Raw genomic sequence first — 57,671 nt, 5'->3', positions numbered from 1 at the left:
GACTGAATCGTAAAACTATCGGGTACTCAAAATCAGTGGAAATGCATGACAAGATAATCGGCACATTCATCGAACGTGAACATTATCTGCAATGACCTGATCTACATATTGAATACGTGACCAGATTTTTCACGAGACGTACTTTGCGGATGGCATCAATGCGGACAGTTTGCAAAAAGCGCCGCTCCTGATATTTAACAATAAGGACAGATTACAGTCCTTATTTATAGCATCGCTGGTTCCGGCAACGATTGAACCGCCGCAGCAATTCGTTCCTTCAACGGCAGCTTTTGTCGGTGCCATTCTCAGAGGGCTAGGGTGGGGGATGATCCCAGAGCATATGGCATCATCTCATATGGAAAAAGGCGAATTAGTGCCGTTTCAAGCCGGAAATCCTATCGATATTCGTCTGTACTGGCACCGTTGGAATATCCGTTCTGCATCGCTGGAAGCGTTAAGCCAGAGCGTGCGAGCTGCTGCTGTTCGGCATCTCTTTCGGTAATGGTGTCAAGCCTGGGACACCGCGACCATTGACGTAAATGCTAACGGCGGCCCCGTAGGTTTGTACTGGCTGACCATTCATATGTTGCTGAGGAATCAGGTTTAAACTTGTTTTTCTTCTTCTCAGCCTTTACCTGTTTTGCTACGGTTTCACGTTCCTTCATCAGCTTATCTATGTAATCATCTTTAATATGATTACTCTCAGAATTGGTCAGCGTACGGCCCTGTTTTTTTCGTGCCTGATCGAGTAACGTCTTAAGCTGACGTTGTTCACTTTCGGTCATGTCTTTCTGAGTCAATCTTTGCATGGGAATGAACCTGATAAGCGGGCTGGAAAGTACATTGTAGAGGAAAATGCTCCGAGGCCTAGATAAATCGTACCTTCCTGATTTCTTGATAACTAGCACACAATTTATTCAGGCACAGTAGAAAACACATAGTGGGGAGAAACCATGTCACCAGAATCGGCTGTAGCGGCACAGTTTAAGGCTTATAACGAACATGATATCGATGCATTCGTGTCATGTTTTGCACCTGATTTTAAAGCGTACCGTATGCCAGCAGAAACGCCGTCGATGGTAGGAAAAGAGGCGCTGAGAGAGTTTTACGTGAATAACCGATTCAACAACCCAAAACTGAGAGCGGAATTGGTATCTCGTACCGTGTTAGGCAATAAGGTATTTGACCATGAATTGATACATGGGCTTGCGGCAGAACCTATAGAAAGTGTTGCCGTCTTTGAGGTAGATAACGAGCTTATTAATACAGCTTGGTTTTTCTTTTCTTAGTTTTTTGATGCCGGGAAGTGTTTTACGGGTGCGGGGATTTGCTCAGTTGAACGGCCAGTTCCCGCGAATGCCTCTTTTGGTTCGCATAATGTATATTATGTTAAATAGCCTGCTACGACAAACAACTTCATATCTCACGAGCCCTTTCTAACAAATCAATATGACGAGCTCACGCTTTATCGCTGGTTTTAAAGCTTTTTTTCAATAACATCTTTGAGTGCACGGCACTCCAGACTCAGATCGGCAAACATCTGTTTCAGCCGCCGGTTTAAGTGAATGGTTCGGTTTACCTGGATACTTACACCACTGGCTATAGCAGTTTTGGTACGGGGCATGCTGAATTAATTTACTGCCCCCTTGAATGATCACCTTAATTAAGGCTAAACTGATAAAATAAAATTTGGTTTCAGTCGTCTTATACGCTCTGTTACTCCGGTACGAAAAAACAACTCAAAGTGCCAGCTAATAATCATATGTCGCATTTTTTAAGTTTAAAAAAATTAGTCATTTCATTAAAAAGAGCAAAAAACGCCCTTCACGATTATCTTGTTAAGATAAACGATGATTTGTACGAAATCGAAAGTAAATTCAATAACTATTGGTGGGTTTCAGATGATTACACTGACCTACATTTTCATGTAATAGCAATAGAAGATAGGCGTTTTTTCTATCACTATGGCGTTGATATTATATCGATAGTGAAAAATTTAATAAAAATGGCTACTTTTAGAGACCATGGAGGAGCCAGTACAATAGAGATGCAACTAGTAAGAACAATAACAAAATATAAAGATAGAACTTTATCTAGGAAAATTAAAGAAATACTTCTAGCTATAGCTATCAATAGAAGATATTCAAAGTTACGTATATTAAATTGCTATCTTAATTATGCTTATTTTGGAGCCTATATGAATGGTGTTCACGAGTCAATGAGCTACATGTTTCATAAATATAATGTTGCAGATCTAACAATATTTGAAAGTTCCATGTTAGCAGCTATGCTTCAACAACCAAGACCTAAAAACCCATCAGTAAAAAGAGATTTACTCCTTATAAATAGAGCGGTTCACACTCAAAGAAGATCGATTAAAATTAAAGAGTCTTTTTACAAGAGTAAGATTACTAGCGATTGGTAAGTTATATTGAGTGAGAGGTTCTGTTTTATCTAGTGTCTTATCCCATGATGCATCAGCCATCTCCGATATAACTCTAGAATAAAATGACGATTTATTACCAATTTGATGAATTGATTTTTTTATTTCAAAAATAACAACTGGTTCCACATCTTTCTTCTCAGTGTTCTTAACAAATAAATTATGTATTCTTACAAATTCATTATGTATGTCAGACTCGATTTCGGTGGAAAGGTCTACAATGTCATACATGTTGAGTGAACTATATATTGAATGAATTTTACTGTTCCATTCTGATACAGACTTCCGATAGTGCTCTCTCGTAGAATCACTCACTCCGCCAGACGAGATTCCTTCACAATAAATTTTAACTGCATATAATCGATAATTAACTAAATCACTTAAATCCTTTGCTATTGTTTTTATAAATGAAGCTCTCTTGTCCAATCGATCTAGCTTTAATTTGTTTTTAGCCAATTTATTCTGAAATGCATAGGTGACTCCAGCAGTAATTACAACTGTAAAAAACCACCACGATATATTTAGATTGGTTACCTTTACTTCTTCCACTTTATTGAAGGTGCTAAATTCATGTTCATTTGAAATGAAAAAATATTTATATATAAAAAACAAAGAAAATATGAAAAATGAAATCATTAAATAATATTTTATTATCTTTTTTTTATTTAATATTTTCACCGCTATCCCCCTCATTTAGTACTATTGCGTGCTTGTTTAAACAACGTTTTTGATAATCCTAATTCCATCGCTTTCAAAAGTATCAGTCCTGACCTGTAACGAAAAGGATTCCATACTGATTTTCCTCCTCAAGGGCAGAACGGTCAACTCCTCCTGTTCCTCACATGAAGGAATCCCGTTTTATTTGTACCAAGATTGCCGCTCGCCCCGCTTTCTTGTAACCTTCTCCCTTGCTACAAGCCTAATCCTGAACACAAAAACCTGAAACTACTGGACGTTACATGACAGCTCATACTTCTAAAGATCCTTTGCATGGCGTCACGCTTGAAATGCAAGTCAATGCACTGGTTGCCCGTTTTGGCTGGGCTGAGTTGGGTAAACGGATCAACATCAATTGCTTTAAAAGCGATCCAAGCGTTAAATCCAGTTTAAAGTTTCTGCGTCGGACTCCCTGGGCGCGTGCCGAAGTTGAAGCACTCTACCTTGATTCTCTGGACGGTTCCGCTCCCGTAAAACCAGATGATAGCGCTGTTGATCCCTGGGCTAATAGTCGCAGAAATAAGAGCTAACCAACGTGAAAAAGCCAGTCGTATTGATTGCCGCTGCGCTTCTACTTGTCAGTTGCGCGTCTAAACCACCGAGTTCGCTTGTCACCCCCCTTCCTCCGGTTAAACAGCCGCTTCCGGCGAAATCTCAGCAGAATAAGGAACCCATGCGCGGTGTTTGGCTGGCGACCGTTTCCCGCTTGGATTGGCCGCCGGTAGCATCCGTCAATGCCAGCAGCCCTGCGCTCCGTATTACTCAGCAGCAGGAAGCGCTGACAGGCAAGCTGGATAAATTGAAAAGCCTCGGTATCAATACCGTATTTTTTCAGGTTAAGCCTGATGGTACCGCGCTCTGGCCTTCTAAGATATTGCCCTGGTCAGATATGCTAACGGGCAAGATTGGTGAAGATCCGGGCTACGATCCGCTACAGTTCATGCTGGATGAAGCGCACAAGCGCGGTATGAAAGTCCATGCCTGGTTTAATCCCTATCGCGTCTCCGTTAACACTAAGCCGTCAACTGTGGCGGAGCTAAATCGCACCTTGTCGCAAAATCCGGCTAGCGTATTTGTATTGCACCGTGACTGGATCCGCACGGCAGGCGATCGCTTTGTGCTCGACCCGGGCATTCCGGAGGCACGAAGCTGGATCACCAGTATCGTGGCTGAAGTCGTTGCGAGTTACCCTATTGATGGTGTGCAGTTCGATGATTACTTCTATGCCGAATCATCCGGCTCGATGCTTAACGATAGTGAAACCTTTAAAAAACAGGGTCAGGGATTTGGCTCAAAGGCAGACTGGCGGCGGCACAATACGCAGCTGTTGATTGAGCAAGTGTCGCGCACGATCAAGCAGTTGAAACCCGAGGTTGAATTTGGCGTCAGCCCGGCAGGTGTATGGCGCAACCGATCACACGATGCGGCAGGTTCCGACACGCGAGGCGCGGCCGCCTACGATGAAGCTTATGCCGATACCCGCCTGTGGGTGCAACAAGGGCTACTGGATTACATTGCCCCGCAGATCTACTGGCCTTTCGCACGTGACGCGGCGCGTTATGATGTCTTGGCAAAATGGTGGGCGGATGTGGTGAAGCCCACAAACACACGCCTCTATATTGGCGTTGCGCTGTATAAAGTAGGTGAACCTTCAAAGAATGAGCCTGACTGGACGATAAATGGCGGCGTGCCGGAACTGAAAAAACAGCTCGACTTGAACGAGTCTATGCCGCAAATCAACGGGACGATTCTGTTCAGAGAGAACTATCTCAATCAACCACAGACCCAGGAAGCGGTTAATTACCTCAGAAGCCGCTGGGCAGTTAGCGCTATACGAAAATAAGCCCGCATAAGGCCTGATAACAGACTTAGCGGGCTTTCTTTTTAATTCTTAAATTTCAAAAACCTTACCGCCTACTGGCACGCCTTGCCCACTCTTGTAATTTCCCCGAACAACGTCTTCTGGGCGGAGATTATTAAATTGTGCATAGTTCGCCACCGCATCCTGCGTAAAACGCCCTGATTCGTCGTGGCTGACATGCGCGCTGCTCTGCTTACGGTAGTACGTGATAGTAATGGTTTTTGGATTACTCATCTGTTGAGTCATATAAATAGCCATCTTTCCTCCGTCATCCGTCTCTGATCGTTAATGTCGATAAATACCACAGGAATCGTTCAGCCCGCTGTGGCATGTTCGATAATAAAATGCGATATGGGCACTCACCAGCGATGGAACGGCATATGACTTTTTACCTGCGCCGCTAAAACTTAATGCAATATTATGATAAATAAGTATTTTGTTTGATTTTTATGAATAGAAAATGGTCTTGGCATAGGGTATTTGACGAGAGGTTTGCTGTGTGATTATCCATCTTCCTGTTCGTTTTTCTCCCAGTGGCAGGAGGATTTTTTTGCTTATTTAATAAGCATGTAAAAGAGCCATGGCATCATGATTCGTAGAAACACAGTCAACCAGTTGATTTTTATGTGAAAAAATAAAAGTTTCGAAACGAAATAAATCATTGAGTCGGTGACTGAAAAAACCTATATTGGCCGCGTTTTTCTTATAGTCGTTATGTGTTTTAATTCATTTATTCAACTGTGGTTGCCTGTGAGCTCACGGTTGTAGGAGAGATATGATGACGGATAAAGTCCGTATTGACAGTTTAGGTGCGAATTCATTAAACGGAAACAATGAAACCTATTTGGCAAGACAAGCTGAATTTGAATCGAACGTGAGGAGTTATCCACGCAAATTGCCTCTGGCAATTGCGAAAGCCGAAGGCGTGTGGATCACCGATGTTGAGAATAATCAATATCTTGATTGTCTGGCCGGGGCGGGAACGCTGGCGCTTGGACATAACCATCCTGACGTGCTGCAAAGCATCCAACGTGTCATTACTAGCGGCTTGCCGTTACATACCCTTGATCTGACAACGCCGTTGAAAGATCAGTTCTCCGAGTATCTGCTTTCCTTACTGCCTGACCAGGGCAAAGAGTACTGCCTCCAGTTTACGGGTCCTTCTGGTGCCGATGCTGTTGAAGCTGCGCTGAAACTGGCAAAAAAATACACCGGTCGTGCTGGTGTGATCAGCTTCTCCGGTGGCTACCACGGCATGACGCATGGCGCGCTGTCGGTAACGGGTAACCTGTCACCGAAAGAAGCGGTCGACGGCATGATGCCTGAAGTCCAGTTTATGCCTTATCCGCATCAGTACCGCTGCCCGCTGGGTATTGGCGGTGAAGCTGGCGTTAAAGCATTGACCTACTACTTTGAAAACCTGATCAACGACGTTGAGAGTGGCGTACGCAAACCTGCGGCGGTCATTCTGGAAGCCGTTCAGGGCGAAGGCGGCGTTAACCCGGCACCTGTCGAGTGGCTGCAACGCATCCGTAAAGTAACGCAGGAACACGGTATTCTGCTGATCATCGACGAAGTTCAGGCTGGTTTTGCTCGTACGGGTAAATTCTTTGCCTTTGAACACGCTGGCATTGAGCCAGATATCATCGTGATGTCTAAAGCAGTAGGTGGCGGCTTGCCATTAGCTGTACTGGGTATCAAGAAGCAGTTCGATGCTTGGTCACCGGGCCACCATACCGGTACCTTCCGTGGTAACCAACTGGCGATGGCAACCGGCCTGACGACGTTGAAGCACCTCAAAGACAATCAGGTTGCAAACAAAGTTGCTGAGCAAGGTGAATGGCTGAAAGCCAAACTGGCTGAACTGCAAAAACGTTATCCGGTGATCGGCCACATTCGCGGTCTGGGATTAATGATCGGGATTGAGATTGTTAAGCCTGACGAAGCGCAGGATCACATGGGTTGCTACCCGGCTGACGGCGAGCTGTCTGCCCTGTTGCAGAAAAAATGCTTTGAAACGGGCTTGATTCTGGAGCGCGGTGGCCGTCATGGTTGCGTTCTGCGTCTGCTGCCTTCCCTGCTGATCAGCAATGCTGAATTGGAAATCTTCCTGGATAAATTTGAAAACGCCCTGCTGTCTGCTGGCGTGAAGCCAGTCTGAGTGGAGCGAATGACCACGATGTCCAAGCAAGTTGAAACAGAACTAAACCCGATTTTGGCCTCTTCTGCACAAAGTATCGAAGCCTATCAGGAAGCGATTACGCAGAGTAGCCAAGCCGTTATGCAGTGGCTGCAACAGCCTGAAATGTATCAGGGCAAAACCGTTGCTGAACTGCGTGAACGCATCACGCTGGATTTTAATCCACAAGGCCTGGGTAACCAGGTCGCTATCGAGCGTGCGATTGAGTACTTTTTGAAAGACAGCCTGTCGGTGCATCACCCACAGTGTGTCGCTCACCTGCACTGCCCGAGTCTGGTAGTCAGTCAGGCGGCGGAAGTCTTGATTAACGCCACGAACCAGAGCATGGACTCCTGGGATCAAAGCCCGTCAGCCACCATCATCGAGATGAAGCTGATTGAATGGCTGCGTACTCAGGTCGGTTACCAGTCTGGCGATGCGGGTGTGTTCACCAGTGGTGGCACCCAGAGTAACCTGATGGGGCTGATGCTGGCGCGTGATGCCTTCTTTGCCCGTCAGGGACATTCGATCCAGCAAGATGGGTTGGTGGGTAACCTGAAGAAAATTAAAGTGTTCTGTTCTGAAAATGCCCATTTCTCGGTGCAAAAGAACATGGCTTTACTGGGTCTAGGTTATCAATGCGTTACGTTGGTGAAAACCGATCGCTTCGCGCGGATGGATCTGAACGATTTAGCAGAGAAAGTGGCGCAGGCCAAGGCTAACGGCGAACAGATTCTGGCGATTGTGGCGACGGCCGGTACCACTGACGCGGGTGCGATTGATCCTTTACGGGCGATTGCAACACTGGCGGCAGAGCATCAGATTTGGGTACACGTTGATGCAGCCTGGGGCGGCGCACTGCTGCTGTCCGAGAAGTATCGCGATTATCTGGACGGCATTGAATTGGTGGATTCCATTACGTTGGATTTCCACAAACAATTCTTCCAGACCATCAGCTGCGGCGCTTTCTTGTTGAAAGAAGCGCGTCACTATGAGCTGATGCGTTATCAGGCGGCTTACCTGAACTCTGAGTTCGATGAAGCACAGGGCGTCCCTAATCTGGTGTCGAAATCATTGCAGACGACGCGTCGTTTTGATGCGCTGAAACTGTGGATGGGTCTGGAAGCATTGGGCCAACAGCAGTATGCGGCGATCATCGATCACGGCGTTACGCTGGCGCAACAGGTTGCACAGTATGTGGATGAACATGCTTCGCTGGAATTGGTAATGCAGCCACAGCTGGCAAGCGTTCTGTTCCGTTTCTGCCCGCAACAGCTGGCGACAGCGGATGACGCGACTATCGCATTGCTTAATCAACGCATTGGCGATGCATTGCTGGAATCAGGTCGTGCCAACGTAGGTGTCACCGAATTTAACGGTGTTACCTGCCTGAAACTGACGTTGCTGAACCCAACGGTCAGCCTGGACGATGTCAAAGTTCTGCTGGATCTGGTTGAAAGCACGGCACAGCCTCTGCTGACCGCGTAATTCCTCTGCTTTACTGCATCGTGAAAAGCCGATAACAATAATAGGTTATCGGCTTTTTTTATAATGAATTTCCTCGTTCACAATGCATGATTAACGGTTGAATCCGCACTGCATCATGCTTCATCATATCGGGCTTTCTGGCCGTATTATTTCTCGGGCGCGCTGATGCCGTGGCTACGGAATAAATAGAAATTCTGGGATAGATGAATAAATGACATCACAAAGAGCAACGCTAATAGGGTTAATCGCGGTCGTGCTGTGGAGCGCGATTGTCGGGCTGATTCGGAGCGTGAGTGAAGGGTTCGGCGCCGTCGGCGGCGCGGCGATGATCTATACGTTAAGCTCAGTGATGCTATTAATGACGGTGGGTTTTCCTAAGATAAAAACCTTCCCGGTACCCTACCTCATCACCGGCAGTATTCTGTTTGTCTGCTATGAACTGTGTCTCTCCCTCTCTCTTGGCTATGCCAACAACAGCACACAGGCAATAGAAGTCGGCATGGTTAATTACCTCTGGCCGAGCCTGACGATCCTTTTATCCGTATTGGTTAATCGGCAAAAAACCAGTCTGGTTATTATCCCCGGCATGTTGCTTGCCATCACGGGGATTGTCTGGGTATTAGGTGGTGATGAAGGGTTATCCCTGAGCAGTATTATGAATAACCTCTATAGCAATCCATTAAGTTATGGGCTGGCTTTTGGCGGTGCGATTATCTGGGCAATTTATTGCGCGGTGACAAAGAAAATCGCTAACGGCGCGAACGGTATTACCCTCTTTTTTATCCTGACGGCATTAACGCTGTGGGTGAAATATCTGCTCGCTCCTCAACCTGAATTTATTATCAGCACGCCCGTTATCATCAGTTTACTTCTCGCCGCTGGCGCGATGGGGTTTGGTTACGCGGCGTGGAATATCGGTATTCTGCACGGTAATGTCACCGTTCTGGCGACCGCGTCTTATTTCATTCCCGTCATTTCCGCTGCACTTGCGGCATTTATTCTCAACTCGACGTTAACCATGGCCTTCTGGCAAGGTGCGGCAATGGTTAGTCTGGGATCGCTGCTGTGTTGGTGGTCAACCCGCTCCGCTACATTGAAAAGCGTCTCGGAGCAGGTCAATTAATGCGCCAGGATGCGGGGGAGAATTAATACGAATATCCCGGCTTTTTCGGCAACGTGTCCAACTGTGGTTTGATGAACGGGTCGTAAACGTCATCTTTCCAGCGCTCCGGCTGGATTTCGTTTAACGCGACAGAAAGCGACTCGTCGGAAGAACCGAAATGCTTCTTCAGGACTGCAGCAAGATCTTCCGCGACGGCTTTCTTCTCTTCTTCAGACAGATCCCTTGGGAAGTGTTTGACATCGATATGGGGCATGGAACGGTCCTTTTCATTGATGAAACAGCACGTTGGTTAAGCTAGCCAGTTAGTTAAGATAGCTAGTGTGCATGAAGACAGTATGTCGCACAAATAACATCATGTTCTCAGATATTACCTCCGCGTGTATGACATTCGCCAAACGGCTAAATGCCGTATAGGCAGCAATGTGCCCTATTGTTACCGTAGCCCGTAGAATGACGGCCCCTCACGGGTAACATTAATAGGGAGAATCCAACATGCGGCACTTGAATTATCTCTGGGTTGCTTTTCTCACCATATTTTTTGCTACATCCCTTTCTCTGTCAGCAGCAACTCAAACGCTGACGCCATCCGAAATTGAAGCATTCAATGCGCAGATTACTAACGCGCAGCGTATTGATGCAACCCTCTCCATCAAAGGACAGTGCTACAGCGATAAAGATGCTGATCTTGAGGCGAATAGTCATCGGTTAGAAGAAACGGCTGGTGAACTGCATCGTCAGGAACAGCAACTGGTTGCTGAGTTGACGAGTGCGGAATCTGAAGTTAAGGCGTTTTCAGAGGCGTTAGATAAGGAATTAGAGCAAAAGAATTACTTAGAACAACGCATGTGGCATGTCAAAAATGAGATCAGGAAAAAAGAGAGTGAGCTTGATTCTTGCAAAAGACCAACTGGCTCCTTTTTTGACGACATTTTGAGCCCCTTTACTTATATCGGATGTGAGCTTTACGCCGAGATTTCTGGCCTGAACAGTGATCTAAGAAATCTGGATAACGAAAGACAGCAACTCGACATAAAAGTTAGATCGTCCAGAGAATATTTACAGAATGCCTTCGACAAAAAAAGTCAGGCTGAAACACGGTTAAAGGAAAGCCTGACGAAGTCTGAGCAAAACAGCGCTGATATTGCGACAGTCGAAAACAAGATCGGTGTGATTAAGGCATCACTGGCCGAGATCAGAAAGCTCAAACAGGATAACGCCATCCTACTCGCCAGGTTTACCGACTCTATTGCGGAACTTAACGGTCTCGACCCGGCCTCAGACCGGCGGTTTATTGTGAATCGCCTGCGCCAAGAATCTGAATCGTTGAATGTTTTACTGCTTAAGTCTCAAGAATTGCTCGACATAAACGGCCTGCAACTTCCGGGTGGCGAGCGTATCTGCACAAACTAACCTTTTTGCTGAATCTGAGGAGAGAAACATGGCTGCTGAAAATAAAATTATCAGTATCGAGTTCGATGTCAATAAACGTATTGATGCCCAAGTCGAGGAAATTCTGGACAGTAACAACGTGGCGTTGCCTGATGTTAACCATCCTCTGGTTGAGGATTACATCAGGAGGATTGAGGGCACCTATGACGTTTCCCGATCCAAGGAAGACACCGATAACGCCATCGATTTGCTTTATATCGCCTACAACACAACGCCCCAGGAAGAAGGAAAGATCAGGGTTGAGATTGATAAGTTGATGAGTCGCCTGATTGCGGCTCAGCAGGAAAGCGAACAGAAAATGCGCGACGCGTCGACGGATGCTGAACGGATTCTCAAATTATTACGCTCCCTGTTCGGTGACTGGGCGGAGGCCCGTGACAGCAATAATCTTCAGGACCTGCAAGATTTCATTGGCGAGGATTTAGTGGATCTGGCCAAAGAAATCAAGAAACGGGCTGAGCGGGTCAGTGCCGATTTAACAAAGATCGCGAATACCTACGATAGCATTATTGACGATACCACCAAGACGACACAGCAGGGAGAGCTGGCGCTATCTGCACGTTTGAAAAATAAGGAAAAGATAGAAAAAGAAATTGCTGAGAACAACGCACAACGCGAAAAACTGGACAGTCTGGTACAAGACCTGCAAAACGATATCGCCAAGTATGAAAAAATGGCGAACGAATATAAATCGCAAGCAGAAACGGCTGAGGATCGCGCTTTTATCATGTCTATCGTGAGCGTCGGCGCACAGATGATTTCATCCATGGTTCCGGCAATTACCGCTGGCATCACAGGGGTTGCAACGGGAGGCGCATCGCTGGTTGCCGCCTCAGTCAACTCTACGGCACGGCAGTTGATCAATGCGGAAACGGCGACAGAAGAGAACGACACAACAGCGAAGGCAATAGAAACTAAGGGAAAAATTGCTGACAAACGTACCGAAAAAACGACCGCTGAGCGTGAAAAAGCTGAGCTGGAGAAGAAGAATCAGGAGCTGACGGCCGAAAAGGAAAAAATTGAAGAGGACGCACAGATCGATGCAGACGCGAAAGCGGTGCAGCTGGAATCTCTCGATAATAGAATCAAAGACAACAGTGCAGAAATCAAAGAAAAGGTCAGCAAGATTTCGGCGGCAGAAACCGCGCTGAAAGCCTTAAATGCCGCGCTGGAATCCCTTGGCGATAACATGGGAAAAATGGCAGAGAAACAAGAAAAACAGGCGACGGGTCTCCGCGACATGCAGATGAAAATGCTGGAAAAGGTCGAGGCTTATGAAAAAGAGAAACGTACCCAAGCTGCGGAATTGGTAAAAATCAACGCCCTGCTAAAGGGACAACGAACCGAAGAAGAAACCATTCAACTGGCGATCCAGTCTCTGGGCCTGAGCCTCAAAGCGCTGAAGCGGATGCGTGAAATTATTGTCGAAATCTCTTTTTTCTTCAAAACGTTTGCGAATTTCATGCAGAGCGTCGTAGAAAGTTCGACCGAGCAGTCAGACCTGCTCCAGAAAGCGCTCGATCGGAATCAGCCGACGAAAAGTTTCACTAAGCGCATCAAACGGAACACAAATGATTTCTTCATCACTCAAACGGCTGAATGGCAGGCCGTTGGCATCGTGTCAGCCAAGTTTGTTGATAACTTTAAAGACGGTTGGAGCAAGCTGAATAAATTGAGCGGCACGTACCTGACTGGTGATGAACTGAAATCCTATCTCAGTACCTCGGCAAGCCAGATCGAGGATATCGCCTTCAAACGTAAGCAGGCCGCATCGGCCAAATTGGAAGAACTAAACCGGTATCGCGATCGCATACAGTCGAAAGCGTAAATCAACCGAGTGGTTACCCTTATTCCTGCCTTATTCTGAGGCAGGAATTTCAGCTAGTTGATGATAAACAATCCACTTGAGACAAATTGGCCTAAACTCATCGAAGTGTGTCATTCAGGCCACTGTTAGCGATCTGCCAGATTCTTATACTGCTCCTGTTTGGCGCGTAACAGCGCTACCAGTTAACCGAATATGGGAGCAATAAGATGAAAATAACGCAGATTCGCAATGCGACATTACGACTGGAATTTGGTGGAAAAACGTTTCTTATTGATCCGATGTTGGCACCAAAGGCGACCTATCCCGGCTTCCCGGGAACGGCAAATGCACATCTGCGTAATCCACTGGTCGATCTTCCTCTGCCTATGGCGGCAATTCTGGATGTTGATGCCGTGATTGTGACGCATACGCACCTCGACCATTGGGATGATGCAGCCATCGACGCTATCCCAAAAACGATGCCGATCTTCAGCCAAAATACGCAGGATGCTGACATCATTCGGCAAGCAGGGTTTACCTCCGTATGTGTATTGGGTGAGCAGACGGAATACGACGGCATAACGCTGATCAAAACATCCGGCCAACATGGTTCTGATGAAACCTATGCTAATCCACAGATGGCGGAACGACTGGGTGATGTCTGCGGGGTTGTCTTTCGACATGCTCATGAAAAATCGTTTTATCTAGCGGGCGATACCGTCTGGAATCAGCATGTTATTGCTGCACTGACGCACCACACTCCCGATGTGGTGGCGCTGAATATCGGCAATGCGGTTATTCCCGGCTTCGGTTCTATTATCATGGGAAAAGAAGATGTACGACGTGTGCATCAGCTTGTACCCAATGCAGCGATAGTCGCAACGCATATGGAAGCGGTGAACCATTGCCTTCTGAGTCGTGCTGAACTGCGTGACTATTTGCACGAAGAAAAGCTTCAGTCCGTCGCGCACGTACCGAACGATGGTGAAAGCGTACAATTCTGAACTGGGTAATAACCAGAACCTATTGATGATTTAATGAGGGCTATTATGGCTGTGCTAACCGTTGCGGTGGTTGTCTCCGAGAATTTTAGCCCGTTTCATTTATCCATACCGAGCATGGTTTTCAGCGACATGCTCTATGAAGAAAAACAATTTGAGCTCTTTTTCTGTGCAGAAAAACCAGGCATGGTGGCATCAGAACACGGATTTTCTATCAACGTTGAACACGGATTTTCCGCGTTGGAAAAAGCCGACCTTATCGTAGTCCCGCACTGGAGCCATCCAGAAACGCGCCCTTCTGCACCGCTTCTGGATGCGTTACGCATTGCCGAAGCTCGCAAAGCACAGATCGCAGGATTATGCTTGGGGACTTATGTTCTGGCTTATGCCGGGTTGCTCGATGGCCGCCGCGCCTCGACACATTGGGCGTTTGAGCAGGATTTTATCGCCCGCTTTCTTCATGTACAGTTGGATACCAACGCGCTCTATGTCGAAGATGAACATCTGATTACGTCTGCGGGCACGGTAGCGGCAATAGACTGCTGCCTTTATCTGGTGCGTCAACATTGCGGCAGCGCTATCGCTAACCGTGCCGCCCGCCGTCTGGTGATCCCGCCTTACCGTGAAGGTGGGCAGGCTCAGTTTATTGAACATCCGGTGCCGGAAAATACGCGGGATAGTAAAATCAATCAGTTGCTGGACTATCTGCGCAGCCATCTCAGTTCGCCCCACTCTTTGGATGCGCTGGCAAGCCGTGTGCAGATGAGTCGCAGGACATTTACCCGACATTTCTTCCGAGCCACGGGCATGACGGTTAGCGACTGGTTAACGGCGGAACGGCTCCATCATAGCCAGGCATTGCTGGAATCGACCTCCCACTCCATCGAAGCGATTGCGGATAATGTGGGTTTTCAGTCAGTAGTAACCTTTCGACAGCAGTTCAAACAGCGTTTTAGCGTTAGCCCGACCGACTGGCGTAAAACGTTTCAGGATAAAAGCAGCGTCCGTTGATGCTCATCAGCCTGCCGAAAAATAGCCAGATCATTATATTATTGGTGAAGATACAGATTGCCTCCTACCCTTAAAGTGTGATTATGCTCACAGTCATCAATACCACGAATACAACACCTCACTGACAAACACGCGCCCTTTCTGACTAACGTTAATCATTCATCGTTACTCTCTGTTTATCCACGATAAAACATGGAGAACCCATGCAAACGCGTAATACGAAGCTGATTATTTTCAGCGATCTCGACGGATCGTTGCTCGATCATGAGACTTATCGGTGGGATGCCGCGCAACCTTGGCTGACGCGGCTGGCGAATGAAGGAATTCCACTGATTATCACCACCAGTAAAACGGCGGCTGAAGTTGAGCCCTTACGGCGGGCGCTCGGGCTGGAACCGTATCCCTATATTGCGGAAAACGGCGCCATTGCCGTGCTGCCGACGACATGGCAATCACATCCTGATTATCCAAGGAAGAGGATTGGTGCAGGGTATTCCATTATCCGCACTCAGTTGGAATCGCTACGCGCATCCGGTTTCCGTTTCAAAGGCTTTGGCGATATGAACAGTACGGAAATAGCAGAGATGACGGGATTAGCCGCGCAAGACGCCCAGCGGGCGCAACAGCGAGAAGCCACTGAACCGCTGCTATGGCTGGATGAGCAAAATGCCCTACTGCGTTTTTGCCAGTTATTGGCAGAGGCGGGTCTGGCTCTGACTCAAGGTGGTCGCTTTTATCACGTTATGAGTGCCCAAACGAGTAAGGGATTCATGGCTAACTGGATAAAAACACAGTATGTCGAGAAATACGGTACTGACGTCAAAACGCTTGGGCTGGGCGATGGTCCGAACGATATATCTCTGTTATGCGCGGTGGACTACGCCGTATTAATTAAAGGAAAGGTAAATCAAATAGTTAACCTGCCTGAATCGTACAGCGGCGAGCAATATTGCACGCAGAATTCAGGGCCCCAAGGCTGGAGTGAAGGACTGGATCATTTTATCGGCAACGAGTATTTCTCGGCACGATATAGCCACAAGAGAGTATGGGGAGCATAGGATGAGCGAATTTTATCAAGATGGCATCATTACCAATTTTCACAATCTCACTCAGAGAAGCACGGAAGAGCTGGAGTCTGAACTTCAGGTATTTTCCGGGCAAAACAGTATGGGACTGATTCTGCCATCGCTGTACTCTGAGCTGGAAGGTCCCGCGCTGAGCCACATTGTCGATCAACTGTCTCAGGTGTCTTACCTTGGCGAAATTGTGATTGGGTTGGATCGCGCCGATCGGGAACAGTTTCTTTACGCCCGAAAATTCTTCTCTCGCCTGCCGCATCGACATCGCATTCTGTGGAACGATGGCCCGCGCCTGAAAGCGCTCAGCGACGAACTGGCAGAAAAGTCACTGGCACCGGAGGAACCCGGCAAGGGCCGGAATGTCTGGTTTTGTGTCGGCTACACGCTGGCATCGCGTCGTTCTGATTGTGTCGCGCTACATGATTGTGACATTGTCACCTATGACCGTGCAATGCTGGCTCGCCTACTCTATCCCGTGGCGAATCCGCACTTTAATTACGACTTCTGCAAAGGCTATTACGCCCGTGTTGCAGAGGGAAAACTGAATGGCCGTGTGGGGCGTCTGCTGGTCTATCCGTTACTGAAATCGCTGCAAAAGGTCTACGGCAATTCCGACTATCTGGATTACATGCGCAGTTACCGCTATCCGCTTTCCGGCGAGTTTGCGATGCGCACCACCATTCTGAACAACCTGCGTATTCCTGGCGATTGGGGACTGGAAATTGGCGTGTTGTCAGAAATTTATCGCGGAACCGCCACCCGCCGCATTTGTCAGGTGGATATCGCCGATCGCTACGACCATAAACATCAGCCGATGTCTGAAGACGATCCTAACGCGGGATTGCAGCGCATGGCGGCGGACATCACAAAAGCGCTGTATCGCAAGCTGGCGATTCTCGGTGTGAATATCACCACGGACTCTTTTCGCGTCCTGCGGGCAACCTACTATCGCACCGCGCTTGATATGATCGACGCTTTCGAGCATGACGCACGTATGAACGGCCTGAGTTTCGACCGTCATAAAGAGGAGTCGGCGGTGGAGTTATTTTCTGATGTCATCACCTTTGCTGGTCATGCCTATAGCGATGTCCTGGGTGATAAACCGTTTGTGCCGAGCTGGAACCGCGTGCAGTCTGCGTTTCCCGATATCCTTGAGCGGTTGTATGCGGCAGTAGAAGCCGACAATCAGGAAACGTGATGCCTTCTGCTATGTACCTGCGACTATTCCGTAACAAGAACTGGATTTAATCCTTCGTCATACCCACCTTGCCGCACCGCCGTGGCCGACATTCGCCTCTCGTTCTGAGGGGCGATTATTCATGAACCGTATCGTTGAAACCGGAGTAACGCTTGACCCACGGGGAATTGCGCGGCTAAATGATCGTATGCCTTTCATTATTTATATTGATATCAGGCACAAGCAACATATGAAAACGGTCAGGGAGAAATAAGAGCATGATTATTTTTGTTACCGGTGCAACGGCTGGGTTTGGTGAGTCAATTACGCGTAAATTCATTAGTGCAGGCCATAAAGTGATCGCGACCGGCCGCCGTCAGGAACGACTGGATGCGCTAAAGGCGGAACTGGGCGATGCGCTGTATCCGTTAAAACTGGATGTGCGTGACCGTCAGGCGATTGAACAAGCTGTTGCTGCCCTGCCAGCCGAATGGCGGACAATTGATGTGCTGGTGAACAACGCCGGACTGGCGCTGGGGCTGGAACCTGCGCATAAAGCATCGGTAGACGATTGGGAAAACATGATCGATACCAACAACAAAGGGCTGGTGTTCATGACGCGCGCGCTGCTGCCCGCCATGGTTGAACGTAATATCGGTCACGTCATCAATATCGGTTCTACCGCAGGAAACTGGCCATATGCTGGCGGTAACGTGTACGGTGCCAGCAAAGCGTTCGTGCAGCAGTTTAGCCTGGGATTACGTGCCGATCTGTCTGGTACCCGAATCCGTGTGACGAATATCGAACCGGGTCTGGTCGGTGGAACTGAGTTCTCGGCCGTGCGTTTCAAAGGTAACGATGACAAAGTCAGTAAAACCTATGACAACACGACGCCGCTGACCGCCGAAGATGTATCCGAAGCCGTTTTCTGGGTCGCCACCCTGCCGGCACACGTCAATATCAATACGCTGGAAATGATGCCAGTCAGCCAGTCTTTTGCTGGGTTAAGCGTACACCGCGAAGGCTAATCATTACTGAGACACAAGAATTAAGGGCATGAACATGGTTTCATGCCCTTTTCTATCGCGTCACACACCAGAGTTTGCCAGATACTGCGTGGTTCCAGATACTGAGTGGTTATAGTGCCGTTGAAGCGAAGGATGTATACTTCTCGTTATAGGTAATCTTCCTTTTGCACAACGCGCGGAGGTTACAGGGAACGGCGGTCGTCTTTTGTTGTCTATCGCTTGCCGTGCGCTTTATCGTTCTGCGGCACCGGCGTTTGTTTTTATCATTCGTTCTGTCAAGGTGAAACATGAACCACTACTCTTTTTCTTCTCTGATTCGGGCTCTCATCCCGCTTTCTTTGGTTATCGTTTCCGCTGCCTGGCAGCCTGCCGCACTGGCAGATACGCGCCACATCATTGTTGATTCCGGCGACAGCGCGTTGTCGAAAGAAGCGGCGCGTCAAAGCAAAGAGCAATGGGATTCAACCCGTTCGCTGCGTAATAAAGTGAATAACCGCGTTGAGAAAGAATTCGATAAAACGGAAAAAGCGATTGATGGGCGTGAAAAATGCAACGCCAGCTATAACGTCAATGCTTACTGGGAAAGCACGACAGAACGCTGTCTCGACCGCCGCAGTGGCCGCCCCGTTACTCCCTGATTTTTCACCCACGCCTTCTGGCGTGGGTTTCCTCTTTTCTCTTCGTAGTACAGCAAAATGTTACAGCAAAAAAATAGTGCAGCACATTAGCCTGCGCCCGAAGGTGCCATCACCGTTAAACTCAACGATTATCGCTCGTACCAACACGCATTTTTATCCAAATGGAGTGCATCAGGATGAATATGGATCTCGTGCAGTTACTTTCACGCCCTTTTCACATCAAACTGTGGGGCGTGTTTATCATGTGTCTCTTGGTCAGTTCGTGTGCAAGCACCTATCCGAAGACGGATAACATCACAGCTATCACCAATAACAATGGGACGCTTATCGCTGAGTCTGCTACCTACATTTATAAATTCTCCGACGCCCGCGCGCAAAAAGAGTATCAGGACTATTACGCGTTTTATCGTGATTACAAAGACATCATCACTGGCGTGAGGGTCGATTTCTCTCTCCGTAATGGTCAGGTCTATGCGAAGTATAAAAACGTGATTGATACTCGCCGATTGACCAAAGAGCAGGAAGTTGATTTACGCGAACTCTTCGCGGCGAACATTCCCACGACAAATGGGAAAGGTGAAGTCACCTTTAGCGCAAATGGCACATTCAGTAAGAAAGAAGGTTCACTGGTCAGCTCGACAACACAGGGACGCCTGCCGCAGCCTATTCCAGTAGTCATCAACAGCAGTGATAACTCCGGCAAAGAGGTGCTGCTTGCTCCCCTCATGATTCCTGCCGTTGTTCTTTTCCCGCTATTTATGATGTATGGCTGCGCTACCGGGCCCTGCGTTTAACTTTCTCCGGGCCATCATTGATGGCCTGAATCCGCGGCTTTTTCGCGTTATCGTCATCGTTTGATATACTCAAAGAGACTTTTTTCAGAGAAAAGGATCAAAAGATGAAAAAAACCGTCATTTTTGGTGCCGCGTTGTTCCTGGTTGCTCCGCTGGCTGCACAGGCATCTTGCGAGAGCGTGAAAGCGGATATTGCCCAGAAAATCATCGCCAATGGTGTACCAGAATCCGGTTTTACGCTGGATGTTGTCCCGAACGATCAGGTGAATCAGGCCGGTGGTCAGGTGGTTGGTCACTGCGAGAGTGATACTCACAAGATTGTTTACACCCGCCATGCTGAAGGCGACACCAATACGGAAAGTGCGCCAGCGCCAGCAGAAGGTCAACCGACGACCACACCGTAACCTTCCTCTGGATGTTCAACATAAATGTTCGAAAGGCGCTTTCGCGCCTTTTCTTTTGTCTTATTTTTGTCTGGTTTCAACCTGCCCTGGTCGCTGGCTCGCGGGGATCATTCTGGCGGAAAGCAGCGTGATAGCCGCGATGAGTGCAGAAACGATAAATACACCGTGGATAGATGAGGCAACTTGCGATGCCAGCGTATCAAGCTGGTTTACGCTCAGCAGGATACGCTTGGCCGGATCCATAAGCGTCTGGAGTGGATCGCTCACGTCCGGCAACCGCCAATGCAGACTGATGTTCAGCGTCGCGCCAAGGATTGCCGTTCCCAGTGCGGAACCCAGCATGCGGGTAAACATGGCAGAGGCCGTTGCAATGCCGCGGATGGAGTAGTCCACCGAGTTTTGTATCGATACCAGAAACGTGGTGCTACTTAGCCCCATTCCTGAACCGATCAAAAATGCCGCGAGCCGCGCCCACATCAGGTTGCTGTCCGGTTGAACCGTTAACAATGTCAGACTGCCGATAATCAGCACAATACCGCCGAGCATTGCCGTAAACCGGTAAGACGTCCACAGCATTAAGCGCCCGCTCAGCGTGCTGGCCAACGGCCAGCCAATCGACATCATCGCCAGTATACTGCCGGCTTCCAGCGGCGTTTTACCCATAACGCCCTGGATAAACGTTGGCAAAAAGGCACTCACGCCCATCATGGCGGCCCCGACGACCAACCCACCGAGATTACCGGCGATAATGACCCGATTGCGCCACAGCGCCAGTGGAAACAGCGGCTCCGGCGTGCGCTTTTCTTGTCGAATCAGCAGAATGCAGCCCACGGCGGAGATCGCAAGCAGCGGGATCACCCAGTAGCCAAACACCTCAGCCTGTAGCAGCGCCATCAGCAAACTGGCGACGGACACAATCAGATAGAACGCCCCCATCCAGTCCAGTTGATGCTGGCGCACAGTATTCATCGTCGGCAGATAACGCGCCAGCAGGAAGATGGAGAACAGCCCAATCGGCACGTTGACCCAGAAAACCAGCGCCCAGTTGAAGTGTTGCACGATAAACGCACCCAGCAGCGGGCCGATAATCGCGGAAAAGCCCCATACGCTGGACAAATAGCCCTGTATTTTCGGGCGCTCGGTTGAGCTATACACATCTGCAACAATGGTGAAGGCAATCGGCGTAATCGCGCCCGCGCCCAGCCCTTGCAAGGTACGGAAGACGATCAGCCAGCCCATCTGCGTCGAAAATCCGCATAGAATCGACCCCAGCAGGAACACGATCATGCCGAAGAAGAATATCTTTTTGCGGCCATACAGATCGGCCAATCGGCCATAAATTGGAATACTGATCGACTGCGTCAGCAAATAACCCGCAAAGACCCAGCCCAATAGGGAAAACCCGCCTAAGTCGGCGATGATGGTCGGCAGCGCGGTGGCGACAATCGTCACTTCAATCGCGGCCGTGAACATCGCCAACATACAGGCAATTAAAATCCAATGGCGATGTGGGACAGGTGTTTGCTGCGGGTTATTCTCTGTTTTCATTATATTTTCAGGATAAGAAGAAAAACTGCCTGTGAGTATAACAGGTGGCGTGGCGGAGAAAATTTATTCCCGCAGAGAAGCGGGAATAGAAGAGGAAAGAAATTAGTAACTGACGGCAGAAAGATCGATATAAGACGAGAGATCCCGCTGTTCGGCGCGTGGCAAGTAAGGCAGTTCACCCAACTGTGGTGCCGGAATTTTTTTCCGCAGAACGTGAATGATTTCTGCGTAATTCGCCAGTCCGGGGTTAATACGGTTAGCGACCCACCCGACCAGCGGTAAACCATCGTTGATGATCGCCTGTGCAGTCAGCAGCGCATGGCTGATGCAGCCCAGTTTGATGCCAACAACCAGCACGACAGGCAGTTGTTCCTGCACCACCCATTCGGAATACGGACGCAGATCGTTCATGACGGTCCGCCATCCGCCTGTCCCTTCAACCACCACGATATCCGCCGTCTCGCCTATGTGGCGCAGGCCTTGCGTCATCGCGCAGTAATCAATGGTTCCTTCACTGGCGCTGATTTCATCTTCCCGCAGTGCGATAGGGTTAACCATGTTATAGGGCAATTCGAGCGTCGAGGCCGCCTGTAGCAACAGTGCATCTTTATTACGCAGACCCGCTTCCGTCTCTTCGCACCCTTTTGCTATCGGTTTGTAGCCCGCAACCGATTTGCCTGCCAGCGCCAGTTTTTGCAGTAGCGCCTTGGATACCACCGTTTTGCCAACGGCGGTATCAGTACCAGTGACAAAAATACGTTTCAACATGGGATAACTCCAGACCACCTGAATACCAAAAAACAAGCACAGCCAAAATGCTTTCCAAGCGTGAAAGTCTAGGCTATGCCTCATTCAGGCAGTTTGCGTTAGCGCAATGTTTTGTTGCTCTACGCCTTTATGGTTATCCCTGTAGCAGTTTAACCAGCAGCGATCCGTTATAGAGTGCGTCTTTTACCAGTGCCGCTCCGGGCATCGTGCCCTGATTGTAGAACTGGGTCGCTTCCACCTGAATGTTGTGGCTATAGGGCGGGAATGATTGCTGTTGAATACAGCCTAAAATGGCGGGGTGTAAAATGCTGGCCGCTTTATTCAGAGGGGAGCCCACCAGAATTTTATCGGGATTAAAGAGATTCACCATGATGGCGACTATGCGGCCTACGTTATGGCCGACATCGTTAATGATATCTTTGGCTAACTGATCGCCTTTGAGCGCCGCATCACACAGGTTCTCAACGCTAAGCGGCGAACCGTGCAGAAGTGAACTCATGGAGGTATTCATGCGCTGTTGCGCCAGCTCCAGCATATTTTCCGTGCTGGCGACGGTTTCCAGACAGCCGTGATTGCCGCAATAGCAACGTTTGCCATAAGGATCGACCTGCGTGTGCCCGATTTCGACCAGATTTCGACTCCCGGCGTGCAGGATACGGCCACCAGTAATCACGCCCGCGCCGACGTTATGGTCGATCACCACCTGAATCACATTTTGGCAATCGCGCGATGCGCCGTATAGCGCTTCTGCCATCGTCCAGGCGCAGATATCGTGCTGCAAATACACGGGCAACCCCGTGCGTTGTTCCAGCGCGGGGCCAATCGCCATTTCCTCAACGTCATAAAACGGCATCCGGTGAATGATGCCCTTGCTGGCATCAATCATGCCCGGCGCGGTAATGGCGATTGCCGTTAGTCGCTCCAGCCGCTTCTGATGACGAATAAAAAACTGGTCAATTTCATTCAGAATACGCTCAAGCAGCGGCTGCGATGACGTAGCGGGAAGTGGGATTTCCTCTTCCACAACCAGCTTGCTGCTGAGATCGCGCAGCGCCAATAACAGGGTATTGTGGCTGATACGTGCGGAAAGATAGTGCCAGGCTTCGGTATCCAGAATCAGGCCGATTGCGGGACGCCCTCTGCTGCCCACATCCTGGTATTCGGTTTCCTGTACCAGATGGGCTTCCAGCAGTTCGCGGACAATTTTGGTAATACTGGCGGGCGCGAGCTGAGCGCGTTTGGACAGTTCGATACGTGATATCGGGCCGTACTTATCGATCAACCGATACACCGCACCGGCATTCATTTGTTTGATTTGATCGATGTGTCCTGGTTGACCGTCGGATATCACAAACCTGGCTCCTACTGATTCGCATTATTGCTGGCACTGCTGTTGAAAAATTTATCTTTATTATTACGGCATGACTATTTTTCACGCTGCAAAATAAAAAAACTGCGGGTATGGTGGGGCTTTTCACTAAACTCGTCAAATATTTGATTCGTTATGTGATTTAGCGCGCATATTTTAACGATTATCCGCCCAGCATCAGCGACATCAGCACTTTCGCAGCAGCGCTTTGCGGCTGATGTCGTGCCGTCACCAGCCAGACTTCCGTTGTGGCGTCCTCTTCTTCCAGCAGCAAATATTTCACGCCATCGACCCGTATACGCAAAAATGACGCAGGCAAGATGGACACGCCCAATCCCGCGGATACCAGGCCGACGATGGTCATCGCCTCGCCCACTTCCTGCGTAATGTAGGGGCTGATGCCATAGCGTTTCAGCAGCGTCAGCGTATCGTCATACAGCGCTGTTCCAACCGCGCGCGAGAAGAAAACGAACGGCTCATTTGCCAGCTGTGTGATGTTGATTGCTCGCCCTGCGTCCTGCTGCGCTAACGGATGGGACTCCTGCACGACAGCGATCAGCGGTTCACGCAGCAGCAACTGATGATCCAGCGCGTCCGGTAACGGATTATTGCGCATAATGCCGATATCGAGCTTACCGTTCAGCAGCGGTTCAATTTGCTGCTTGGTATTAAGCTCCATCATCTGAATATGCACTTCCGGGTATGTTTGGCGAAAACGCAGCAGGCTGCTGGAGATCTTTTTGATAAACGGTGCGGACGAGGTAAAGCCGATCGTTAATTCCCCAATTTCACCGCGTTGAATGCGGGACGCCCGTTCCGCCGCCTGATCAACCTGACTGATAATCGACCAGGCCTCTTTCAGGAACATCTCGCCTGCTGGCGTGAGCTGGACATTCCGGTTGTTGCGCGCCAACAATTTCGCCCCCACCTGCTCCTCCAGAATCTGAATCTGTTGGCTTAGTGGCGGTTGTGAAATGCGTAATCGTTCTGCGGCTCGGCCAAAATGCAGCTCTTCCGCGACCGCAATAAAATAGCGAAGGTGGCGTAGCTCGATATTCATACTTTAAACATATCAATCATGATTATTAATATATTATACAAAATAATATCACTCTTCTATGATCCTCTCATTGTTGTTTTACGCCTGATTTACCCTTTCCGGTAAGGAATTATTGTGAGTAACCTGCCATCTTCTGCATCGAACGAGTGGCCTATTTCTACGGTCGACGATGCGGATGATATTGCCCCGAAACATTCCGGTAAAACGCCTTATATCACGCGTGGTACGCCACAATTTATGCGTGTCACGCTGGCGCTGTTTTCTGCCGGGTTAGCAACGTTTGCCCTGCTGTATTGTGTTCAGCCACTGCTGCCGGTGCTCTCTCAAGATTTCGGTATTTCTCCGGCGACCAGCAGTCTGTCGCTTTCCGTTTCAACAGTGATGCTGGCGTTTGGGCTGCTGTTTACCGGACCACTCTCTGACACCATCGGTCGTAAGAATGTGATGGTCGTGTCCTTGATGCTGGCCGCGATCTGTACCGTGATTTGCGCATTTATGACCAGTTGGAACGGCGTATTGGTCATGCGAGCCATGATGGGTCTGTCGCTAAGCGGCGTCGCGGCCGTCGCCATGAGCTACCTGAGTGAAGAAATTCACCCCAGCGTGCTGGCGTTCTCGATGGGGTTATATATCAGCGGTAACTCCATTGGCGGCATGAGCGGACGTTTGGTCAGTGGGGTCTTAACGGACTATTTCCCGTGGCGAGTCGCCATCGGTACGATCGGCGTACTGGCGCTCATTGCCGCGATAACATTCTGGCGTATTCTGCCCGACTCACGCCATTTCCGACCCGGCTCGCTGCGTCCAAAAACGCTGCTGCTGAATAGCAAACTGCACTGGCGCGATGCGGGCTTGCCGCTGCTGTTCCTTGAGGGATTTTTGCTGATGGGCGCGTTCGTTACCCTGTTTAACTACATTGGGTATCGGTTGCTGGCTCCCCCTTATTTACTCAGTCAGGCGGTGGTTGGCTTACTCTCCGTGGTTTATCTCACCGGAAGTTACAGCTCACCAAAAGCCGGAGCATTAACGGCCCGCTACGGACGCGGCCCGGTGCTAAGCATTGCGATCCTCCTGATGTTAGTGGGACTGGGAATGACGGCACTGAGCCCGCTCTTCGCGATTTTTGGCGGGATGATGCTCTTTACTGCCGGTTTCTTCGCCGCCCACTCGGTAGCCAGCAGTTGGATTGGCCAACGGGCGCGGCGCGCGAAAGGTCAGGCGTCATCCATGTATCTCTTTTCTTACTACCTGGGTTCCAGTCTGGCCGGTACGCTGGGGGGATTCTTCTGGCATTCATTCGGCTGGATGGGGATCACCGCGTTCCTGAGCACCCTGTTACTTCTCGCGCTGGTAGTGAGCCTGATACTCAAGCATCGCCTTTAAACGCCTTTCTTACCGGAGTTTGCCTGAATCAGGTAAACTCCGCGCTGTTTCCACACTCTCCCTCTATGCCCTGTCAAACCTGCTTGAAATAATACTGATCACGATTGCTGAAGTGTCCATTTATCAGTATAAATGGTAAGTATGTTGTAACTAAAGTGAATTTTACTATGAACCGCTATACGCTCATCGATCGCATGAACCACTGCTTCCAGACGTTAGAGAAGAAACTTGCGCTGATGCAGCAACAGTTTGCCGAGTATCGGCTTCTGGCTGGGCGCGTCTATTCCCTTCCCCATGTGGAAAAAGGAACGGAGCACGATCCTATCGAGCATATCGCTGTCACGCAGTACGTTGGACAAGAGGCGCGTGATAAAGGGCTAGTGCATTTTCAGCGACTGTTCATTCACCACTACCCGGAAACGCTCAGCAGTAAAAGCGCTATACGCTTGCCGGGCGCACTCTGCTTTTCCGTCAATGCCGCGCAATATCAGCAGGCACAGTGGCTCATTGCGGAAATTAACGCACTGAAAAAAGAGCTGGAGCAGATTATTACCGTCGAATCTGGGCTAGAGCCGGAACAGCGTTTTGAGTTCGTCCACACGCATTTGAAAGGATTGATCACGCTTAGCGCTTACCGTTCGTTGACGCTCATAACGAACCCGGCATCAGTTCGTTTTGGCTGGGCGAATAAGCATGTCATCAAAAATATGACGCGTGTGGAGCTGCTGGAGAAACTCACCAAGAGCCTGAATGCGGCAAAGCATACGACGCCGTATACCAAAGCACAGTGGATTGAACATATCGAGCAGGAAATTGACGCAGTCTTGTCGCTGCCGGAAGACGCCATTTTGAAAATTAAACGCCCGGTCAAAGTCCAGCCTATCGCCCGCGTGTGGTATCCCGAACAGCAAAAACAGGTTCAGCATCCCTGCCCGTCTCCCCTGCTTGTACTTTGTCAGCAGGAATCCGGCGGCGAGATCCCCATTATCGGTGAACTCAATCCTTATGACGCCAATAACATCAAGCATAAACACAAACCGAAAGCGGCCGAACTTCGCCTGCTCATTCCGCGTTTGCACCTGTATACCGACGCACCGGAATGAAAAAGAAAAAGCCTGCGGATAAACACCGGCAGGCTATAGGATAAAACACTAACTATCGTGCCATTACTTTTTCAGGCTACCGACCATATCTTCCGGTCGAACCCACTCATCAAACTGTGCTTCGGTTAGGTAGTTCAGTTTGAGCGCGGCCGCCTTCAGCGTCAGCCCTTCTTTGTGCGCTTTTTTGGCAATTTCTGCCGCTTTGTCATAGCCAATGTGCGTGTTCAGCGCCGTCACCAGCATCAGCGATTCGTTCAGCAATTGATTGATGCGATCGCGATTCGGTTCGATCCCCACCGCACAGTGCTCATCGAAGCTCTTCATGCCATCAGCCAGCAGACGAATCGATTGCAGGAAGTTATGAATCACCATAGGACGATACACGTTCAGCTCAAAATTACCGGATGCCCCGCCGATATTTACCGCGACATCATTGCCCATCACCTGGCAGCACAGCATCGTCAGCGCTTCACACTGAGTCGGGTTGACCTTGCCTGGCATGATGGAGCTGCCCGGCTCGTTCTCAGGAATGCTCAGTTCGCCGATACCACAGCGCGGGCCGGACGCCAGCCAGCGCACATCGTTAGCAATCTTCATTAACGATGCCGCCAGCCCCTTCAAGGCACCGTGCCCGTGAACCAACGCATCACAGGTCGCCAGCGCTTCGAATTTATTCGGCGAGGTCACAAACGGTTGACCGGTCAGTTTCGCCAGTTCTGCTGCCACGCGCACCGCGTATTCGGGATGCGTGTTTAGCCCTGTTCCGACCGCAGTACCGCCCAGCGCCAGCTCACAAATGTGCGGCACGCTGTTTTCGATATGCTTCAGATTATGCTGCAACATCGCGGCCCAGCCGGAGATTTCCTGCCCCAGCGTCAACGGCGTGGCATCCTGTAAATGCGTACGGCCGATCTTGACGATATCCTTAAACTGCTCCGCCTTGGACGCCAGCGTGGCGTGTAGCGCTTTCAATTCAGGAATCAGGTGTTCGTTGATCGCGACAACAGCGGCGACATGCATCGCCGTCGGGAAGACGTCGTTGGAACTCTGACTTTTGTTGACATCATCATTCGGATGAACCAGACGATTGTTGCCCCGCTCTCCCCCCAGCAGTTCACTGGCGCGGTTAGCCAACACCTCGTTCATATTCATATTGCTTTGCGTGCCAGACCCCGTCTGCCAGATCGCTAGCGGGAATTCCCCGGCATGCTGGCCAGCCAGCACTTCGTCTGCCGCCTGAATAATCGCATTTCCCCGATCGGCAGGCAGAAGCGTGAGATCCATGTTGACGCGGGCTGCCGCGCGCTTGGTTTGCGCTAGCGCATAAATCAGCGCGCGGGGCATTTTCTCTTCAGAAATACGGAAGTGTTCCAGCGATCGCTGTGTCTGTGCGCCCCATAACCGTTCAGCAGGCACATCAATCGGTCCCATTGAGTCTTTTTCACTACGCGTCGTGCTCATTACCTTTCCTCCTTAAACACACATTCAAATAGTAGAAGACATCGAATCACATCGCTGGGCCTATTCTGATAACACTCACTGGCCTTATCACGCTTATTGGTCGACTAACACTGTCTGGCATCGCGCTACATAAAACATTACCATGAAGCGAAGAAGATGCAGTGTATTCATAATCACTCAAGTAATTAACAGCCAGCATCACAGAAATTAACAATTAATGTAATAGCAGGGAGCCGACATGCAAAAAATGCTCAATTGCGTCCAGCACTACGCCTGGGGCAGCAAACACGCCTTAACTGAGCTATATGGCATTGATAACCCTAACGATTTACCGATGGCGGAACTTTGGATGGGTGCCCATCCTAAAAACAGTTCGGCGATTATTGATGAAAAAGGCAACACCCGCAGCCTGCGAGACGTGATTGCTGAAGACTCGACTACCCATCTTGGCGCAACGATCGCACAACGTTTTGGCGAATTGCCCTTTTTGTTTAAGGTATTGTGCGCGGAACAGCCACTTTCCATTCAGGTTCACCCCAGTAAATCGTCGGCAGAACAAGGCTTTGCGAAAGAGAATGCAGCGAGTATCCCGCTCGATGCGGCCGAAAGAAACTACAAAGATGCCAATCACAAACCGGAATTGGTCTACGCATTAACGCCCTTTCAGGCCATGAATGGGTTCCGAGAATTATCTGAAATTGTACAGTTGCTGGAGCCAGTTGCCAGCGCACATCCGTCCATCTCCGCGTTTTTACAACAGCCCGATGCGAAGAATCTCGCCATGCTCTTCACCAACCTGCTGAGTATGGAAGGTGAGCAAAAATCGCGGGCGCTCGGCGTCTTGAAGGCCGCGCTAAATAGTCAAAATGACGAACCGTGGGCGACCATCCGCGCGATCACACAATACTATTCCGACGACAGCGGATTGTTCTCCCCGCTGCTGCTGAACGTCATTACGCTGCAACCCGGCGAAGCCATGTTCCTGTTTGCGCAAACGCCGCATGCTTATCTGAAAGGCGTGGCATTAGAAGTCATGGCGAACTCAGACAACGTGCTGCGCGCTGGGCTAACACCGAAATATATTGATATTCCAGAACTGCTGGATAATGTCGTGTTTGAAGCCAAACCTGCAAACCAGTTGCTGACGACACCACACCGACAGGGTAACGAACTCAGCTTCCCGATTCCTGTTGAGGATTTTGCTTTTTCGCTGCACGAACTGAGCCAGAGCCCGCAGACGCTCAGCCAGAATAGTGCCGCCATTGTATTTTGTATTGACGGTCACGCCGTCCTGCAAAAAAATGAGCAGCGGCTCTCGCTACGTCCGGGAGAATCCTGCTTCATTTCCGCCAGTGAATCACCGATAACGGTTGAGGGACAGGGGCGTCTCGCTCGCGTATTTAACCGATAACTTGTTCCATACGCTGCGGTTACCTACGGGTAAGTTGCCAGCGTTTCGCGTTGAAAACGCGCATTTTTTTACTAAAGGATGAATAAAAATGAAGAAGTCGTTAGTCGCCGTAGGCGTTATTGTTGCTCTGGGTGCCGTCTGGACCGGCGCATCCTGGTACACCGGCAAGCAGATGGCTCAGCAAATTGATGGCTTTACCGATACGCTGAATACCAAACTCAAGCAAGCCTACCCGAATGCTGGCCTGAAAGTCGTCTATCGCGACTATAAGGGCGGCGTATTCAGCAGCACGCTATCCTATGTGCTGCAAGCGGATGGTTCGATAGGCACAGCAGAAGGCGCGAAGATCCTTGCGCCCGGTGAAGAGCTCGTCTTCAACGAAACCGTGTCTCACGGGCCATTCCCGCTGGCACAGCTTAAGAAGTTCAACCTCGTCCCTGCAATGGCGTCTGTCCATACCGAGTTGGCCAACACACCCGCCGTCAAAGCCTGGTTTGAGCTGACGAAAGATAAGCCGTTCTTTACGGCCGAAACTCGCGTCGCTTACAGCGGTGATACGCAGTCACTCGTTACGCTGGCCCCTATCGACCATCAGTCGCCAGAACAGAAATTTTCCTTCAGCGGCGCGGAAGCCTTGGTGGATATTGGGCACGATCTGCGCAGCAGCAAGCTGGATACCACCATCAGCAGCGTGAAGATGGAAAGAAAAAATGCCTGGGGCCAAACAGAGAACGTCGATCTCACCGATTTCTCGATCAAGGGAACCAATCAAAAAGGTAAATTCGATCTTGATTTAGGCGATGGCAACCTGTCCTTTAAAACGATGACGTTTACTGTAGAAGGCGGAGAACCGGTTACCTTAAACGACTTCTCTTTGCAAAGCAGCGCAACGGAAGATGACAAAAATCTGGCAGGCAAACTGGCCGTGACGCTGGGCTCGTTAGTTATCGGCGACCGCAACCTGGGATCAGGCAACGTGAATATGTCTATCTCACAGCTTGACGGTGCAGGTACCAAACAGTTCGTCACCGCCTATCAGGAAAAAATGCAGAAACTGTTGCAGGATCCAGCCGTAACGGATCCCGATACTTATCAGCACGAAGTCGCCATGTCGGTTCTGCAATACCTGCCGCAGCTGTTGAAAGGCAACCCAAGCATTGCTATTTCACCGATCAGTTGGAAAAACAGCAAAGGTGAAGGCACGTTCACGCTGGCGCTGGATTTAACCGATCCGTTGCAGAGCACGGATAAAGCGAACGATGCCACCCTGTCAGATGAAGAAAAAATCATTCGTCAGTCGGTGAAAAAACTCGATGCCAAGCTCAATGTACCGCTGGATATGCTGGCAGAATTAATGGTGCAGGCGGGGCCGAAACCGGCCAACGATGAAGAGCAAAAGCAGGCGACAGAAATGGCGCAGCAGCAAGCGAAGATGATGGCGGGCATCGGCCAGATGAATCAGTTGAGCGTCACGAAAGACAACGCGATTACCAGCTCGCTGCACTATGCTGATGGCCAAATTGATTTCAACGGCAACAAAATATCGCTAGCCGATTTCATCGCGCCGTATTTCTCCGTTCCAACGGAAGAAGGTGAAGAGTCTCTGCCTGGTGCACAGGAAGAACCCGTAACACCACCGGCGCAGTAAGCCAACACATCGTAATATTAGGTGCTAAAACACACGGTGGCCGCATTTGCAGCCGCCGTTTTTTCTGCCCTACACTTTCTGCTTCATATTGAGATGACACCATGCCCGCGTTGAAAACCTTCATGGAAGCCCATCAGGCCGCGATCTATTTTGTTGCCGTGATAGCGGCAGTGGCAACCGCCTTGGTGCTGCCGGGAACGGAGCAACTGGATATCGCGATTAATCCGGCGCTGGCGCTGATGCTGTTTGTCACGTTCCTGCAAGTGCCGCTGACCACGATCGGAAAGAGCCTCACTCAGGTCAGATTCATCGGCGCGTTGCTTGCTGCCAACTTCATCGTGATTCCTTTACTGGTCGCGGCGCTGTTGCCCTTTCTCCCCGCCGAACCGCTGGTGAAGCTAGGCATTATATTGGTGCTACTCGCCCCCTGTATTGACTACGTGGTGACATTCGCACATCTGGGACGCGCAGATGCCGCCCGCCTGTTGGCCGCCACGCCTATTTTATTGATACTGCAAATGTTGGCGCTGCCCTTCTACCTGACGTTATTTCTCGGTCAGGACGCCTCTGGACTTATCGTCTTCGCGCCCTTTATCGATGCGTTTATCTGGTTGATTGCCGTGCCTTTAGCGCTGGCCGCGCTTCTGCAATGGCTAGCGGTGCGACAGCGCACGATGGCAACATTTTCGGATGCATTGAGCTATCTTCCCGTTCCGGCTACCGCTCTGGTGCTATTTATCGTCGTTGCGGCGGTCATTCCTCAACTGCGCACCACCTGGGCGTCGGTATTACTCGCGGTGCCATTTTATGTGCTCTTCGCGCTGCTGGCACCGCTGCTCGGCTGGTTCACTAGCCAACTGTTCCGGTTGGATTCGGCGGGCGGGCGCGCCGTGGCCTTTAGCGCCAGCACGAGAAATTCTCTGGTTATTCTACCGCTGGCGTTAGCAATACCCGGCGCTCTGCCGCTACTTCCGGCCGCAATCGTCAGCCAAACGTTAGTAGAATTACTCAGCGAGCTCATTTATATCCGAGCTATTCCTAAGTTGAACGCTCGTGCTACGGGTCAGGAAAAGCAGTAACAGGTTGTTTTTGCTTAATGATTGTTCAGAACAGGTGAGTTTTGGCGCTAACTGTTGGCTATTTACCTCGATTTCTTTTTATACTTTGTCGTATGAAAAACAGTAATCAGACAATAACATTATGATTGATTCACTCCTGCCGTTGACGGATATCCACCGCCATTTAGATGGTAATATCCGCGCCCAGACTATTCTGGATCTAGGTCACCAGTACAATATCGCGTTACCCGCCAGCGATCTTGACGCGCTCCGTCCTCACGTTCAGGTCACCAAAAACGAACCTGACTTACTGAGTTTTTTACAAAAGCTCGACTGGGGCGTGGCCGTACTTGGTTCACTGGATGCCTGCCGCCGCGTGGCTTACGAGAACGTTGAAGATGCCGTGAAAGCCGGGCTGGATTACGCAGAACTGCGCTTCTCTCCCTACTATATGGCGATGAATCATAAACTGCCGATTGCTGGCGTTGTTGAATCGGTGATCGACGGCATTACCGCAGGCTGCCGTGATTTCGATACCGATATCCGTCTGATTGGCATCATGAGTCGGACATTCGGCACCGAGGCCTGCCAGCAAGAATTGGACGCCCTGCTGTCCCAGCGCGATCGCATCGTCGCGCTCGATCTGGCCGGTGATGAATTGGGTTACCCTGGTGCGCAGTTTACTTCTCATTTCCGACAAGCCCGCGATGCTGGCTGGCGCATTACGGTTCACGCGGGTGAAGCGGCCGGGCCGGAGAGTATTTGGCAGGCGATTAACCATCTGGGTGCAGAGCGCATCGGGCATGGCGTAACCGCGATTATCGATCCGCGTCTAATGACGCACATGGCGGAGCATGGCATCGGCATCGAATCCTGTCTGACCTCTAACATTCAAACCAGCACCGTGGAATCACTGGATAAACATCCGCTGATCCACTTCCTGCGTTATGAAATCCCCGCCACCATCAACACGGACGATCCTGCGGTTCAGGGCATAGAGATCCGTCACGAATATGAGGTCGCGGCCCCACTTGCTGGCCTGACGGCGGTAGAAACCCGCAAAGCACAGGAAAACGGCCTGAATATTGCGTTTATCAGCGAGCAGGAAAAGCAGCTGTTGCGTGAAAAGGTTCTGCGTAAACGTGGTGCAACCCAGTAGTTTGGGTCAGCCGCTCACGAAAAACGGCTAACTTTCGTTAGCCGTTTGACACAAGTTTATTACCGATAAATTACAGAGATCAACTGGCCGGGTTTGCCGAGGAATGGTGTGAACTGATCACCCACTTCTTCAGTTTCGCGTCCCAGAGGTAGGTGTAAGTGTAACGCGCTTTCGCTACGCTACCGTCACCGAACGTGAAGGTGTAGGTTCCGGTATCGACAGCGTCATTACAACCGATGCGGATCGTGCTGGTATCAATCTTACCAACCGGCTTTTTCTCCAGGAAATGTTCGAAGTAATCAATACGCTCTGCGTCAGTCGTACGCGGCTTATCGGACAGCGTTGGCAGGAGCACGGCATCCGACGCATAGTTTCTATTCACCTTCTTCGCATCCCCTGTTTGCAGCGATGCGTTCCAACGGTCAAATAACGACGCAATTTCTTTTTTGCTGGTTTTCACACATTCCATACTCTGCGCAGCCTGCACAGATGCGGAAGCCAACGTCCCTAACATCGCTAAAGTTAACACCGTTTTTTTAAACATATTTCCCTCGTTCTCAAATAATAATTATCATCAACTGTGTCTTGCTCTATCGACAATTCCTCTCGATGAGCGACTATTGTTATAACGTAACGCAACAAAAAAGTAACACCGCAATGAAACTATCACTGTAATAGATTATTTCTTGTATTTCCGTGTAGTTACAGTGCTTGTTACAAATGACAACGCCCTCGGCCTGTGTAAGACCGAGGGCGTTTTGCATGATACGAGGGACCGATAATCGCTTACTGACGAAGCGTATCCTGTTCCTTGTTTATCCGCTTGGCATAGCGCTGAGCCAGCGCAGCGCAGACCATCAGTTGGATTTGGTGGAAAATCATTAGCGGCAGCACCATCGCACCGACAGCGGCGGCAGGAAATAGCACGTTTGCCATCGGGATCCCATTCGCCAGGCTCTTCTTCGAACCGCAGAATACGATGGTGATTTCATCGGCGGTATTAAAGCCCATCTTCCGGGCAACCAGCGTATTCACCACCAGCACAATCGCTAGCAGCACGATCGAACAACCGACGACGGCCAGCAATGACCAGACGTTGATCTGTCCCCAAATCCCCTGCACAACCGCCTCGCTGAAAGCGACATACACCACCAGAAGAATTGATGACCGGTCAGTAATATTAATTAGCTTACGGTTACGCTCAACCCACTTGGCAATCAACGGGCGAGACAGATGGCCAATCACGAAAGGCACCATTAACTGCATGATAATAGAGCCAATAGCGTGCAGCGTATCCGTTTCTCCCCCTTGCGTGTGCATCAGCAAACCGACCAGAATCGGCGAGAGAAACACACCCAAAATACTGGATGCCGAGGCGCTACAAATCGCCGCGGCGACGTTACCACCAGCCATTGAGGTATAAGCAATCGCCGACTGCACTGTCGCTGGCAGCGCACACAGATAGAGGAAACCCAGATACAAGGTCGGCGTCAGCACCACTGGCGACAGCAGACTCATACCGATTCCCAGCAGCGGGAATAGAATAAACGTGCTGGCAAACACCACCAGATGCAAACGCCAGTGCCCCATACCCGCACTAATCGCTTCACGCGATAGCTTCGCGCCGTGCATAAAGAACAGCAGAGCAATCGCCGCCGTGGTCAGGCGCTCAAAGAAAACCTTCACGGAGCCTTCAGCAGGAAGAACCGACGCCGTCACCACCACCAAAATCAGAACCAATAAGAATTTATCAATGCGTAACCGTTGTAACCACCCCATGCCCGACACCTTTCCCCTAGCCTGTTATCCGCCGAATGAACACTCTAACAAGACGGGCGATCCGAGGATCGCCCAAAGTTATCTATGACTAAATGTGAATCTAGAAATCTGAGTCGATAAATCTGTTTACAGACAGAAAACGGTGGTAATGCGATAAAGGCATCAGAAGCGCCTTCCGAACATCGTAAATCGAGCGTGAAAGACGCATGTACTGCATTTTTACCCTCGACCATTATCACCGTTCGATTGATTTTCTCAGCAGTCTAGCGCGATCCTAAGATCGCCTGTTTAAACAAACCATTAACTATCTGGAATAAAACGCGGTAAATCTAGCTATTTTTCACCGTGACGGCTTTTTTCTGCTCGTGGGAAAGCAGCCCGAGCTCGATCAGTTCCATCACCTGAATCGCCTGATGCACGCTGACGGGGTTTTCGCCTTTACCCGTCAGCGCATCGCGCACTGCCGCGTAGTAAGCCGGATAATTACCCGGAATCGTGGCGATCGTTTGCTCCGCCGTGATGCCATCGCGAGACAGCGTCAGCACGCCATCGTGCTTATCCTGACCCCAGTCGGCCAGCGGTGGACGTTCACCCGCTTTCAGGCGATCTTCCTGTGGGTCAAGACCGTATTTTACAAAGCTGCCGCGTGTGCCATGCACGATATAGCGGGCAGACGCCGCCGCCACCAGCATGCTGGCGTGCAGGACAACCCGGCGTTGTGGGTAAATCAGCGTCGCGTGGAAATAATCGATTGCCTTACTGCCAGGTCTCAACCGTGCCATATCTACCTGAATCGCCACCGGCAAGCCAAACAGCTCCAGCGCCTGATCCAGCAAGTGTGGCCCAAGATCGTACCAAATACCGCTGCCTTCGCTGCCGTCTTCACGCCAGCGCTGGCGAACCTCGGGGCGGAAGCGATCGAAATGCGATTCCATATACACCACATTTCCTAACGTTCCCGCCGCCAGCAGCTGTTTCAGCGTCAGAAAATCGCTGTCCCAACGGCGGTTATGGAAAACAGAAAGCATTTTTCCGACACGGTCGGCTATAGCGCCCAAGTCGTATGCTTGTGACAACGTCACCGTAAACGGTTTATCGACAACGACATGCTTGCCCGCTTCCAGCGCCTGTTTTGCCAGCGGGAAGTGCGTGTCATTGGGGGTAGGAATAACAATGAGGTCAATATCGGGATCGTTAAATAACGCCTGAGGGTCTTTCTCTACTCGCAGATTTGCCCAATCTGCATGCACTTTTTCAGCACTGCTGCTGGACACGGCCACCAGCTCCATACCCGTCGTACCTGCAATCAACGGCGCGTGGAATGTCTTACTGGCATAGCCATAGCCCAGCAGCCCAACACGAACGGTCTCACTCATGACGATTCCCCTTAGCTTATTTTGACTTTGTGATTTCTCACTCAGTATATACCCGTCATCCGCCAGATTGCAGAGAGGGATAACAGCCAGGGGAATCTGTCACATTTCGGAACGTTAGCCGCTCACGGCGCTGGGCATCCGCTCTCCCCACGCCACGGGCAGCGTTTTGGCTGCCGGATAGTTGATTTCACTGCTGCGGCGACGGAAATCGCTGGGGCTGACGCCGACCCGCTTACGGAACACGCGTGAGAAATACAGCTGATCGTCATACCCCACCACGCGACCGATGTTGGCGATAGATTCCTGCGTCGTCTGCAATAACAGTTTGGCGCGAATCACACGCTGATCTTCACGCCAGCGCAAAATATTAATGCCCACCTGTTCACGGAACAGATGCGCCAACCGCGACGGTGACAGGCAAACGTGCCGCGCAACTTCGTCAATACGCAGTTCTCCAGCCAGATTGCTGGTAATAAACTGGCAGGCTTCTATCACACGCGGATCCATGATTTTCTGCGGGCTCTGTGGATCTTCTTCCATCGCGCGGAGCAGCAGTCGCTCCAGCAGATTCATACCCAGTTCTTCCGAAAAACGACGCCCGGAACGCTGCGTCTGTTCGATATTGGCAAACAGCCTGTCAAATTCCAGCAGCAGTTGGTTATTCGGCAGGCTCATGCGACCAATGCCGCTGCTTTTGGTATGCCATTCCAGCCAATCCGCCCAGTAGGCGCGCGGGCGAAAATAGACCCAGCGGTGATACCAGCAGTCGCTGCTCGGCGAACGGCCATAAAAATGCTTCGATTTCGGCGGGAACAACAGTAGGTCACCGGGATTACAGAAAAAGGTCTCATCGCCATCAAAGACCTGACCCTGTCCTTTCATGGTGAGGTTAATGATGTAGCCTTTCATCCCATCAGGACGATCGATAAAGAAGTCGAGCGGCCCTTCTGCCAGAATCGGCGTCAGGCCAGCCACAAGATAAGCGTTGAACGAATATCCCGGCAGCAGCGGATTAGGCTGAGATTCATGCGCCATACGGTGATACATCGAGCCTCCGGTACACGCGAATAAGAGAGAAAGCGGCAGGCTCTTACCTGCCGCACGGGCATTTATACCGTTTTCTTCGCCAGCTGTTTGTAGCGGTCGAAGATAACCGCCGCCAGCAGAATCAGGCCGCGCACCACATACTGGGCAAACGGAGAGATGTTCAGCAGGTTCATCGCGTTCTCCACCGTCCCCAAAATCAGCACGCCGGCCACCACGTAAGAAATTTTACCGATCCCGCCTTTCAGTGACACGCCGCCCAGCACACAGGCAGAAATCACGATCAGCTCATACCCGATGGAGGTCATCGGCTGGCCGCTGGTCATACGCGATGCCAAAATGATCCCTGCCGCCGCCGATACCAGACCGGACAAGGCGAAAATGATGATTTTGGTACGTACAACCGGCACCCCGGCCAGACGCGCTGCTTCTTCATTACCGCCAATCGCCAGCGTATTGCGGCCAAAGGTGGTTTTATTCAGCAGCAAACCAAACAGAATCATGCAACCGATGGTGATCCAGATTGGCGCAGGCAAGCCCAGCCAGTTGGCATAGCCCAGTTCGAAGAAACGCTCATCTTCAATCCCTACCGCTTTACCATCGGAAATGATGTACGCCAGACCGCGCGCAATCTGCATCGTCGCCAGCGTGGTGATCAGCGCGTTAATCTTTAAACGAGCAATCACGAAACCGTTGAGCAAACCGAACGCCACGCCCAGCAGCAGCCCGGCACTGACACCGATCCACAGGCTTTCACTGATATTGATCACCACCGCCGTCGCCACACCGGCACAGGCGATGATTGACGCGACCGACAGGTCAAAGTCACCGGAAGCCAGACAGAACAGCATCCCACAGGCCACCATACCGGACATGGAGATCGCCAGCCCCAGCCCTTTCATATTGATAAATGAGGCGAAATTCGGGACAAAAATCGCACAGCCAATAAACAGCACGGCAAACACCACCAGCATGCCGTAGTTATCCCAAATGCGGGACAATCCCATACCGTTTTTCTTCTTTTCTGAGGTTGTAGACGTAACCGTTGACATTATTTTGCTCCTTCGCGGTCAGGCAACCGCAGATTCGATATCGGGGGTTCGTAACATAGCCAGACTGAGCACCTTCTGCTCTGTGGCATCGGTATGCAGCAGTTCGCCAGAGACGGCACCTTCGCGCATGACGATAATCCGGTCGGCCAGCCCAAGCACTTCTGGTAAATCGCTGGAGGCAAACAGCACCGCGATCCCCTGATTCGCCAGTTCATAGATGACATGATAAATTTCGTGCTTCGCGCCGACGTCGATACCGCGCGTAGGTTCATCGAGCAAAATGACCTTCATCTCTTCGGACAGCCAGCGACCAAGAATGGCTTTCTGTTGGTTTCCCCCGGAAAGATTCATAATCAGCTGTTCATCGGACGGCGTTTTGATGTTCAACGCCGCAATGCGCTTCGAGGCGTTATCCGCTTCCCACTGATTATTAATAATAAAACCGGCTTTCAGGCTCTTACGCCTTGCGCTGATATTGATGTTGTCGCGTACCGAGTGCACCGGAATGATGCCGTCTGCCTTGCGATCTTCCGGGCAGAGCATCACGCCCTGACGAATCGCATCAATGGGAGAATTCACCACCAGCGGTTTGCCATCCAGCAGCACCTGACCACTGGTGATTTTGGTCGCGCCAAACAACCCTTTCATCAGTTCGCTGCGACCAGCCCCCACCAGACCAAATAGCCCGACAATTTCCCCCTGCTTCACGTTCAGGGAAACCGTGGATTTCACGCCCGGCGCTTTTACGTCTTTCAGCGTCAGACGTTCTTCGCCGTGCGGACGCGGTGTATAGCCATAGATATCCCCCAGGTTACGCCCTACCATCGCCTGTACCAGCGACTCATGGTTCACCTGCTGCATATCGTCAAACGTACGCACGTAGCGGCCATCTTTAAACACGGTAATGGCATCGCTCAGCGCAAAAATTTCTTCCATCCGGTGCGAAACGTACAAAATGACCCGGCCTTCACTGCGCAATTCCGTAATCACGCGGAAAAGCTGCTCGATTTCACGGGCAGATAGCGAACTGGTCGGCTCATCAAAAGCAATAATCTTGGCGTTACGGGCCAGCGCCTTGGCGATTTCCACCATCTGCCACTGCCCGATAGAGAGGTATTTCAGCGGGGTATCAGGATCGATATCCAGTCCCAAATGCTGCAACTGAAGTTTGGCTTCATAGCGCAGCAGCGAATAGTTCACCATGCCGTATTTATGCGGCAGTTGGCCTAAGTAGATGTTCTCGGCGACCGTCATTTCCGGCACCAGATGCAGTTCCTGATAAATGATGGCAACGCCCGCATTCAGGGCATCCATCGTGTTATTGAACTGCACAGGTTTACCCTGAATATGGATCTCGCCCGCTGACGGTGAATAGTTACCGCTCAGGATCTTTAACAGCGTCGACTTGCCCGCCCCGTTTTCCCCCATCAATGCATGGATCTGGCCGGCATGGCAGGAAAAACTGATATCCGAAAGCGCCTTAACACCGGGAAATTCTTTACCAATCCCATGAAACGACAAATAGGGTGACTGTGCTGTCATGTCTGTTTCCTCATAACGATGCAGGGTCAAAAGCGGATAACCTCGACCAGCGTCATGCTGACCGGCGTTATCCGCGTCTTTACGAAATCAGGCGTGATTACATCAGGCCTTTTTTCTCCAGTTCGACCTTAAAGTTGTCACGAGTGATCAGCACCACGTCGGTCACTTCGGTGAATTTCTCCGGCTCAACGCCTTTGGTCACCCAGTCATTCAGCATCTGGATACTCTTGTAACCGTGGATATCCGGGCTCGGCAGCAGTGAACCATAGAAGCCCGTTGCCTGACCTTTAGACAGCTCGCTCACCGCATCCACGCCGTTGATACCGATACCAATGACGTTTTCAGCTTTAAAGCCCTGACCTTCCGTTGCACGCACGCCACCCAGCACGGTGTTGTCGTTCATGCCGATAATCAGCCAGTTTTTCACGCCCGGATGCTGAACCAGCATGGAGTTAGCGGCGTCAAATGCACCGGGGATATCGTTAGATTTGGTTGGCACTTTGTAGATCTGTTTTTCCGGGAACCCTGCGGTTTTCAGCGCGTCCATGGAGCCAGTCGTGCGGCGACGTGCGGTATCCAGCTCATCAGCGGTAATCGCCATCACGGCGGTTTCCTCTACTTTCCAGCCGCGTTTGGTCATCTCTTTATACAATTCCTGCCCCTGACGCTCGCCAATTTTGGTGGCCGCCATCATCACCAACGGCACGGTATCCATCGGTTGACCTTTGGCATTCACGAACTGGTCATCAACCGCGATCACTTTCAGATCGTAGCTGCGTGCTTTCGCCATAATGGCTGGCCCCAACTTCGGATCCGGCGTACAGATAACGAAGCCTTTCGCTCCACTGGCTGCCAGACTGTCGATCGCGTTCAGGGTCTTTTCACCATCGGGAACCGCAATTTTTATCACATCAAAACCAAGGTCTTTTCCTGCTTTATCAGCGAACTTCCATTCCGTCTGGAACCACGGTTCTTCCGGTTGTTTAACCAGAAAGCCCAGCTTTAAGTTCTCTGCCATAGCTGATTGTGACATAACAGCAGCCAACCCGATTGCTGCCAGCGCCTTAGTGAATTTATGCATGATGTTCTCCGGTGTAATTATCTTTTCATTCGTCAGCAACGCTGAAACGAGTTCGAGTTCCTGGTAGGGTATTTCCGGTCTGGATAAAGGAAAAACACAGACTTAGCACGATTCCTTTACTCAGTAGCATTCAGACGCTTTATGTTTTAGTCGTTATTTCCGGTAAGAATGTAGAGCTTTATCACAGTCCGGAACAATGACAGGTTTGTGCATACATTTAGCGAATTTAACCAATCATTAACCTTTGACCCGCTTCACAAAATGGCTGCGGGCGACAGAAAAATACATACTTCCAGCTAACCGCTCCTCACCGCCTCTCGTTATCCCTGCCATCGTAAACACCAACGATCTGGGATTAATGAGGAGCAAAGCATGAGTGCGGGCGCTATTACGATTGGTCTCGACTTCGGCAGTGATTCGGTACGCGCCTTAGCCGTTGACTGCCAAAGCGGGCAAGAGCTGGAAACAGAAGTGGTCTACTACCCCCGCTGGCGCGCGGGGAAATATTGTCAGCCTGCCAACAACCAGTTCCGACATCATCCACTGGACTATATTGAATCACTGGAACAGGCGGTTAAGGTCGTCGTTTCACGCCTGACCAACGAACAGCGGCAGAACATCATCGGTATTGGCGTGGATTCCACCGGGTCAACCCCCGCACCGATTGATGAGCAAGGTCAGATCCTCGCCCTACGCCCCGAGTTTGCCGACAACCCCAATGCCATGTTCGTGCTGTGGAAAGACCACACCGCAATAGAAGAAGCGGAAGCCATCAACGCGCTGTGCCGGAGCGGCCAATTCCCGGATTACACCCGCTACATCGGCGGCGTTTATTCGTCTGAGTGGTTCTGGGCCAAAATCCTGCATGTCTCCCGCGCCGATGCGGCGGTGCGTCAGGCCGCCGTTTCCTGGATCGAACTGTGCGACTGGGTGCCCGCCCTACTTTCCGGTACGCAGGCACCTGCCGATATTCGCCGCGGACGGTGCAGCGCCGGGCACAAATCACTCTGGCACCCGAGCTGGGGTGGACTGCCACCGAAAGACTTCCTGCACGCGCTCGATCCCTGCCTGACGGAGACATTACAGTATCCACTGTTTACCGATACCTGGACCGCCGAACAGCCGGTCGGCACTATCACCGCCGAGTGGGCGCAGCGGCTCGGCATCCCCGAAACGGTCATCCTCTCGGGCGGTGCGTTTGACTGCCACGTCGGCACCGTCGGCGCAGGCGCACAGCCGTATACGCTGGTCAAAGTGATTGGCACGTCCACCTGCGACATTCTGATCGCCGACGACGCACGCATTGCCGATCGTACCATCGCGGGTATCTGCGGGCAGGTCGACGGCAGCGTGGTTCCCGGCTATATCGGCCTCGAAGCCGGGCAGTCCGCCTTCGGCGACATGTACGCCTGGTTCGGGCGACTGCTGGGCTGGTCGTTACAGGAAACAGCGAAAGATCATCCTGAACTCAAAACGTCATTACAGGCGATGGAAGGCAAACTGCTGGAGCGACTCACGCACAGGTGGGCGGAGAACCCGACGCTGGATCACCTGCCTGTCGTGCTGGACTGGTTCAACGGCCGCAGAACGCCATTCGCCAATCAGCGCCTGAAAGGCGTGATTACCGATCTCAATCTGGGCACCGATGCCCCTACGCTGTTCGGCGGTTTCATTGCTGCCACGGCCTTTGGCGCGCGCGCGATTATGGAATGCTTTGAAGATCAGGGCGTTCCCGTCGAGAACGTGCTGGCGCTGGGCGGCATCGCACGGAAATCCCCCATCATCATGCAGGTGTGTACCGACGTGATGAATCGTCCCTTGCAGATCGTCGCTTCCGATCAGTGCTGTGCGCTCGGCGCGGCGATCTTTGCCGCTGTCGCCGCTGGCGTTCACGGCGATATCCCAACGGCGCAGCAGCATATGGCCAGCGGCATAGAACGCACGTTAATGCCGGACAGCCAGCGCGTCGCCCGTTATCAGCAGCTTTATGAGCGCTATCAGCAGTGGTGCCGCCTCGCGGAACCCGCCTATAGCCCAACGTCTACGGCAAAAAACTAATTTTTATCCCTCTGGGGATCACGTTACAGGAGTCATCATGGATCATTTTAAGCAGCTTGAAGTCTGGTTCGTCATCGGTAGCCAACACCTCTACGGGCCAGAAACGTTACGTCAGGTAAAAGAGAACGCGGAAAAAGTCGTCGCCGGATTGAATCAACAGGCCAACCTGCCCGTTAAGCTGGTACTGAAACCGCTGGTGAAAACGCCGGACGAAATTCTGGCACTGTGTCGCGATGCCAACTATCAGGATAACTGTATCGGCCTGCTGACCTGGCTGCATACCTTCTCTCCGGCCAAAATGTGGATTGGCGGCCTGAGCGTACTCAGTAAACCCCTGCTGCAATTCCACACCCAGTTCAATGCCGAAGTACCGTGGGACACCATGGACATGGACTTCATGAACCTGAACCAAACCGCGCACGGTGGACGTGAATTTGGCTTCATCGGCGCCCGGATGCGGCAGGCGCATCAGGTTGTCGTCGGCCACTGGCAGGATAAGAACGCCCATGCCCGTATCGGCAAATGGATGCGGGTTGCCGCCGCCATTCAGGAAAGCAAACAGCTGAAGGTTGCGCGCTTTGGTGACAACATGCGTGAAGTCGCCGTCACCGAAGGCGATAAAGTCGGCGCGCAGATCCAATTCGGCTACTCCGTCAGCGCCTGGGGTCTGGGCGATTTAACCGCCGTGGTCGATGCCGTATCCAAAGGCGATATCGATGCACTGGTCGACGAGTACGAAGCCAGCTACCAGTTAACAGACGCGGTGAAACTCAACGGTGCGAACCGTCAGAACCTGCTGGATGCGGCACAGATTGAACTCGGGATGAAACGCTTTCTGGAGCAAGGCGGCTATCACGCGTTCACCACCGATTTTGAAAACCTGTACGGTTTGAAACAGCTACCGGGGCTGGCGGTGCAGCGTCTGATGCAGCAAGGCTACGGCTTCGGTGGCGAAGGCGACTGGAAAACCGCCGCGCTGCTGCGCATTATGAAAGTGATGGCCGGCGGGTTGTCGGGCGGGACGTCCTTCATGGAGGACTACACCTATAACTTCCAGAACGGTAACGATCTGGTCGTCGGCTCCCACATGCTGGAAGTGTGCCCGACGATTGCGAAAGAACAGAAACCGATTCTGGATGCGCAATACCTTGGTATTGGCGGCAAAGCCGACCCTGCCCGTTTGATTTTCTCCACGCCGGCTGGGCCGTCCCTCAACGCCAGTGTGATCGATATGGGCGACCGTTTCAGAATGCTGGTTAATCTGGTCGATACCATCGAACAGCCGCGTCCACTGCCGAAACTGCCGGTTGCCCGTGCCATCTGGAAAGCCCAACCGTCGCTGGAAGTGGCGGCCGAAGCCTGGATTCTGGCTGGCGGTGCACACCACACAGTCTTTAGTCAGGCGTTGGATCTCGAACACATGCGGCTCTACGCCGAGATGCAGAACATTGAACTGTTGGTGATCGACAACGAAACCCGACTCCACGAATTCAAAGATGCGCTGCGCTGGAACGAGGTGTACTACAAACTTTGTAGCCGCTAAGTCCGATCTCAGGGGCTGGTTGTCTATGGATACGTGTCCGTGAACAATCTGCCCCTTTATCGGTACTCTTTATCTATAAGCCTTTTCCATCTTACGCTCTGATTTTCCATCGCCCTGTCGCCCGACATTGTCCGAAACGCCATAACCTTTTTCTGTCAATCCATTATTTTTCATTTTCATTTGTTTGTTGTTGAAAAATAAGCGTACTTTATTACACCGCCCTCTAGACAGGCCTTCTTGCTTGAATATACTTAGTCATCTCAACCACATAACTATTAGACCAATCACCATGACCGTTCATGACTATTTGCTCAAATTCAGGAAAGTCAGCTCAACAGAAAGTCTGGAAAAACTCTTTGATCACCTCAATTATTCTCTGACAGACAGTCAGGAAATCATCAACATGTATCGTGCCGCGGACCATCGGCGGGCTGAGTTGGCATCCGGCGGGCGCTTGTTCGATCTCGGCTGCGTGCCAAAATCCGTCTGGCATCACGTTCTGTAGTTGTTAGCAACAAAAAGAATAATTATGCAATAATTTCCTTCCGGGATATTACGCAGAACGCTCAGCTCGTTACTGTATAATAGCCCGGCGCTTCTGTTATTAAGCGACTCTGACCTTCCGCCCCTTGAAGGGAACGGCGATAACCCTACTTTGGGTATGTTGTCGAAAACCCAACAATGCCTGATAATAGTCCGGTTTTGTTTTCTAGGCACCGTAATGACCGAATACGCATTGCTCTTTGTTAGCATCCTTCTGGTAAATAATTTCGTCTTAGTGAAGTTTCTTGGGCTGTGCCCCTTTATGGGCGTGTCCAAAAAACTCGAGACGGCAATTGGCATGGGCATGGCGACCACGTTCGTCATGACTGTCGGTTCAATGTTTTCCTGGCTGGTCAACGAATTTATTCTCGTTCCGCTCGATATCCTTTATTTGCGCACCATGGCCTTTATTCTGGTGCTCGCCGTGGTGGTGCAGTTTTCCGAGATGTTTGTGCGCAAAGTCAGCCCTGAGCTATATCGCCTGCTGGGGATCTTCCTGCCGCTAATTACCACCAACTGCGCAGTGCTTGGCGTTGTTCTGCTCAACATCAACCTGTCGCACGGTTTCCTGCAATCGACGATTTATGGTTTCGGCGGCGCAGCCGGCTTCTCGCTGGTGATGGTGCTTTTTGCCGCCATTCGTGAACGTCTCGCCGTGTCGGATATTCCCGCACCGTTCCGCGGTTCGTCTATCGCGCTGATCACCGCAGGCCTCATGTCGCTGGCGTTTATGGGCTTTACCGGACTGGTGAAATTCTGATGAGCGCTATCTGGATTGCCATTGCGGCATTAAGCGCCCTCGCGCTGGCATTCGGTCTGGTGCTCGGCTACGCCTCCCGTCGGTTTGAAGTCGAAAACGATCCGATTGTGGAAGAAGTGGAAGCCATGCTGCCACAAAGTCAGTGCGGCCAGTGCGGCTACCCCGGCTGTCGGCCTTACGCCGAAGCGGTCGCGTTGAATGGTGAAAGTATTAATAAATGCGGCCCCGGCGGCGAAGCAATGATGCTGAAGCTGGCTGAAAAGCTCAACGTCGATCCGCAACCGCTGGAAGGTGACGCCGACGTTCAAGCTCCCGCGCGCCAGGTTGCCTGGATCGATGAAAGCAACTGCATCGGCTGCACCAAGTGCATTCAGGCCTGTCCGGTCGATGCCATCATTGGTAGTACCAAAGCGGTACACACCGTCGTCAGCGATTTGTGCACCGGCTGCGATCTCTGCGTCTCCCCTTGCCCGACGGACTGTATCGAATTACGTCCTATCGCGCCGACTCCCGCTAACTGGAAATGGGATCTCGATACGATTCCAGTACGCGTTATTCAAGTAGAACGACATGCTTAAGCTGTTTTCCGCCTTTAAAAAAGACAGGATCTGGGATTTCGACGGAGGCATTCATCCGCCGGAAATGAAGACGCAGTCCAGCCAGACGCCACTGCGCCAGATTCCGCTGCCAGAACAGTTCATTATTCCGCTCAAGCAGCATCTTGGGCCGGAAGGTGAGATCTGCGTCAGCGTCGGCGATAAAGTCCTGCGCGGCCAGCCGTTAACGCGGGGAAAAGGCCGCACGTTGCCCGTTCACGCACCGACGTCAGGAACGGTGAACGCGATTCGTCAGCACACGACGGCACATCCGTCTGGCTTGTCCGAACTCAGCATCATCATCGTGCCAGATGGCGAAGATCGCTGGTGTGAACATCAGACCTTTACAGACTACCGTGAACATAGCGTCGATACCCTGCTTGCCCATCTGCATCAGGCTGGCATTGCGGGCTTGGGCGGCGCAGGTTTCCCTACCGCGGCCAAGTTACAAGGCGGGATGCGCGGGATTGAAACCCTGATTATCAACGGCGCAGAGTGTGAACCCTATATCACCGCCGACGATCGACTCATGCAGGAGTGCGCCGAGGAGATTATTCAGGGCGTCGAGATTCTGTCATTCCTGTTGCAGCCGAAACGCATTCTGATTGGGATCGAAGATAACAAACCGGAAGCTATCAGCGCCCTGCGGCTGGCCCTGGGCAAACGTAGCGACATGCAGCTACGCGTCATCCCAACCAAGTATCCGTCAGGCGGTGCCAAGCAGCTCACCAAGATTCTGACTGGCAAGGAAGTCCCGTTCGGTAAACACTCCGCCGCCATTGGCGTACTGATGCAGAACGTCGGAACGGCTTTCGCCATCAAACGTGCCGTGATCGACGGTGAGCCGCTCACCGAACGCGTGGTGACGCTGACCGGTGAAGCATTGCGCCAGCCCGGCAACGTCTGGGCACGACTGGGGACACCAGTACGCCACTTGCTCAAACAGGGCGGCTTCCATGTCAATAAGCAGCCGATGGTGGTGATGGGCGGGCCGCTGATGGGCTTTACCCTGCCGTCGCTGGATGTCCCTATCGTTAAAATCAGCAACTGCCTGCTCGCGCCGTCACATACGGAAATGGAGCCGGCTGCTGAAGAACAATCCTGCATTCGCTGTAGCAAATGTGCCGATGCCTGTCCGGCAGGCCTTTTACCGCAGCAACTTTACTGGTTCAGTCGCGGGCAGGAACACGAAAAAGCCCGCAATCACCATCTGTTTGACTGCATCGAATGCGGTGCCTGTGCTTACGTCTGCCCCAGCAATATTCCGCTAGTGCAGTACTACCGTCAGGAAAAGGCCGAAATTCGGGCCATCGACGAAGAGGCACAGCGTGCCGCACAGGCCAAAGTGCGCTTTGATGCTAAACAGGCTCGTCTGGCGCGAGAAAAAGCCGCACGCGAACTGCGCCACAAACAGGCGGCGGCTAGCGTATCCACCACGGACAAAGATGCCGTTCAGGCCGCGCTGGAGCGCGTTCGCCGTAAGCAAACCGCCGCAACAGAGGTCGGTTCGCCTATCGCCGTCATCCCCGATGCAGAGCCGGATAACAGCGCCGCCATCGCCGCGCGGGCTGCCCGCAAGGCATTAGTACGTGAAGAACAAGCACGTGAAAAACAGTTACATGAAGAACGGTCACGTGAACAACAGGCACAGCAGGAAACGCCTACGGTCGAGGTTCCCTCTGCCGAGCTTGACGATCCCCGCAAAGCAGCCGTGGCCGCCGCCCTTGCACGTGTTAAAGCACGTAAGGCTGCACAGCAGTCTGAGGTAGTAAGCTCAGGAAGCACGGAAGAAGCGGCGACTCCTGCGGTTTCCAGCGTGGCGGCAGAACCGATTGCCATTGTTGAAGTACAAGAGCCGGACGATCCGCGTAAGGCTGCCGTTGCTGCCGCTATCGCGCGCGTTAAAGCTCGTAAAGCCGCGCAGCAATCTGCAACAAACACGGAAGAGCCGGTTCCGTCGGCTTCCCCTGACGTGGTGGCAGAACCGATTGCCGTTGTTGAAGCACAAGAGCCGGAAGATCCGCGCAAGGCTGCCGTTGCCGCCGCTATCGCTCGCGTTAAAGCCCGTAAAGCCGCGCAGCAATCTGCAACAAACACGGAAGAGCCGGTTCCGTCGGCTTCCCCTGACGTGGTGGCAGAGCCGATTGCCGTTGTTGAAGCACAAGATCCGGAAGATCCGCGCAAGGCAGCCGTTGCCGCCGCTATCGCTCGCGTTAAAGCCCGTAAAGCCGCGCAGCAGCCTACAACAAACACGGAAGAGCCTGTTCCGTCGGCTGCCCCTGACGTGGTGGCAGAGCCAAGCGCCGTTGTTGAAGTACAAGAGCCGGACGATCCACGTAAGGCTGCCGTTGCTGCCGCTATCGCGCGCGTTAAAGCCCGTAAAGCCGCGCAGGCATCGTCATATCAAGAGGAATAAATGGCTTTTAGAATTGCGAGTTCACCGTTCACACATAACCAGCAGCGCACACAGCGCATCATGCTGCTGGTCATTCTGGCCTGCCTGCCGGGTATGCTGGCGCAGTATTACTTCTTTGGCTACGGTAACCTGATTCAGGTCGGGCTGGCGTCCGCTACCGCGCTTATTGCAGAAGGTGTGACACTGTCACTGAGGAAGTTCGCCATACGCTCTACGCTGGCTGATAATTCTGCACTATTGACCGCCGTGCTGCTCGGCATCAGTCTGCCGCCGCTTGCCCCCTGGTGGATGGTGGTCATGGCAACCGCCTTCGCTATCATTATCGCTAAACAGCTGTATGGCGGCTTAGGGCAAAACCCTTTTAACCCCGCGATGATTGGCTATGTGGTGCTGCTGATCTCTTTCCCGGTCCAGATGACAAGCTGGCTGCCGCCCGTGCCGCTACAAACCATTCCCGTCGGTTTCCATGATGCGCTCGTCATCATCTTTACCGGACACACGCCTGACGGGTACACCATGCAGCATCTGATGCACAACGTTGATGGCGTCAGTCAGGCAACCCCGCTGGATACGTTTAAAACCAACCTGCGCTCCGGCCAAACGCCGCAGGACATTCTGCAACAGCCGATGTTTGCGCAATCGCTGTCAGGCATTGGCTGGCAGTGGGTGAATATCGGTTTTCTTATCGGCGGACTGTTTTTGCTGATGCGCGGCACCATTCGCTGGCATATTCCGGTCAGTTTCCTGCTGTCGCTGCTGTTCTGCGCCTCGCTAAGCTGGATCATTTCGCCGGAGAAATTCGCGCCACCGATGCTACATCTGCTGTCTGGGGCGACGATGCTCGGTGCCTTTTTCATTGCGACCGATCCCGTTACCGCGTCAACTACCAACCGGGGACGTCTGATTTTCGGGGCACTGATTGGGTTACTGGTCTGGCTGATTCGTACCTACGGTGGCTACCCGGACGGGGTCGCGTTTGCCGTTCTGCTGGCAAATATCACTGTGCCGCTGATCGACTATTACACCAAGCCACGCGCTTACGGCCACCATCGCTGAGGAGACGCCCATGATGACGACAATGCGCCGCCACGCGACAACACTGGCCCTGTTTGCTGCTGGCACTACCGCATTAACTGCGGTGGTGAACATGTTAACGGAACCGACGATCTCGCATCAGGCAATGCTACAGCAAAAAATGCTGTTGGATCAGGTGGTTCCCGCCGAGTTATATAACAGTGACATGCAAAAAGAGTGTTACGTTGTCACTAACCCTGCACTCGGATCGTCAGCGCCACACCGCGTGTTTATCGCCCGCCAGAACGGAGAGCCGGTTGCCGCCGCACTGGAAAGTACCGCACCGGATGGCTATTCTGGTGCTATTCGATTGCTGGTCGGGGCTGATTTTCACGGTAAGGTACTCGGCGTTCGCGTTACCGAGCATCATGAAACGCCGGGACTGGGTGATAAAATCGAAGTGCGAATTTCTGACTGGATCACCCGATTCAGCGGACAAACGGTACAGGATGAGCAGGATGCCCGCTGGGCAGTGAAGAAAGAAGGCGGCATGTTTGATCAATTTACCGGCGCCACCATTACGCCGCGCGCCGTCATTAACAGCGTAAAACGCAGCGCCCTTTACCTGCAAACACTGCCGCCACAAATCAACACGCTGTCCGCCTGTGGAGAGAACCAATGAGTCAAACCAAAGCACTTTTCGTTGAAGGGTTATGGAAGAACAACTCGGCACTGGTTCAATTGTTGGGCCTTTGCCCCCTGCTGGCCGTGTCATCCACCGCGACTAACGCGCTGGGATTAGGGCTGGCAACCACGCTGGTTCTTACCTGTACCAACATGGCCGTCTCCGCACTGCGTCGCTGGGTGCCAGCGGAAATCCGTATTCCCATTTACGTCATGATCATCGCCTCGGTGGTCAGCACCGTACAGATGCTGATCAACGCCTATGCTTACGGCTTATATCAATCTCTGGGGATTTTTATCCCACTAATCGTGACGAACTGCATCGTTATCGGCCGGGCAGAAGCCTTTGCCTCCAAGAATGCGGTTTTCCCATCCGCCATTGACGGTCTGGCAATGGGATTAGGCGCGACCAGCGCACTGGTGGTGCTCGGTTCTCTACGTGAGATTCTGGGTAACGGCACACTATTCGACGGCGCGGATTTGCTGCTGGGCAGTTGGGCTAAAGCGCTGCGCATTGAGGTGGTTCACCTCGATTCCCCTTTCCTTCTGGCGATGCTGCCACCGGGCGCGTTTATTGGTCTGGGACTGTTGCTGGCCGTGAAATATTTGATCGATGAGAAAATGAAACAACGTCGAGCTCGCGCGGCTGTCACCGAAGAAAAAGCCACGCCGGCAACCGGCACCGTAGGGGAATCGCTGTGAATAAGGCTAAGCGGATTGAGATCTTAACGCGTTTACGCGACAACAATCCCCATCCGACCACTGAATTGCAGTTCAGTACGCCGTTTGAACTGCTGATCGCCGTGCTGCTTTCCGCGCAGGCAACCGATGTCAGCGTGAACAAGGCAACGGCAAAACTCTACCCTGTCGCCAACACGCCCGAAGCCCTGCTTGAGCTCGGCGTAGACGGCGTGAAAGACTACATCAAGACAATCGGCCTGTTTAACAGCAAAGCGGAAAACGTCATCAAAACCTGCCGTTTGTTGCTGGAAAAGCATCAGGGACAGGTTCCCGAAGATCGTGCTGCGCTGGAAGCCTTACCCGGCGTAGGACGAAAAACGGCAAATGTCGTCCTGAACACCGCGTTTGGCTGGCCGACGATTGCCGTTGATACGCACATCTTTCGCGTCAGTAACCGGACAGGATTCGCTCCGGGTAAAAATGTCGAACAGGTAGAGGAAAAGCTGCTGAAAGTCGTTCCGGCAGAATTTAAAGTCGACTGCCATCACTGGCTAATCCTGCACGGTCGTTACACCTGTATTGCCCGTAAACCGCGCTGTGGTTCCTGCCTGATTGAAGATTTATGTGAATTTGGCGAAAAGGTCGACGCCTAATCTGTCAAAGTCTGGTGGAATCCCCTTTCGCCAGACCTTCTTCTCCGTTATTCCACACTCCGCCTCGTCTTTCGCTCTCTCATCAGCAAAGCGAGCCGCGTGTTCTCTGCATCTTACAGCTCAGACAACAATGCTATCAGGCGGTTTATTCGATGCGCTTTAGCGTATTCCTCTATCAAAAAGCCTGTATAAAAGTACAAGTAACCACTATTTAAGGCTAATAAGTTATTTTTAATAGAAAATTTAGTGATTGAAAGTAACCTTGAGTGACTATATCGATATTCATCTTATTGCCTGCTATTGATGGTTTTTCATACTCACTGCATATTTAGTAATATGCAAAACATTAAACCGCATATTCATTCATAGTTAATGATATTGTCTTGATTTTAAGTAAAAGGCAGATTATATACCTTTTATGAAAAATAAATAGGTGAAACCAATATAATCATTTGAAGCAAAAGAAAGTTATGAAATTAAACTCTGCATAACATTTAATTTATAGTTTTATCCAACAACCAAAACCACTTGTAACAAAACATGTCAAATGACTTGCCTGTCCGTAAAATCACGTCAATATAGCGCCGTTTTTCCTCCCCATAACTAGTCAAAAGAGGTTGCAGTTTCACTGTTTCACTCTTGTTATTTTCTCGTTAAAAAAAACGAGATAGGTAAAATCAGAGGTCTTTGTGTCAACAGCAAACAACAACAGCGAATCCCCTGAAAGCGTCAGCATGAACGCTTTCAAACAACCAAAAGCGTTTTATCTCATCTTCAGCATCGAGCTGTGGGAGCGTTTTGGTTACTACGGTCTGCAAGGCATTATGGCGGTTTATCTGGTCAAAATGCTGGGCATGTCCGAAACCGACTCCATTACCCTTTTCTCCTCATTCAGCGCGCTGGTATACGGTTTCGTCGCCATTGGCGGCTGGCTGGGTGATAAAGTCCTCGGCACTAAACGTGTGATCGTGCTGGGTGCTATCGTACTGGCGATCGGTTACACCATGATTGCCTACTCAGGCCACAGCGTGGCGTGGGTGTATATCGGCATGGCGACCATTGCCGTCGGTAACGGATTGTTTAAAGCCAACCCGTCAGCCCTGCTGTCTACTAGCTATGCGAAAGACGATCCGCGCCTGGACGGTGCTTTCACCATGTACTATATGGCGGTAAACATCGGCTCCTTCTTTTCTATGCTGGCGACACCGGTACTTGCCGCGAACTATGGCTGGAGCGTGGCCTTCTCCCTGAGCGTCGTGGGTATGATTCTGACGCTGGTTAACTTTATGTTCTGCCGCAAGTGGGTCAGCACACAAGGTTCTCAGCCAGATTTCCAACCGATCAATCTGCAGAAGCTCGCTGTCACGCTCGCAGGTATTGTCGCGCTGGTCGCACTTTCCACCTGGCTGCTGCACAACCAGAGCATCGCACGTTGGATTCTGACGCTTATTTCACTGGCCGTTGTTGCCATCTTCATCAAAGAGATGCTGGCGGTGACCGGAGCAGAACGCCGGAAAATGATTGTCGCGCTTCTGCTGATGCTGGAAGCGGTGGTTTTCTTTGTGCTGTACAACCAGATGCCAACCTCGCTGAACTTCTTTGCTATTCGCAACGTTGAACACTCGATTTTAGGCTTTACCTTTGAGCCAGAGCAGTATCAGGCGCTCAACCCGTTCTGGATTATGGTTGCCAGCCCGATTCTGGCGGCGGTTTACAACAAAATGGGCGACCAGCTGCCGATGGCGCATAAATTTGCGGTGGGTATGGTGCTGTGCTCTGGCGCGTTTCTGGTGCTGCCGTGGGGTGCCAGCATGGCAAATGAACAAGGTATTGTGTCCGTCAACTGGCTGATCCTCTGCTATGGCCTGCAAAGTATCGGGGAGTTGATGATTTCCGGTTTGGGTCTGGCGATGGTCGCTCAGTTGGTACCACAGCGCCTGATGGGCTTCATTATGGGTGCCTGGTTCCTGACGTCAGCCGGTGCCGCTATTATCGCAGGCTACGTTGCTAATATGATGGCCGTGCCTGAGAACGTTATAGACCCACACGCGTCTCTTGAGATTTATAGTAATGTCTTCATGCAGATTGGCATCGTCACGGGCATCATCGCCGTTCTGATGCTGCTGACCGCGCCGAAACTGACGCGTATGACGCAGGATGTCACCGACGCCCCTGCTGACGCCGTCACGACGACAGCCTCTGCCTGATAACCTGCTGGAACACGTCACGCCAATGACGGTATGACGTGTTGCTGATGAAGCGTTAGAGATAGCCAGATGATAAAAAGCCAGACACTGTCTGGCTTTTTTACGCGGGTTGATCCGTCCTGAATGACGTTTACTTCACAGGCAGCGTCACATCTTTGAACATCGCTTCAATTTCATCATTCGAACGCAGCGCAACGGCAGAATCGACGACATCACGCGTTAAGTGCGGCGCAAAGCGCTGGATGAAATCGTACATGTAGCTGCGCAGGAATGTGCTGCGGCGGAAGCCAATTTTCGTCGTGCTGTAGCTGAAGATGCTGTTCGCGTTGATGGTCACCAGATCGGTTTCCGTCTGCGGATCGACCGCCATATTCGCAATAACCCCGACACCCAACCCTAAACGTACGTAGGTCTTAATCACATCAGCATCCGTTGCGGTAAAGACGATGCGCGGCGTGAGGCCGGCGCGGTTAAATGCGGTATCCAGCTCGGAGCGCCCCGTAAAGCCAAAGGTATAGGTGACGATAGGATAAGCGGCCAGTTCTTCGATGGTGATATCGGTCTTAGATGCCAGCGGGTGATCGGGTTTTACCACCACAGCGCGATTCCAGTGGTAGCACGGCAGCATGATCAGATCGTCGTACAAATGTAGCGCTTCGGTCGCAATAGCAAAATCCGCAGAGCCTTTCGCAACGGCTTCAGCAATCTGCGTCGGTGAACCCTGATGCATGTGCAGCGACACGCGAGGATAGCGATCGATGAAACCTTTAATGACGCTTGGCAGCGCGTAGCGCGCCTGCGTGTGCGTGGTCGCAACATACAACGACCCTTTATCGGGATAGGTGTGCTCTCCGGCAACCGCTTTGATGGCATCGACTTTCGACAACACTTCACGCGCGATACGGATGACTTCCTGTCCGGCTGGTGTCACCTGTGTCAGGTGTTTTCCACTACGGGCAAAAATCTGAATGCCCAACTCATCCTCCAGCATGCGGACCTGTTTACTGATCCCCGGCTGGGAGGTGTACAACCCTTCTGCGGTAGAAGACACATTCAGGTTGTGATTAACAACTTCAACAATATAACGAAGCTGTTGTAGTTTCATAATTTATCCCATTCCCAATTGAAGTGTGCGCGTGGCATCTCACAACGTTCTGACGACGTTCCGTTTTATTGATTTTGATTGCGTCTTAACCATCTGGCGCATATTTCCATCAATTAATGTCATTTAATCATAAAAACTATTTTTATATAACCATTTCTGCATGGCGGCAACGATAAAGAACGCGGTGCATGCGATTATCACCGAGGTAAACCGCATCATTCTCTATCACGGATCAACAATCGTCATGCTACCGCAGGACAATCTTCATGCACCTGTTTAATCGAGATATTTTCTGCGATCAAAAAAGCCAGCCTTGCGGCTGGCTTGATTTAGCGATGTTTTACACATAACTCAGTTATGTGCGGGGTAACTGAAAGGGGTTACTTCTTCCCTTCAACCCATTTTCCATCGATGTAAAACGCTGACCAGCCCGTTGCCTTGCCGTCTTTCTCTGACGAAACATATTGCTGTTTGGTCTTACGGCTGAAACGCACCTGCGTTTTGTTGCCGTCTTTATCGACCACTGGCGCTTCCGCCAGATAGCGCAGTTTTTCCGGTAAACGATCTTTGAATCGCACCAGTTCTTCTACCAGCGGTGCCCGCGTTTCACGAGATTTCGGGAACGTATTGGCCGCAAGGAAGACCCCTGCTGCACCATCACGCAAGACGAAATAGGCATCAGACTTCTCGCAAGGCAGCTCAGGCAACGGCACCGGATCTTCTTTCGGTGGCGCAACATCGCCATTACGCAGGATCTTACGCGTGTTACTACAGGTCTCGCTGGTACACGCCATGTACTTACCGAAACGTCCCATTTTGAGGTGCATTTCGGAACCACACTTCTCGCACTCAACAATCGGGCCATCATAGCCCTTGATGCGGAACTCACCGGCTTCGATCTCATACCCGTCACAGGCTGGGTTATTCCCGCACACGTGCAGCTTGCGCTGATTATCAATCAGGTAGCTGTCCATTGCCGTACCACATTTTTCGCAGCGACGGCGGGCACGCAACGCGTTGGTTTCGGCATCGTCGCCTTCCAGCACGTTCAGTACTTCAGTTTCCGGTATCAGGTTGATCGTGGTCTTACAGCGCTCTTTCGGCGGCAGTGCATAGCCGGAACAGCCCAGGAACACCCCGGTACTGGCAGTACGGATACCCATTTGACGAGAGCAGGTTGGGCAATCAATGCTGGTTAACACCATCGCATTGGGGCGCATACCGCCTTCTTCAGGATCCTGTTCAGCCTTTTCCAACTGCTGGCTAAATTCGTTGAAGAATTCATCCAGTACCGCTTTCCATTCCGCCTGATTATTGGCGACCTGATCGAGACGGCTTTCCATCCGTGCGGTGAAATCGTAATTCATCAG

At 51.3% G+C, this 57,671-nt stretch carries 54 protein-coding genes (1 of these 54 only partly in view); 36 read left to right on the top strand and 18 right to left on the bottom strand.

Annotated elements, in window-relative coordinates; translation table 11 throughout:
* Both Q3A88_RS10910 and Q3A88_RS10905 read left to right on the top strand, forming a co-directional pair.
* A partial coding sequence (locus Q3A88_RS10910; RefSeq protein ID WP_317177888.1) for an IS1 family transposase occupies positions 1 to 95 on the top strand: 95 nt, incomplete at its 5' end.
* A 17-nt stretch (positions 96 to 112) separates the two neighbouring features.
* The gene (locus Q3A88_RS10905; RefSeq protein ID WP_317177887.1) at positions 113 to 502 is read left to right on the top strand and encodes a LysR substrate-binding domain-containing protein; all 390 of its coding nucleotides are present in this window, start codon (positions 113 to 115) and stop codon (positions 500 to 502) included.
* Between the two features lie 40 nt (positions 503 to 542).
* On the opposite strand, the gene Q3A88_RS10900 is transcribed toward Q3A88_RS10905, so the two are convergent.
* A complete protein-coding gene (locus Q3A88_RS10900) occupies positions 543 to 809 on the bottom strand; it encodes a DUF3811 domain-containing protein (RefSeq protein WP_039275018.1) in 267 nt (88 codons plus the stop codon).
* A gap of 144 nt (positions 810 to 953) precedes the next feature.
* Here Q3A88_RS10900 and Q3A88_RS10895 point away from each other — a divergent pair, with 144 nt between their 5' ends.
* Positions 954 to 1,289: a nuclear transport factor 2 family protein gene (locus Q3A88_RS10895; protein WP_317177886.1), complete on the top strand. Its 336-nt coding sequence runs from the start codon at positions 954 to 956 to the stop codon at positions 1,287 to 1,289.
* A 455-nt stretch (positions 1,290 to 1,744) separates the two neighbouring features.
* Positions 1,745 to 2,425, top strand: coding sequence for a biosynthetic peptidoglycan transglycosylase (locus tag Q3A88_RS10890; protein ID WP_317177885.1), 681 nt, complete (start codon positions 1,745 to 1,747; stop codon positions 2,423 to 2,425).
* Here Q3A88_RS10890 and Q3A88_RS10885 read toward each other — a convergent pair.
* Entirely contained in the window at positions 2,333 to 3,121 is a 789-nt protein-coding gene (locus Q3A88_RS10885) for a hypothetical protein (protein WP_146074751.1), read from the bottom strand. The two genes, Q3A88_RS10890 and Q3A88_RS10885, sit on opposite strands and share 93 nt — an antisense overlap.
* 281 nt (positions 3,122 to 3,402) lie before the next feature.
* Here Q3A88_RS10885 and Q3A88_RS10880 point away from each other — a divergent pair, with 281 nt between their 5' ends.
* Both Q3A88_RS10880 and Q3A88_RS10875 read left to right on the top strand, forming a co-directional pair.
* Positions 3,403 to 3,690: a VF530 family DNA-binding protein gene (locus Q3A88_RS10880; RefSeq protein WP_014915398.1), complete on the top strand. Its 288-nt coding sequence runs from the start codon at positions 3,403 to 3,405 to the stop codon at positions 3,688 to 3,690.
* A 5-nt stretch (positions 3,691 to 3,695) separates the two neighbouring features.
* Positions 3,696 to 5,003: a glycoside hydrolase family 10 protein gene (locus Q3A88_RS10875; protein ID WP_317177884.1), complete on the top strand. Its 1,308-nt coding sequence runs from the start codon at positions 3,696 to 3,698 to the stop codon at positions 5,001 to 5,003.
* Between the two features lie 48 nt (positions 5,004 to 5,051).
* On the opposite strand, the gene Q3A88_RS10870 is transcribed toward Q3A88_RS10875, so the two are convergent.
* Positions 5,052 to 5,279 carry a hypothetical protein gene (locus Q3A88_RS10870; protein WP_014915396.1) on the bottom strand — a complete coding sequence of 76 codons (228 nt, stop codon included), beginning with the start codon at positions 5,277 to 5,279 and terminating at the stop codon, positions 5,052 to 5,054.
* Positions 5,280 to 5,796: 517 nt separating this feature from the next.
* Between Q3A88_RS10870 and Q3A88_RS10865 the strand changes: the two genes are divergently transcribed.
* From Q3A88_RS10865 to yddG, 3 genes are all read left to right on the top strand, one after another.
* On the top strand, positions 5,797 to 7,182 hold the full coding sequence (locus Q3A88_RS10865; RefSeq protein ID WP_181393562.1) for a diaminobutyrate--2-oxoglutarate transaminase: 1,386 nt from the start codon (positions 5,797 to 5,799) through the stop codon (positions 7,180 to 7,182).
* Positions 7,183 to 7,191: 9 nt separating this feature from the next.
* On the top strand, positions 7,192 to 8,688 hold the full coding sequence (locus Q3A88_RS10860) for an aspartate aminotransferase family protein (protein WP_317177883.1): 1,497 nt from the start codon (positions 7,192 to 7,194) through the stop codon (positions 8,686 to 8,688).
* 211 nt (positions 8,689 to 8,899) lie between these two features.
* Positions 8,900 to 9,811, top strand: a complete 912-nt coding sequence (gene yddG / locus Q3A88_RS10855; protein ID WP_110162880.1) for an aromatic amino acid DMT transporter YddG — start codon at positions 8,900 to 8,902, stop codon at positions 9,809 to 9,811.
* Positions 9,812 to 9,833: 22 nt separating this feature from the next.
* Here yddG and pptA read toward each other — a convergent pair whose 3' ends face one another.
* Positions 9,834 to 10,064 carry a tautomerase PptA gene (gene pptA, locus Q3A88_RS10850; protein WP_110162881.1) on the bottom strand — a complete coding sequence of 77 codons (231 nt, stop codon included), beginning with the start codon at positions 10,062 to 10,064 and terminating at the stop codon, positions 9,834 to 9,836.
* A gap of 239 nt (positions 10,065 to 10,303) precedes the next feature.
* Here pptA and Q3A88_RS10845 point away from each other — a divergent pair, with 239 nt between their 5' ends.
* The 10 genes from Q3A88_RS10845 (at position 10,304) to Q3A88_RS10800 (ending at position 20,199) form a co-directional block, all read left to right on the top strand.
* Positions 10,304 to 11,221, top strand: a complete 918-nt coding sequence (locus Q3A88_RS10845; RefSeq protein WP_233989329.1) for a hypothetical protein — start codon at positions 10,304 to 10,306, stop codon at positions 11,219 to 11,221.
* 28 nt (positions 11,222 to 11,249) lie between these two features.
* Positions 11,250 to 13,088 (top strand): tyrosyl-tRNA deacylase, encoded by a 1,839-nt coding sequence (locus Q3A88_RS10840; RefSeq protein ID WP_317177882.1) that lies wholly within the window; start codon positions 11,250 to 11,252, stop codon positions 13,086 to 13,088.
* Positions 13,089 to 13,294: 206 nt separating this feature from the next.
* Positions 13,295 to 14,071, top strand: coding sequence for an MBL fold metallo-hydrolase (locus Q3A88_RS10835; protein ID WP_317177881.1), 777 nt, complete (start codon positions 13,295 to 13,297; stop codon positions 14,069 to 14,071).
* 45 nt (positions 14,072 to 14,116) lie between these two features.
* Positions 14,117 to 15,079, top strand: a complete 963-nt coding sequence (locus tag Q3A88_RS10830; protein WP_277518323.1) for a GlxA family transcriptional regulator — start codon at positions 14,117 to 14,119, stop codon at positions 15,077 to 15,079.
* 203 nt (positions 15,080 to 15,282) lie between these two features.
* On the top strand, positions 15,283 to 16,137 hold the full coding sequence (locus Q3A88_RS10825) for a mannosyl-3-phosphoglycerate phosphatase-related protein (protein ID WP_317177880.1): 855 nt from the start codon (positions 15,283 to 15,285) through the stop codon (positions 16,135 to 16,137).
* A 1-nt stretch (position 16,138) separates the two neighbouring features.
* Positions 16,139 to 17,356 (top strand): glycosyl transferase, encoded by a 1,218-nt coding sequence (locus tag Q3A88_RS10820; protein ID WP_039519513.1) that lies wholly within the window; start codon positions 16,139 to 16,141, stop codon positions 17,354 to 17,356.
* Between the two features lie 257 nt (positions 17,357 to 17,613).
* Positions 17,614 to 18,363: a bifunctional NADP-dependent 3-hydroxy acid dehydrogenase/3-hydroxypropionate dehydrogenase YdfG gene (ydfG, locus tag Q3A88_RS10815; RefSeq protein WP_014915384.1), complete on the top strand. Its 750-nt coding sequence runs from the start codon at positions 17,614 to 17,616 to the stop codon at positions 18,361 to 18,363.
* A gap of 287 nt (positions 18,364 to 18,650) precedes the next feature.
* The gene (locus tag Q3A88_RS10810; protein WP_014915381.1) at positions 18,651 to 19,001 is read left to right on the top strand and encodes a DUF1283 family protein; all 351 of its coding nucleotides are present in this window, start codon (positions 18,651 to 18,653) and stop codon (positions 18,999 to 19,001) included.
* Positions 19,002 to 19,177: 176 nt separating this feature from the next.
* Entirely contained in the window at positions 19,178 to 19,795 is a 618-nt protein-coding gene (locus Q3A88_RS10805) for a hypothetical protein (RefSeq protein WP_317177879.1), read from the top strand.
* 104 nt (positions 19,796 to 19,899) lie between these two features.
* Complete coding sequence (locus Q3A88_RS10800; protein ID WP_233989319.1) at positions 19,900 to 20,199, top strand: DUF1161 domain-containing protein; 300 nt, start codon at positions 19,900 to 19,902, stop codon at positions 20,197 to 20,199.
* Positions 20,200 to 20,259: 60 nt separating this feature from the next.
* On the opposite strand, the gene Q3A88_RS10795 is transcribed toward Q3A88_RS10800, so the two are convergent.
* From Q3A88_RS10795 to Q3A88_RS10780, 4 genes are all read right to left on the bottom strand, one after another.
* Positions 20,260 to 21,747, bottom strand: a complete 1,488-nt coding sequence (locus Q3A88_RS10795) for an MDR family MFS transporter (protein WP_233989317.1) — start codon at positions 21,745 to 21,747, stop codon at positions 20,260 to 20,262.
* Positions 21,748 to 21,849: 102 nt separating this feature from the next.
* Entirely contained in the window at positions 21,850 to 22,515 is a 666-nt protein-coding gene (gene bioD, locus Q3A88_RS10790; protein WP_233989315.1) for a dethiobiotin synthase, read from the bottom strand.
* Positions 22,516 to 22,648: 133 nt separating this feature from the next.
* Positions 22,649 to 23,866, bottom strand: a complete 1,218-nt coding sequence (locus Q3A88_RS10785) for an ROK family transcriptional regulator (protein WP_039511393.1) — start codon at positions 23,864 to 23,866, stop codon at positions 22,649 to 22,651.
* A 181-nt stretch (positions 23,867 to 24,047) separates the two neighbouring features.
* The gene (locus Q3A88_RS10780; RefSeq protein WP_010275135.1) at positions 24,048 to 24,944 is read right to left on the bottom strand and encodes a LysR family transcriptional regulator; all 897 of its coding nucleotides are present in this window, start codon (positions 24,942 to 24,944) and stop codon (positions 24,048 to 24,050) included.
* Positions 24,945 to 25,058: 114 nt separating this feature from the next.
* On the opposite strand from Q3A88_RS10780, the gene Q3A88_RS10775 reads away from it, so the two are divergent.
* Positions 25,059 to 26,327 (top strand): MFS transporter, encoded by a 1,269-nt coding sequence (locus tag Q3A88_RS10775; RefSeq protein ID WP_110162890.1) that lies wholly within the window; start codon positions 25,059 to 25,061, stop codon positions 26,325 to 26,327.
* A gap of 167 nt (positions 26,328 to 26,494) precedes the next feature.
* Positions 26,495 to 27,430, top strand: coding sequence for a DNA replication terminus site-binding protein (gene tus, locus Q3A88_RS10770; RefSeq protein WP_317177878.1), 936 nt, complete (start codon positions 26,495 to 26,497; stop codon positions 27,428 to 27,430).
* A gap of 63 nt (positions 27,431 to 27,493) precedes the next feature.
* Here tus and fumC read toward each other — a convergent pair whose 3' ends face one another.
* Entirely contained in the window at positions 27,494 to 28,891 is a 1,398-nt protein-coding gene (gene fumC, locus Q3A88_RS10765; protein WP_040035717.1) for a class II fumarate hydratase, read from the bottom strand.
* Positions 28,892 to 29,129: 238 nt separating this feature from the next.
* Here fumC and manA point away from each other — a divergent pair, with 238 nt between their 5' ends.
* From manA to add, 4 genes are all read left to right on the top strand, one after another.
* On the top strand, positions 29,130 to 30,302 hold the full coding sequence (gene manA / locus Q3A88_RS10760) for a mannose-6-phosphate isomerase (RefSeq protein WP_317177877.1): 1,173 nt from the start codon (positions 29,130 to 29,132) through the stop codon (positions 30,300 to 30,302).
* Between the two features lie 88 nt (positions 30,303 to 30,390).
* Positions 30,391 to 31,950, top strand: a complete 1,560-nt coding sequence (locus Q3A88_RS10755; RefSeq protein ID WP_317177876.1) for a YdgA family protein — start codon at positions 30,391 to 30,393, stop codon at positions 31,948 to 31,950.
* A 101-nt stretch (positions 31,951 to 32,051) separates the two neighbouring features.
* On the top strand, positions 32,052 to 33,029 hold the full coding sequence (locus Q3A88_RS10750) for an arsenic resistance protein (protein WP_317177875.1): 978 nt from the start codon (positions 32,052 to 32,054) through the stop codon (positions 33,027 to 33,029).
* 121 nt (positions 33,030 to 33,150) lie between these two features.
* The gene (gene add, locus Q3A88_RS10745; protein WP_317177874.1) at positions 33,151 to 34,167 is read left to right on the top strand and encodes an adenosine deaminase; all 1,017 of its coding nucleotides are present in this window, start codon (positions 33,151 to 33,153) and stop codon (positions 34,165 to 34,167) included.
* Positions 34,168 to 34,246: 79 nt separating this feature from the next.
* Here the strand turns inward: add and Q3A88_RS10740 are convergent, their stop codons facing one another.
* From Q3A88_RS10740 to Q3A88_RS10710, 7 genes are all read right to left on the bottom strand, one after another.
* The gene (locus tag Q3A88_RS10740; protein ID WP_039286538.1) at positions 34,247 to 34,711 is read right to left on the bottom strand and encodes an SgcJ/EcaC family oxidoreductase; all 465 of its coding nucleotides are present in this window, start codon (positions 34,709 to 34,711) and stop codon (positions 34,247 to 34,249) included.
* Positions 34,712 to 34,953: 242 nt separating this feature from the next.
* Positions 34,954 to 35,946 carry a bile acid:sodium symporter family protein gene (locus Q3A88_RS10735; RefSeq protein ID WP_233989307.1) on the bottom strand — a complete coding sequence of 331 codons (993 nt, stop codon included), beginning with the start codon at positions 35,944 to 35,946 and terminating at the stop codon, positions 34,954 to 34,956.
* A 329-nt stretch (positions 35,947 to 36,275) separates the two neighbouring features.
* Entirely contained in the window at positions 36,276 to 37,322 is a 1,047-nt protein-coding gene (locus Q3A88_RS10730) for an oxidoreductase (RefSeq protein ID WP_014915368.1), read from the bottom strand.
* Positions 37,323 to 37,436: 114 nt separating this feature from the next.
* Positions 37,437 to 38,369, bottom strand: a complete 933-nt coding sequence (gene araC / locus Q3A88_RS10725; RefSeq protein ID WP_010275170.1) for an arabinose operon transcriptional regulator AraC — start codon at positions 38,367 to 38,369, stop codon at positions 37,437 to 37,439.
* A gap of 62 nt (positions 38,370 to 38,431) precedes the next feature.
* Entirely contained in the window at positions 38,432 to 39,418 is a 987-nt protein-coding gene (gene araH / locus Q3A88_RS10720) for an L-arabinose ABC transporter permease AraH (protein ID WP_233989306.1), read from the bottom strand.
* An 18-nt stretch (positions 39,419 to 39,436) separates the two neighbouring features.
* On the bottom strand, positions 39,437 to 40,960 hold the full coding sequence (araG, locus tag Q3A88_RS10715; RefSeq protein WP_014915366.1) for an L-arabinose ABC transporter ATP-binding protein AraG: 1,524 nt from the start codon (positions 40,958 to 40,960) through the stop codon (positions 39,437 to 39,439).
* 97 nt (positions 40,961 to 41,057) lie between these two features.
* Positions 41,058 to 42,041, bottom strand: coding sequence for an arabinose ABC transporter substrate-binding protein (locus Q3A88_RS10710; RefSeq protein WP_014915365.1), 984 nt, complete (start codon positions 42,039 to 42,041; stop codon positions 41,058 to 41,060).
* Positions 42,042 to 42,413: 372 nt separating this feature from the next.
* Between Q3A88_RS10710 and Q3A88_RS10705 the strand changes: the two genes are divergently transcribed.
* The 11 genes from Q3A88_RS10705 (at position 42,414) to dtpA (ending at position 55,196) form a co-directional block, all read left to right on the top strand.
* Positions 42,414 to 44,099, top strand: a complete 1,686-nt coding sequence (locus Q3A88_RS10705; protein ID WP_317177873.1) for a ribulokinase — start codon at positions 42,414 to 42,416, stop codon at positions 44,097 to 44,099.
* A gap of 37 nt (positions 44,100 to 44,136) precedes the next feature.
* Positions 44,137 to 45,642 carry an L-arabinose isomerase gene (araA, locus tag Q3A88_RS10700; protein ID WP_317177872.1) on the top strand — a complete coding sequence of 502 codons (1,506 nt, stop codon included), beginning with the start codon at positions 44,137 to 44,139 and terminating at the stop codon, positions 45,640 to 45,642.
* A 289-nt stretch (positions 45,643 to 45,931) separates the two neighbouring features.
* Positions 45,932 to 46,147, top strand: a complete 216-nt coding sequence (gene ydgT, locus Q3A88_RS10695; RefSeq protein ID WP_010275188.1) for a transcription modulator YdgT — start codon at positions 45,932 to 45,934, stop codon at positions 46,145 to 46,147.
* Between the two features lie 216 nt (positions 46,148 to 46,363).
* Positions 46,364 to 46,945, top strand: a complete 582-nt coding sequence (gene rsxA / locus Q3A88_RS10690) for an electron transport complex subunit RsxA (RefSeq protein WP_010296121.1) — start codon at positions 46,364 to 46,366, stop codon at positions 46,943 to 46,945.
* Complete coding sequence (gene rsxB, locus Q3A88_RS10685; RefSeq protein ID WP_039555006.1) at positions 46,945 to 47,523, top strand: electron transport complex subunit RsxB; 579 nt, start codon at positions 46,945 to 46,947, stop codon at positions 47,521 to 47,523. Before rsxA ends, rsxB begins: the two co-directional genes overlap by 1 nt.
* The gene (gene rsxC, locus Q3A88_RS10680; RefSeq protein WP_317177871.1) at positions 47,516 to 49,957 is read left to right on the top strand and encodes an electron transport complex subunit RsxC; all 2,442 of its coding nucleotides are present in this window, start codon (positions 47,516 to 47,518) and stop codon (positions 49,955 to 49,957) included. Before rsxB ends, rsxC begins: the two co-directional genes overlap by 8 nt.
* Positions 49,958 to 51,013, top strand: a complete 1,056-nt coding sequence (rsxD, locus tag Q3A88_RS10675; RefSeq protein WP_317177870.1) for an electron transport complex subunit RsxD — start codon at positions 49,958 to 49,960, stop codon at positions 51,011 to 51,013.
* 10 nt (positions 51,014 to 51,023) lie between these two features.
* Positions 51,024 to 51,653: an electron transport complex subunit RsxG gene (rsxG, locus tag Q3A88_RS10670; RefSeq protein WP_317177869.1), complete on the top strand. Its 630-nt coding sequence runs from the start codon at positions 51,024 to 51,026 to the stop codon at positions 51,651 to 51,653.
* Positions 51,650 to 52,357 (top strand): electron transport complex subunit E, encoded by a 708-nt coding sequence (locus Q3A88_RS10665; RefSeq protein ID WP_039279660.1) that lies wholly within the window; start codon positions 51,650 to 51,652, stop codon positions 52,355 to 52,357. Before rsxG ends, Q3A88_RS10665 begins: the two co-directional genes overlap by 4 nt.
* On the top strand, positions 52,354 to 52,989 hold the full coding sequence (nth, locus tag Q3A88_RS10660; RefSeq protein WP_010275207.1) for an endonuclease III: 636 nt from the start codon (positions 52,354 to 52,356) through the stop codon (positions 52,987 to 52,989). The genes Q3A88_RS10665 and nth overlap by 4 nt, the downstream gene beginning before the upstream one ends.
* 689 nt (positions 52,990 to 53,678) lie before the next feature.
* Complete coding sequence (gene dtpA / locus Q3A88_RS10655) at positions 53,679 to 55,196, top strand: dipeptide/tripeptide permease DtpA (RefSeq protein ID WP_110162905.1); 1,518 nt, start codon at positions 53,679 to 53,681, stop codon at positions 55,194 to 55,196.
* Between the two features lie 130 nt (positions 55,197 to 55,326).
* Here dtpA and cysB read toward each other — a convergent pair whose 3' ends face one another.
* Positions 55,327 to 56,301 (bottom strand): HTH-type transcriptional regulator CysB, encoded by a 975-nt coding sequence (cysB, locus tag Q3A88_RS10650; protein ID WP_005968651.1) that lies wholly within the window; start codon positions 56,299 to 56,301, stop codon positions 55,327 to 55,329.
* A 380-nt stretch (positions 56,302 to 56,681) separates the two neighbouring features.
* Positions 56,682 to 57,671, bottom strand: the 3' end of a protein-coding gene (topA, locus tag Q3A88_RS10645; protein WP_119874231.1) for a type I DNA topoisomerase. 1,611 nt of this gene lie beyond the right edge of the window; the window shows 990 of its 2,601 coding nt (coding positions 1,612–2,601); the start codon falls outside the window, past its right edge; it ends in the stop codon at positions 56,682 to 56,684.

Source organism: Pectobacterium sp. HCp5_1, assembly GCF_032905925.1.
In the GTDB taxonomy this organism is placed as follows: Bacteria; Pseudomonadota; Gammaproteobacteria; order Enterobacterales; family Enterobacteriaceae; genus Pectobacterium; species Pectobacterium brasiliense_A.
This window is presented reverse-complemented; position numbering and strand designations above follow the sequence as displayed.

What these genes read in the sequence shown, in the direction of transcription:
- Q3A88_RS10900 (WP_039275018.1), bottom strand. Translation starts at nt 809, where the DNA reads ATGCAAAGATTGACTCAGAAAGACATGACCGAAAGTGAACAACGTCAG.
- Q3A88_RS10895 (WP_317177886.1), top strand. Translation starts at nt 954, where the DNA reads ATGTCACCAGAATCGGCTGTAGCGGCACAGTTTAAGGCTTATAACGAA.
- Q3A88_RS10880 (WP_014915398.1), top strand. Translation starts at nt 3,403, where the DNA reads ATGACAGCTCATACTTCTAAAGATCCTTTGCATGGCGTCACGCTTGAA.
- Q3A88_RS10870 (WP_014915396.1), bottom strand. Translation starts at nt 5,279, where the DNA reads ATGGCTATTTATATGACTCAACAGATGAGTAATCCAAAAACCATTACT.
- Q3A88_RS10865 (WP_181393562.1), top strand. Translation starts at nt 5,797, where the DNA reads ATGATGACGGATAAAGTCCGTATTGACAGTTTAGGTGCGAATTCATTA.
- Q3A88_RS10860 (WP_317177883.1), top strand. Translation starts at nt 7,192, where the DNA reads ATGACCACGATGTCCAAGCAAGTTGAAACAGAACTAAACCCGATTTTG.
- yddG (WP_110162880.1), top strand. Translation starts at nt 8,900, where the DNA reads ATGACATCACAAAGAGCAACGCTAATAGGGTTAATCGCGGTCGTGCTG.
- pptA (WP_110162881.1), bottom strand. Translation starts at nt 10,064, where the DNA reads ATGCCCCATATCGATGTCAAACACTTCCCAAGGGATCTGTCTGAAGAA.
- Q3A88_RS10845 (WP_233989329.1), top strand. Translation starts at nt 10,304, where the DNA reads ATGCGGCACTTGAATTATCTCTGGGTTGCTTTTCTCACCATATTTTTT.
- Q3A88_RS10840 (WP_317177882.1), top strand. Translation starts at nt 11,250, where the DNA reads ATGGCTGCTGAAAATAAAATTATCAGTATCGAGTTCGATGTCAATAAA.
- Q3A88_RS10835 (WP_317177881.1), top strand. Translation starts at nt 13,295, where the DNA reads ATGAAAATAACGCAGATTCGCAATGCGACATTACGACTGGAATTTGGT.
- Q3A88_RS10830 (WP_277518323.1), top strand. Translation starts at nt 14,117, where the DNA reads ATGGCTGTGCTAACCGTTGCGGTGGTTGTCTCCGAGAATTTTAGCCCG.
- Q3A88_RS10825 (WP_317177880.1), top strand. Translation starts at nt 15,283, where the DNA reads ATGCAAACGCGTAATACGAAGCTGATTATTTTCAGCGATCTCGACGGA.
- Q3A88_RS10820 (WP_039519513.1), top strand. Translation starts at nt 16,139, where the DNA reads ATGAGCGAATTTTATCAAGATGGCATCATTACCAATTTTCACAATCTC.
- ydfG (WP_014915384.1), top strand. Translation starts at nt 17,614, where the DNA reads ATGATTATTTTTGTTACCGGTGCAACGGCTGGGTTTGGTGAGTCAATT.
- Q3A88_RS10810 (WP_014915381.1), top strand. Translation starts at nt 18,651, where the DNA reads ATGAACCACTACTCTTTTTCTTCTCTGATTCGGGCTCTCATCCCGCTT.
- Q3A88_RS10805 (WP_317177879.1), top strand. Translation starts at nt 19,178, where the DNA reads ATGAATATGGATCTCGTGCAGTTACTTTCACGCCCTTTTCACATCAAA.
- Q3A88_RS10800 (WP_233989319.1), top strand. Translation starts at nt 19,900, where the DNA reads ATGAAAAAAACCGTCATTTTTGGTGCCGCGTTGTTCCTGGTTGCTCCG.
- Q3A88_RS10795 (WP_233989317.1), bottom strand. Translation starts at nt 21,747, where the DNA reads ATGAAAACAGAGAATAACCCGCAGCAAACACCTGTCCCACATCGCCAT.
- bioD (WP_233989315.1), bottom strand. Translation starts at nt 22,515, where the DNA reads ATGTTGAAACGTATTTTTGTCACTGGTACTGATACCGCCGTTGGCAAA.
- Q3A88_RS10780 (WP_010275135.1), bottom strand. Translation starts at nt 24,944, where the DNA reads ATGAATATCGAGCTACGCCACCTTCGCTATTTTATTGCGGTCGCGGAA.
- tus (WP_317177878.1), top strand. Translation starts at nt 26,495, where the DNA reads ATGAACCGCTATACGCTCATCGATCGCATGAACCACTGCTTCCAGACG.
- fumC (WP_040035717.1), bottom strand. Translation starts at nt 28,891, where the DNA reads ATGAGCACGACGCGTAGTGAAAAAGACTCAATGGGACCGATTGATGTG.
- manA (WP_317177877.1), top strand. Translation starts at nt 29,130, where the DNA reads ATGCAAAAAATGCTCAATTGCGTCCAGCACTACGCCTGGGGCAGCAAA.
- Q3A88_RS10755 (WP_317177876.1), top strand. Translation starts at nt 30,391, where the DNA reads ATGAAGAAGTCGTTAGTCGCCGTAGGCGTTATTGTTGCTCTGGGTGCC.
- Q3A88_RS10750 (WP_317177875.1), top strand. Translation starts at nt 32,052, where the DNA reads ATGCCCGCGTTGAAAACCTTCATGGAAGCCCATCAGGCCGCGATCTAT.
- add (WP_317177874.1), top strand. Translation starts at nt 33,151, where the DNA reads ATGATTGATTCACTCCTGCCGTTGACGGATATCCACCGCCATTTAGAT.
- Q3A88_RS10740 (WP_039286538.1), bottom strand. Translation starts at nt 34,711, where the DNA reads ATGTTTAAAAAAACGGTGTTAACTTTAGCGATGTTAGGGACGTTGGCT.
- Q3A88_RS10735 (WP_233989307.1), bottom strand. Translation starts at nt 35,946, where the DNA reads ATGGGGTGGTTACAACGGTTACGCATTGATAAATTCTTATTGGTTCTG.
- Q3A88_RS10730 (WP_014915368.1), bottom strand. Translation starts at nt 37,322, where the DNA reads ATGAGTGAGACCGTTCGTGTTGGGCTGCTGGGCTATGGCTATGCCAGT.
- araC (WP_010275170.1), bottom strand. Translation starts at nt 38,369, where the DNA reads ATGTATCACCGTATGGCGCATGAATCTCAGCCTAATCCGCTGCTGCCG.
- araH (WP_233989306.1), bottom strand. Translation starts at nt 39,418, where the DNA reads ATGTCAACGGTTACGTCTACAACCTCAGAAAAGAAGAAAAACGGTATG.
- araG (WP_014915366.1), bottom strand. Translation starts at nt 40,960, where the DNA reads ATGACAGCACAGTCACCCTATTTGTCGTTTCATGGGATTGGTAAAGAA.
- Q3A88_RS10710 (WP_014915365.1), bottom strand. Translation starts at nt 42,041, where the DNA reads ATGCATAAATTCACTAAGGCGCTGGCAGCAATCGGGTTGGCTGCTGTT.
- Q3A88_RS10705 (WP_317177873.1), top strand. Translation starts at nt 42,414, where the DNA reads ATGAGTGCGGGCGCTATTACGATTGGTCTCGACTTCGGCAGTGATTCG.
- araA (WP_317177872.1), top strand. Translation starts at nt 44,137, where the DNA reads ATGGATCATTTTAAGCAGCTTGAAGTCTGGTTCGTCATCGGTAGCCAA.
- ydgT (WP_010275188.1), top strand. Translation starts at nt 45,932, where the DNA reads ATGACCGTTCATGACTATTTGCTCAAATTCAGGAAAGTCAGCTCAACA.
- rsxA (WP_010296121.1), top strand. Translation starts at nt 46,364, where the DNA reads ATGACCGAATACGCATTGCTCTTTGTTAGCATCCTTCTGGTAAATAAT.
- rsxB (WP_039555006.1), top strand. Translation starts at nt 46,945, where the DNA reads ATGAGCGCTATCTGGATTGCCATTGCGGCATTAAGCGCCCTCGCGCTG.
- rsxC (WP_317177871.1), top strand. Translation starts at nt 47,516, where the DNA reads ATGCTTAAGCTGTTTTCCGCCTTTAAAAAAGACAGGATCTGGGATTTC.
- rsxD (WP_317177870.1), top strand. Translation starts at nt 49,958, where the DNA reads ATGGCTTTTAGAATTGCGAGTTCACCGTTCACACATAACCAGCAGCGC.
- rsxG (WP_317177869.1), top strand. Translation starts at nt 51,024, where the DNA reads ATGATGACGACAATGCGCCGCCACGCGACAACACTGGCCCTGTTTGCT.
- Q3A88_RS10665 (WP_039279660.1), top strand. Translation starts at nt 51,650, where the DNA reads ATGAGTCAAACCAAAGCACTTTTCGTTGAAGGGTTATGGAAGAACAAC.
- cysB (WP_005968651.1), bottom strand. Translation starts at nt 56,301, where the DNA reads ATGAAACTACAACAGCTTCGTTATATTGTTGAAGTTGTTAATCACAAC.